Annotated in this window: 54 protein-coding genes and 1 tRNA gene (2 of these 55 running past the window's edge); 29 read left to right on the plus strand and 26 right to left on the minus strand. The window is 62.5% G+C overall.

Annotated elements, in window-relative coordinates; all coding sequences use genetic code 11:
* The 6 genes from gatB to HY921_02965 all read right to left on the minus strand — a co-directional run.
* A protein-coding gene (gene gatB, locus HY921_02940) for an Asp-tRNA(Asn)/Glu-tRNA(Gln) amidotransferase subunit GatB (protein MBI5629824.1) crosses the window boundary here: on the minus strand, positions 1–72 show its beginning. It extends 1,386 nt beyond the left edge of the window; only the first 72 of its 1,458 coding nucleotides appear in the window; its start codon is at positions 70–72; its stop codon lies beyond the left edge, outside the window.
* Positions 69–503 (minus strand): NUDIX domain-containing protein, encoded by a 435-nt coding sequence (locus HY921_02945; GenBank protein MBI5629825.1) that lies wholly within the window; start codon positions 501–503, stop codon positions 69–71. Before HY921_02945 ends, gatB begins: the two co-directional genes overlap by 4 nt.
* Entirely contained in the window at positions 500–1,954 is a 1,455-nt protein-coding gene (gene gatA / locus HY921_02950) for an Asp-tRNA(Asn)/Glu-tRNA(Gln) amidotransferase subunit GatA (GenBank protein ID MBI5629826.1), read from the minus strand. Before gatA ends, HY921_02945 begins: the two co-directional genes overlap by 4 nt.
* The gene (locus HY921_02955; GenBank protein ID MBI5629827.1) at positions 1,954–3,006 is read right to left on the minus strand and encodes a tetratricopeptide repeat protein; all 1,053 of its coding nucleotides are present in this window, start codon (positions 3,004–3,006) and stop codon (positions 1,954–1,956) included. The genes gatA and HY921_02955 overlap by 1 nt, the downstream gene beginning before the upstream one ends.
* Positions 3,003–3,290, minus strand: a complete 288-nt coding sequence (gatC, locus tag HY921_02960; GenBank protein ID MBI5629828.1) for an Asp-tRNA(Asn)/Glu-tRNA(Gln) amidotransferase subunit GatC — start codon at positions 3,288–3,290, stop codon at positions 3,003–3,005. Before gatC ends, HY921_02955 begins: the two co-directional genes overlap by 4 nt.
* Before the next feature lie 150 nt (positions 3,291–3,440).
* Positions 3,441–5,648 (minus strand): UvrD-helicase domain-containing protein, encoded by a 2,208-nt coding sequence (locus HY921_02965; protein ID MBI5629829.1) that lies wholly within the window; start codon positions 5,646–5,648, stop codon positions 3,441–3,443.
* A gap of 30 nt (positions 5,649–5,678) precedes the next feature.
* Between HY921_02965 and HY921_02970 the strand changes: the two genes are divergently transcribed.
* A complete protein-coding gene (locus tag HY921_02970) occupies positions 5,679–6,959 on the plus strand; it encodes a dicarboxylate/amino acid:cation symporter (GenBank protein ID MBI5629830.1) in 1,281 nt (426 codons plus the stop codon).
* On the opposite strand, the gene HY921_02975 is transcribed toward HY921_02970, so the two are convergent.
* Positions 6,889–8,205 (minus strand): hypothetical protein, encoded by a 1,317-nt coding sequence (locus HY921_02975; GenBank protein ID MBI5629831.1) that lies wholly within the window; start codon positions 8,203–8,205, stop codon positions 6,889–6,891. The two genes, HY921_02970 and HY921_02975, sit on opposite strands and share 71 nt — an antisense overlap.
* Positions 8,206–8,380: 175 nt before the next feature.
* Between HY921_02975 and HY921_02980 the strand changes: the two genes are divergently transcribed.
* Together HY921_02980 and HY921_02985 are read left to right on the plus strand one after the other, a co-directional pair.
* A complete protein-coding gene (locus HY921_02980; GenBank protein MBI5629832.1) occupies positions 8,381–8,848 on the plus strand; it encodes a hypothetical protein in 468 nt (155 codons plus the stop codon).
* A 118-nt stretch (positions 8,849–8,966) separates the two neighbouring features.
* Positions 8,967–10,568, plus strand: coding sequence for a hypothetical protein (locus HY921_02985; GenBank protein MBI5629833.1), 1,602 nt, complete (start codon positions 8,967–8,969; stop codon positions 10,566–10,568).
* A 150-nt stretch (positions 10,569–10,718) separates the two neighbouring features.
* Here the strand turns inward: HY921_02985 and HY921_02990 are convergent.
* From HY921_02990 to ychF, 4 genes are all read right to left on the minus strand, one after another.
* Positions 10,719–10,793: transfer RNA gene (locus HY921_02990), tRNA-Arg, on the minus strand.
* An 11-nt stretch (positions 10,794–10,804) separates the two neighbouring features.
* A complete protein-coding gene (locus HY921_02995; protein MBI5629834.1) occupies positions 10,805–11,857 on the minus strand; it encodes a glycosyltransferase family 4 protein in 1,053 nt (350 codons plus the stop codon).
* 5 nt (positions 11,858–11,862) lie between these two features.
* Positions 11,863–13,038 (minus strand): 23S rRNA (uracil(1939)-C(5))-methyltransferase RlmD, encoded by a 1,176-nt coding sequence (gene rlmD / locus HY921_03000; protein MBI5629835.1) that lies wholly within the window; start codon positions 13,036–13,038, stop codon positions 11,863–11,865.
* Positions 13,035–14,102, minus strand: a complete 1,068-nt coding sequence (gene ychF, locus HY921_03005; GenBank protein ID MBI5629836.1) for a redox-regulated ATPase YchF — start codon at positions 14,100–14,102, stop codon at positions 13,035–13,037. The genes rlmD and ychF overlap by 4 nt, the downstream gene beginning before the upstream one ends.
* A 171-nt stretch (positions 14,103–14,273) precedes the next feature.
* Between ychF and HY921_03010 the strand changes: the two genes are divergently transcribed.
* The gene (locus HY921_03010; protein ID MBI5629837.1) at positions 14,274–16,658 is read left to right on the plus strand and encodes a hypothetical protein; all 2,385 of its coding nucleotides are present in this window, start codon (positions 14,274–14,276) and stop codon (positions 16,656–16,658) included.
* A gap of 250 nt (positions 16,659–16,908) precedes the next feature.
* Positions 16,909–18,150, plus strand: a complete 1,242-nt coding sequence (gene traF, locus HY921_03015; GenBank protein MBI5629838.1) for a conjugal transfer protein TraF — start codon at positions 16,909–16,911, stop codon at positions 18,148–18,150.
* A 6-nt stretch (positions 18,151–18,156) separates the two neighbouring features.
* On the opposite strand, the gene HY921_03020 is transcribed toward traF, so the two are convergent.
* Genes HY921_03020 through HY921_03035 form a run of 4 tightly spaced genes read right to left on the minus strand, consistent with a single transcriptional unit; the run spans position 18,157 to position 23,145 of the window.
* Complete coding sequence (locus HY921_03020; GenBank protein ID MBI5629839.1) at positions 18,157–19,032, minus strand: M28 family peptidase; 876 nt, start codon at positions 19,030–19,032, stop codon at positions 18,157–18,159.
* A 2-nt stretch (positions 19,033–19,034) separates the two neighbouring features.
* Entirely contained in the window at positions 19,035–20,126 is a 1,092-nt protein-coding gene (locus tag HY921_03025) for an LptF/LptG family permease (protein MBI5629840.1), read from the minus strand.
* On the minus strand, positions 20,123–21,214 hold the full coding sequence (locus tag HY921_03030) for an LptF/LptG family permease (protein MBI5629841.1): 1,092 nt from the start codon (positions 21,212–21,214) through the stop codon (positions 20,123–20,125). The genes HY921_03025 and HY921_03030 overlap by 4 nt, the downstream gene beginning before the upstream one ends.
* The gene (locus tag HY921_03035; protein MBI5629842.1) at positions 21,211–23,145 is read right to left on the minus strand and encodes a glycosyltransferase family 39 protein; all 1,935 of its coding nucleotides are present in this window, start codon (positions 23,143–23,145) and stop codon (positions 21,211–21,213) included. The genes HY921_03030 and HY921_03035 overlap by 4 nt, the downstream gene beginning before the upstream one ends.
* 32 nt (positions 23,146–23,177) lie before the next feature.
* Here HY921_03035 and HY921_03040 point away from each other — a divergent pair, with 32 nt between their 5' ends.
* Positions 23,178–24,575, plus strand: a complete 1,398-nt coding sequence (locus HY921_03040) for a M20/M25/M40 family metallo-hydrolase (protein MBI5629843.1) — start codon at positions 23,178–23,180, stop codon at positions 24,573–24,575.
* 14 nt (positions 24,576–24,589) lie between these two features.
* Positions 24,590–24,883, plus strand: a complete 294-nt coding sequence (locus tag HY921_03045) for a hypothetical protein (protein MBI5629844.1) — start codon at positions 24,590–24,592, stop codon at positions 24,881–24,883.
* A 76-nt stretch (positions 24,884–24,959) separates the two neighbouring features.
* On the opposite strand, the gene HY921_03050 is transcribed toward HY921_03045, so the two are convergent.
* From HY921_03050 to HY921_03060, 3 genes are all read right to left on the minus strand, one after another.
* Positions 24,960–25,166 (minus strand): hypothetical protein, encoded by a 207-nt coding sequence (locus HY921_03050; protein MBI5629845.1) that lies wholly within the window; start codon positions 25,164–25,166, stop codon positions 24,960–24,962.
* Positions 25,167–25,198: 32 nt separating this feature from the next.
* On the minus strand, positions 25,199–25,993 hold the full coding sequence (locus tag HY921_03055) for a CPBP family intramembrane metalloprotease (GenBank protein ID MBI5629846.1): 795 nt from the start codon (positions 25,991–25,993) through the stop codon (positions 25,199–25,201).
* A 266-nt stretch (positions 25,994–26,259) separates the two neighbouring features.
* Positions 26,260–27,270: a trypsin-like peptidase domain-containing protein gene (locus HY921_03060; protein ID MBI5629847.1), complete on the minus strand. Its 1,011-nt coding sequence runs from the start codon at positions 27,268–27,270 to the stop codon at positions 26,260–26,262.
* Between the two features lie 36 nt (positions 27,271–27,306).
* Here HY921_03060 and HY921_03065 point away from each other — a divergent pair, with 36 nt between their 5' ends.
* Both HY921_03065 and HY921_03070 read left to right on the plus strand, forming a co-directional pair.
* Positions 27,307–28,254: a class I SAM-dependent methyltransferase gene (locus HY921_03065; protein ID MBI5629848.1), complete on the plus strand. Its 948-nt coding sequence runs from the start codon at positions 27,307–27,309 to the stop codon at positions 28,252–28,254.
* Positions 28,251–29,663 (plus strand): glycosyltransferase family 39 protein, encoded by a 1,413-nt coding sequence (locus tag HY921_03070; protein ID MBI5629849.1) that lies wholly within the window; start codon positions 28,251–28,253, stop codon positions 29,661–29,663. The genes HY921_03065 and HY921_03070 overlap by 4 nt, the downstream gene beginning before the upstream one ends.
* Here the strand turns inward: HY921_03070 and HY921_03075 are convergent.
* Positions 29,652–31,769, minus strand: a complete 2,118-nt coding sequence (locus HY921_03075; protein ID MBI5629850.1) for a glycosyltransferase family 39 protein — start codon at positions 31,767–31,769, stop codon at positions 29,652–29,654. The two genes, HY921_03070 and HY921_03075, sit on opposite strands and share 12 nt — an antisense overlap.
* Before the next feature lie 68 nt (positions 31,770–31,837).
* On the opposite strand from HY921_03075, the gene HY921_03080 reads away from it, so the two are divergent.
* The 14 genes from HY921_03080 to HY921_03145 all read left to right on the plus strand — a co-directional run bounded on the left by HY921_03080 (position 31,838) and on the right by HY921_03145 (position 44,279).
* Positions 31,838–33,280: a hypothetical protein gene (locus tag HY921_03080; GenBank protein ID MBI5629851.1), complete on the plus strand. Its 1,443-nt coding sequence runs from the start codon at positions 31,838–31,840 to the stop codon at positions 33,278–33,280.
* Between the two features lie 31 nt (positions 33,281–33,311).
* A complete protein-coding gene (locus HY921_03085; protein ID MBI5629852.1) occupies positions 33,312–34,325 on the plus strand; it encodes an NDP-sugar synthase in 1,014 nt (337 codons plus the stop codon).
* Positions 34,322–34,681 carry a cupin domain-containing protein gene (locus tag HY921_03090; GenBank protein ID MBI5629853.1) on the plus strand — a complete coding sequence of 120 codons (360 nt, stop codon included), beginning with the start codon at positions 34,322–34,324 and terminating at the stop codon, positions 34,679–34,681. The genes HY921_03085 and HY921_03090 overlap by 4 nt, the downstream gene beginning before the upstream one ends.
* A gap of 2 nt (positions 34,682–34,683) precedes the next feature.
* Positions 34,684–36,105, plus strand: a complete 1,422-nt coding sequence (locus tag HY921_03095) for a hypothetical protein (protein MBI5629854.1) — start codon at positions 34,684–34,686, stop codon at positions 36,103–36,105.
* Complete coding sequence (locus HY921_03100; GenBank protein MBI5629855.1) at positions 36,102–37,139, plus strand: NDP-sugar synthase; 1,038 nt, start codon at positions 36,102–36,104, stop codon at positions 37,137–37,139. Before HY921_03095 ends, HY921_03100 begins: the two co-directional genes overlap by 4 nt.
* 31 nt (positions 37,140–37,170) lie before the next feature.
* Positions 37,171–38,370 (plus strand): methionine adenosyltransferase, encoded by a 1,200-nt coding sequence (locus HY921_03105; protein MBI5629856.1) that lies wholly within the window; start codon positions 37,171–37,173, stop codon positions 38,368–38,370.
* A 13-nt stretch (positions 38,371–38,383) separates the two neighbouring features.
* Complete coding sequence (locus tag HY921_03110) at positions 38,384–39,076, plus strand: CoA transferase subunit A (protein ID MBI5629857.1); 693 nt, start codon at positions 38,384–38,386, stop codon at positions 39,074–39,076.
* Complete coding sequence (locus tag HY921_03115) at positions 39,063–39,722, plus strand: CoA transferase subunit B (protein ID MBI5629858.1); 660 nt, start codon at positions 39,063–39,065, stop codon at positions 39,720–39,722. Before HY921_03110 ends, HY921_03115 begins: the two co-directional genes overlap by 14 nt.
* A gap of 71 nt (positions 39,723–39,793) precedes the next feature.
* Positions 39,794–40,429, plus strand: a complete 636-nt coding sequence (locus tag HY921_03120; GenBank protein MBI5629859.1) for a hypothetical protein — start codon at positions 39,794–39,796, stop codon at positions 40,427–40,429.
* Between the two features lie 172 nt (positions 40,430–40,601).
* The gene (locus tag HY921_03125; protein MBI5629860.1) at positions 40,602–41,453 is read left to right on the plus strand and encodes a hypothetical protein; all 852 of its coding nucleotides are present in this window, start codon (positions 40,602–40,604) and stop codon (positions 41,451–41,453) included.
* Complete coding sequence (locus HY921_03130) at positions 41,450–41,743, plus strand: STAS-like domain-containing protein (GenBank protein ID MBI5629861.1); 294 nt, start codon at positions 41,450–41,452, stop codon at positions 41,741–41,743. Before HY921_03125 ends, HY921_03130 begins: the two co-directional genes overlap by 4 nt.
* Positions 41,740–42,786, plus strand: coding sequence for an NAD(P)-dependent alcohol dehydrogenase (locus HY921_03135; protein MBI5629862.1), 1,047 nt, complete (start codon positions 41,740–41,742; stop codon positions 42,784–42,786). Before HY921_03130 ends, HY921_03135 begins: the two co-directional genes overlap by 4 nt.
* A gap of 9 nt (positions 42,787–42,795) precedes the next feature.
* Complete coding sequence (locus HY921_03140; GenBank protein ID MBI5629863.1) at positions 42,796–43,338, plus strand: sigma-70 family RNA polymerase sigma factor; 543 nt, start codon at positions 42,796–42,798, stop codon at positions 43,336–43,338.
* On the plus strand, positions 43,338–44,279 hold the full coding sequence (locus tag HY921_03145) for a zf-HC2 domain-containing protein (GenBank protein MBI5629864.1): 942 nt from the start codon (positions 43,338–43,340) through the stop codon (positions 44,277–44,279). The genes HY921_03140 and HY921_03145 overlap by 1 nt, the downstream gene beginning before the upstream one ends.
* On the opposite strand, the gene HY921_03150 is transcribed toward HY921_03145, so the two are convergent.
* Complete coding sequence (locus tag HY921_03150) at positions 44,276–45,622, minus strand: prealbumin-like fold domain-containing protein (GenBank protein ID MBI5629865.1); 1,347 nt, start codon at positions 45,620–45,622, stop codon at positions 44,276–44,278. The genes HY921_03145 and HY921_03150 overlap by 4 nt on opposite strands.
* The gene (locus HY921_03155) at positions 45,619–46,302 is read right to left on the minus strand and encodes a class I SAM-dependent methyltransferase (GenBank protein MBI5629866.1); all 684 of its coding nucleotides are present in this window, start codon (positions 46,300–46,302) and stop codon (positions 45,619–45,621) included. The genes HY921_03150 and HY921_03155 overlap by 4 nt, the downstream gene beginning before the upstream one ends.
* A gap of 66 nt (positions 46,303–46,368) precedes the next feature.
* Between HY921_03155 and HY921_03160 the strand changes: the two genes are divergently transcribed.
* From HY921_03160 to HY921_03180, 5 genes are read left to right on the plus strand one after another with little or no spacing between them, the layout of a single operon-like run.
* Positions 46,369–47,142, plus strand: a complete 774-nt coding sequence (locus HY921_03160) for an acyltransferase (protein ID MBI5629867.1) — start codon at positions 46,369–46,371, stop codon at positions 47,140–47,142.
* 1 nt (position 47,143) lies between these two features.
* Positions 47,144–47,608 (plus strand): acyl-CoA thioesterase, encoded by a 465-nt coding sequence (locus tag HY921_03165; GenBank protein MBI5629868.1) that lies wholly within the window; start codon positions 47,144–47,146, stop codon positions 47,606–47,608.
* Between the two features lie 8 nt (positions 47,609–47,616).
* The gene (gene otsB / locus HY921_03170) at positions 47,617–48,462 is read left to right on the plus strand and encodes a trehalose-phosphatase (protein MBI5629869.1); all 846 of its coding nucleotides are present in this window, start codon (positions 47,617–47,619) and stop codon (positions 48,460–48,462) included.
* Positions 48,389–49,063 (plus strand): hypothetical protein, encoded by a 675-nt coding sequence (locus HY921_03175; protein MBI5629870.1) that lies wholly within the window; start codon positions 48,389–48,391, stop codon positions 49,061–49,063. The genes otsB and HY921_03175 overlap by 74 nt, the downstream gene beginning before the upstream one ends.
* Positions 49,056–50,279 carry a glycosyltransferase gene (locus HY921_03180; protein ID MBI5629871.1) on the plus strand — a complete coding sequence of 408 codons (1,224 nt, stop codon included), beginning with the start codon at positions 49,056–49,058 and terminating at the stop codon, positions 50,277–50,279. The genes HY921_03175 and HY921_03180 overlap by 8 nt, the downstream gene beginning before the upstream one ends.
* Before the next feature lie 9 nt (positions 50,280–50,288).
* Here the strand turns inward: HY921_03180 and HY921_03185 are convergent, their stop codons facing one another.
* Entirely contained in the window at positions 50,289–52,508 is a 2,220-nt protein-coding gene (locus HY921_03185) for a trehalose-6-phosphate synthase (protein ID MBI5629872.1), read from the minus strand.
* Positions 52,509–52,687: 179 nt separating this feature from the next.
* On the opposite strand from HY921_03185, the gene HY921_03190 reads away from it, so the two are divergent.
* Complete coding sequence (locus tag HY921_03190; protein MBI5629873.1) at positions 52,688–52,894, plus strand: cold shock domain-containing protein; 207 nt, start codon at positions 52,688–52,690, stop codon at positions 52,892–52,894.
* 86 nt (positions 52,895–52,980) lie between these two features.
* Here the strand turns inward: HY921_03190 and HY921_03195 are convergent, their stop codons facing one another.
* The 4 genes in view from HY921_03195 to HY921_03210 are tightly spaced (at most 58 nt apart) and all read right to left on the minus strand, a layout consistent with a single transcriptional unit that may run on beyond the window.
* Positions 52,981–54,111, minus strand: a complete 1,131-nt coding sequence (locus HY921_03195; protein ID MBI5629874.1) for a DNA recombination protein RmuC — start codon at positions 54,109–54,111, stop codon at positions 52,981–52,983.
* Positions 54,108–54,653: an SRPBCC domain-containing protein gene (locus HY921_03200; GenBank protein ID MBI5629875.1), complete on the minus strand. Its 546-nt coding sequence runs from the start codon at positions 54,651–54,653 to the stop codon at positions 54,108–54,110. The genes HY921_03195 and HY921_03200 overlap by 4 nt, the downstream gene beginning before the upstream one ends.
* A gap of 5 nt (positions 54,654–54,658) precedes the next feature.
* Positions 54,659–55,294 carry a hypothetical protein gene (locus tag HY921_03205; protein MBI5629876.1) on the minus strand — a complete coding sequence of 212 codons (636 nt, stop codon included), beginning with the start codon at positions 55,292–55,294 and terminating at the stop codon, positions 54,659–54,661.
* A gap of 58 nt (positions 55,295–55,352) precedes the next feature.
* A protein-coding gene (locus HY921_03210; GenBank protein ID MBI5629877.1) for a hypothetical protein crosses the window boundary here: on the minus strand, positions 55,353–56,257 show its 3' portion. It continues 646 nt past the right edge of the window; only the last 905 of its 1,551 coding nucleotides appear in the window; the start codon falls outside the window, past its right edge; its stop codon occupies positions 55,353–55,355.

The following is a 56,257-nucleotide window of genomic DNA, read 5'->3' on the forward strand; positions in this document are numbered from 1 at the left end:
GAACAGCTTGGTCTTGGTGGCGACTTGGCAATGAACCTCGAGGCCCACCACCATCTCATATAGGTCGTTCATGCATCCCCTCCCGGTGCCAGGCACCCTCCGGGAGCCAGGCACCGCTCCAAAAGATCCAAATCGCTGGGATAGCGCAGGAGCCTCCGGCTGGCCTCCAAACCCGCCCAGCGCGCGGCTAGTATCTCCTCGGCGTCGGGCAGGCCCACGCGCTCCAAGGGCTCCATCCAATACCACTTCACGCGCTTGGCGACGAGCTGTCCCTTCCGGCGGAAATGGTAGCGCGCGGTCATGAGGGGCTTGAGTATACGGCAGCGCCAGCCGGTCTCCTCCTCCACCTCGCGCAGGGCCGCGGCCCGGGATTTTTCCCCTTTCTCCAGATGCCCCTTGGGAAAAGTCCAAACCTTTTTCCCGCTCAAGTTGCAGACCCGCACGAGCAAAAGCCGGCCCTCTCGGCTGACCAGCCCTCCGGCCGAATATTCCCTAACGTTCATAACTTCAATCTAGGGAAAGGCCTGGACCTCTCGCAGGCCGAGGCCGCGCGCAGAAGCAGCCCCTCCTTGAAGGGGGGCGCTATGAGCTGGAGTCCGATGGGAAGCCCCGCGCGGGTCAGCCCGCAGGGAATGGAAACGCTGGAGTTGCCGGCCATGTTGGACGGGATGGTGAAGATGTCCGAGAGGTACATGGCCAAGGGGTCGTTGGACTTCTCCCCGAACTTGAACGCCGCGCTGGGGGCAGTGGGCGTAACGAGGAGATCGACCTCCTTGAAGGCCTCATCGAAATCGTTCTTGATCAAGGTCCGGACGCGCTGAGCCTTGCCGTAGTAGGCCTCGTAATACCCGGAGCTCAAGGCGTAGGTGCCGAGCATGATGCGCCGCTTGACCTCGGGGCCGAAACCCTCGCCGCGCGTGCGCTCGTAAAGCTCCTCTAGAGCCGCCGCCTCGCGGCAGCTGTGGCCGTAGCGGATTCCGTCGAAGCGGGCGAGGTTCGAGCTGGCCTCCGAGGGCGCGATGATGTAGTAGGTGCTCACAGCGCAGGAGGTGTGCGGCAGGGAAACCTCGGACACCTTGGCTCCCAGGCCCTCCAGGGCCTTCACCGCCTCCTCAACCGAGCGCTCCACCTCTGGATCCATGCCCGCGATGAAGTACTCCTTGGGAAGCCCCAGGCGAAGTCCGGATATATCTCCTTCCCGCCCCCTCAGGGCTTCCTCGGGGGCCAGGCGAGCCGAGGTGCTGTCCTTGGGGTCGTGCCCGCCGATCACGGACAGGGCCAGGGCCGCGTCCTCGATCGTGCGCGAGAGCGGCCCGATCTGGTCCAAGGAGGAAGCGAAGGCCACCAGACCGTAGCGCGACACCAGGCCGTAGGTGGGCTTAAGACCCACCACGCCGCAGAAGGAGGCGGGTTGGCGGATCGATCCGCCCGTGTCCGACCCCAAGGCCAAGGGGCAGACCGAGGCTGCCACGGCAGCGGCCGAGCCGCCGGAGGAGCCTCCCGGCACGCAATCCGTGTTCCAGGGGTTGGCGGTCTTGAAGAAAGCCGAGTTCTCGGTGGAAGAGCCCATGGCGAACTCGTCGAGATTGGTCTTTCCCAATAGCACGGCGTCGGCCCGGCGCAGGCGCGACACCACGGTCGCATCGTAGGGAGAAATGTATCCTTTGAGTATCTTCGAGGAGCAGGTGGTCTGCACCCCCTCGACCATGATGTTGTCCTTCAAAGCCACCGGAACGCCGGCCAAGGACCCCAACGCCCGCCCGGCGGAACGCTTCTCATCCACGGCCTTGGCCTGCGCCAAGGCCTTCTCCTCCAGCACGGTCACGAAAGCCTTGAGCTTGGGCTCGACGGCCTTAAGGCGCTCAAGGCATCGCCGCAAGACTTCCTCGGCGCTGAACAGCCCCTCCTTCACTCCCCGAGCGATCTCGACGGCCGTCAATTCGATCAGTTCCATTATTGTATGAACATCGAATCGTCCTGCGGCGCGGCAGCGCCGCTGTCCCCTGCCGCATCTAGGGCGGCAGGAACCGTCCGGGGGGTATCACTTCCTTTCCGGACAGACTGAGGTCCTTCAGGAGCTGCGGCCTGAATTCTGTCTATCGCCGCCTGGATCTTGTCGGCCTTGCCCGGCTCGAGCTCCAGAGCTCTTCTCAAATCCTTCAAAGCACCCTCCCGGTCTCCCAGCAAGGCCAAGGCCTGGCCGCGGTTGGAGTAGGCCAGGCCCCGGCGGGGATTGAGCTCAAGGACCTCGCTCAAGTCCTCCACGGCGCCGGTGTAATTGCCCTGCAGGAAGCGGACGTTGCCTCGCAAGTAAAGGGCTTCCTCGCGCCTGGGGTAGGCCTTGAGAAAAGCGCTCAGGTCCCCCTCCGCGCCGCGATAATCCTTGAGCTCCCGGGAGGCGCGGCCGCGGTAGAACAAAGCCCAGGCGAACTTGGAACTCAAGCGCAGGACCTCGGCATAATCCTCGACCGCGCCCGAAAAATCCTGGAGCCTCTCCTTGGCGGCGCCACGCACGAGAAAAGCCGTGGCGAAGTCGGCTTGAAGCCCCACGGCCCGGTCGAGGGCCGCCAGGCTTTCCCGCGCCTTGCCCTGGGAGCTCAAGGCGCTGCCGAGGCCGAAGTGAGCCTCGGCCGAGGCCGAGTCCAATGCCAGGGCCTGCTTGAAATCCCGCTCCGCCTTGTCGTGCCGACGCAGGACTAGGAAAGCCTTGCCGCGGGCCACGTAGGACTCCGCGCTGTTGGGCTTGAGCCCCGCCGCGAGCTCCGCGTCTTGTCCGGCGCCGGCCGCGTCCCCCAAGGTCCAGCGGCAAAGGGCCCGGTGGCCCGCGGCCGTTTTCCAGCCGGGAAAAAGCTCCAGGGCCTCGTCGAAGCGGCCCAGAGCCTTCTCAAGATCGGCCCTCTCGTAGAGCGAAATAGCCGCGCGCAAGACCTTCTGGGCCTTGGCGCCAGGCGCCGCCCCAGCGCAAGGCCCCGGCAACAGGACAAGGACAAGCGCAAGGAACTTCACTCGATCACCTTCCTGACCTTGAAGAAAGACCCTTCCCTGTCGGGCGCGTTGCCGATGAGGGCCGAGGCGTTGGCGAAGGGCTCGGGAAAGTCCTCGCGCGTCGCGTCCGTTTGGCCCAGGACCGAGGCGGTGGGCGGCACCTTGGAGGTATCGAGGCGCGAGAGCTCGGCCATGGAGTCGAGGATCTTGCCGAGCTGGGCCTGATAGAGGCCGACTTCATCGGAAGTCAGCCTCAGGCGCGCAAGCTTGGCGATCTTTCGCACGTCGTCTTGAGTGATGGCCATGTCAGTGCTCCGACCGACCTTGGGAGGCCCGGCTTTGACAGCCCGCGGCGTCGCAGTTATCCACAAAACTTCGCTGGAAATTTTTGTGGATAACTGGCATCCAACTCAAATCTGGGCCCCCCAAAAGGCGATTATAGGTCGGTCGGAGCACTAGGCCGCCTCCAAGGGCGCGTAGCGTAAAAGGAGCTTGGCGGTGCGTCCGCTGTCGAAGGAGACGGTCACCTTCAAGGTTTCCCCCGAGCCCGACTTGTCAAGCACCTGGCCCAAGCCGAAATCGGGATGGCGCACGCGCATGCCCACCCGGACCTGGTTCAAGCGCCGGGCCGATACTCCCGCCGTCACATCCACGGGACCCAACGGATTTCCTGAAGGGTCCCAGGACCGCGCTGCTCCCGCAGCGTAGGCTCGCTCGGGCACCGAACCCAAAAGCTCGGCTTCCAATATGAAGCGCGAGGGAAGATTGGCGTAGACTTGCCCGAAAATCCTCCGGGTCGCGGCGTGGGTGAGGATCAAATTCTCGCGCGCCCGGGTCATGCCCACGTAGCAGAGGCGCCGCTCCTCCTCGAGTTCCTCTTGGGAGGAGTTCCCCGCCCCGATCGGGAACAGCCCCTCCTCGAGGCCGGTCAGGAAAACCGTGGGAAACTCGAGGCCCTTGGCCAGGTGCACCGTCATCAAGGTGACGCAGGGCTGCTGGGGGTCGTAGCTGTCGAGGTCGGTCTGCAGGGCCACAGCCTCCAAATAGCGCCCCAAGGTCAGGACCTCCCCCTGGGACTTGGCCTTTTCCTCGACCTCCTTCATGGCGTTCAAAAGCTCCTGGAGGTTGTCCAGGCGCGAGGCGGCCTCGGGGTCGGTTTCCACCTCCGACTCGAGCCACCTCCAGTACCCCGAGCGGTCCAAGAGGCGGGCCATGGCCGCGGCCGCGGGAAGCTCCAAGACCTGGGAGCGCAGCTCCTCCAGGACCTGCAATATCTCGGTCAGGGCCCTGCGGCAGGCCGGGGTAAGCCCCGCTATCTTCTCCTGCTCCTTGAAAACCGCGAGGAGGGTGAGTCCGGCCGCGTCCGCGTGGCGGGAGATTTTCTCTAGGCTGGTCTTTCCGATGCCGCGCGGGGGCACGTTGATTATCCGCGACAAGCTCGTCGAGTCCGCTAGATTCAGGATGATCCGGGCGTAGGCCAGGGCGTCCTTGATTTCCTTTCTCTCGTAGAAGCGCATGGCCCCCACGATGCGGTAGGGGGTCCCCGCCCGGCGCAGGGCCTCCTCGAAGGAGCGGCTCTGGGCGTTTGTGCGGTAGAAAATCGCGATGTCCTTGAGCGAGGCCCCGCATGCCACGACGGACTGCAGGGAGCGCGACACCCAGGCCGCCTCCTCCATTTCGTTGGGAAGCTCGCGGACGCGCACGGACTCTCCCGGCCCCTTCTCGGTCCAGAGGGTCTTGAGCTTGCGCGCGCGGTTGCGGCTGATGACCCGGCTGGCCGCATCCAGTATCTTGGAGGTCGAGCGGTAGTTCTGCTCGAGAGTCACCGTCTTGACTTGCTTGAAATCCTTTTCGAACTCGAGTATGTTGCGGATGTTGGCTCCTCGCCATGAATACACGCTTTGATCGTCATCTCCCACAACGCAAATATTGCGGTGCTTGGCCGCCAAGGTCTTGGTGAGCACGTACTGGGCGTGGTTGGTGTCCTGGTACTCATCCACCAGAAGGTGCAGGAAGTACTCTTGGTAATATTCCCGGATGGACTGGTGCTCCTTGAGGAGGACGCAGGTCTTGAGAAGAAGGTCCCCGAAGTCCAGGGCTCCGGCCTGGTCGAGCTTCCTCTGATAGACGAGGTAGATGCGCGCCGCGGTCTCGCGCGAGGCGTCGGTCGCGGTGGCTGCGTAAATCGCGTAAGACTGAGCATCGAGCAAGTCGTCCTTGGCCCGGGAGATCAGGCTCACGTACATGGAGGCCTTGTTGGCCTGCTCCTCCAAGCCCAATTCCCGCATGGAGTCCACCACGAGCTTCTTCTGGTCCGATTGATCGTAAATGGTGAAGTAGGGGTTGAGGTTCAAAAGCTTGTGGTGCTGGCGGATGAGGCGGCTGGCGAAGGCGTGGAAGGTGTGGGCCCATACCTTGGCCCCGTGTCCCGGAGACAGCTCCTCGATGCGCCGGCGCATCTCCTCGGCAGCCTTGTTGGTGAAGGTGACGGCCAAAATCCGCTCCGCCGGCACTCCTTGGGAGATCAGATGAGCGATCCGGTAGGTGATGACGCGGGTTTTTCCGGTGCCAGCACCCGCCAGCACCAAAAGCGGGCCTCCTGTGTAGAGGACTCCCTCTTTCTGCTCGGGATTAAGACGGTCCAACTCGAGACTCACGCCCATACCTAATCCTTATCTTGGAAAGGTGCCATGATGTCGTGTTATTTTATAATATTCAGGCCTGTGGCTCTCCACCGTAAAATCCTGATCGGCTTCGGCGTCGGCGCCGCCCTGGGCTTGTGCCTCCACGCCGTCTTCCCATCGTCTCCTCCCTTTCTTTCCGCCTTCCTCGATTACGCCGCCGAGCCCGCCGGCCGGCTGTTCCTGCGCCTGCTCCTCATGGCGGTGCTCCCCCTAGTCGTCAGCTCCTTGATACTGGGAGTGGCCGAGATGGGAGGCGCGGCCAAGCTAGGCCGGGTGGCGCTTAAAACCTTGGGCTTCACTTTGGCCGCGACCTCTCTTTCCGTCCTCACTGGCCTGGCCTTCGTCCGCGCCCTGAAGCCCGGGCAGGGATTCCCGATGGCGGTCCGGGAAGAAATCATGCGACGGGGCAAGCTCCCGGCTCCCGCGGCGGCGGAAGGCGGCGCCGTCTCGCGCCTCTTGGCCCTCATCCCGGACAATCCGGTCAAGGCGGCCGCCTCGGGAGATTTTCTGGGCGTCATGTTCTTCGCCCTGTTATTCGGGGTGGGAGTGACCAGGGCCGACCCCGAGAAAACCGGGCCGCTCCTGCGCTGGCTCGAGGCCGTGTACGAGGCGGCGATGGGCTTCATATCGCTCGTGATGCGCTTGGCCCCCGTGGGCGTGGGCGCGCTCGTTCTCAACCTCACGGCCCGGCACGGCTACGACCTGCTTAAGCACCTCTTCGGATACGCGGCCGTGGTGGTGGGGGCCCTGGCCTTCCACCAATTCGTCACCTATTCGATCTTGGCCAAGACCTTGGGAGGGATGTCCCCCAGGCTTTTCTTTTCCCGCATCCAGGACGCGATGCTGACGGCCTTCGGCACGAGCTCCTCCTCGGCGACCTTGCCGGTGTCCATGCGCGTGGGAGAGCGCGACCTCGGGCTGCCGCGCGACATCAGCCGCTTCGTTTTGACCGTGGGGGCCAGCGCCAATCAGAACGGCACGGCGCTCTACGAAGGGGTCACGGCTCTATTTTTGGCCCAGTGCTTCGGGGTCGAGTTGACTCTTTGCCAGCAGGGCACGGTGCTAGCCATGGCGATCTTGGGCGGGGTGGGAACGGCGGGGGTGCCGGGCGGATCGCTCCCGATGCTGATGGCGATCCTCGCCTCCATCGGAGTTCCCCCGGAAGGGGCCCTTCTCATCCTGGGCGTGGACCGATTCCTGGACATGTGCCGGACCGTTCTTAACGTCTCGGGAGATCTCCTGATCGCCATGCTCGTGGCGCGCTCAGAGAGCGCGGAAGCCCGGAGCTGATCGTAACCTTCTTGCCGACGGGCACCAGGTAATCGGGAACGGGATAATTGTCGAGGACGTGGAGCTCCTTGAAATCCACCGTCTTGGCCGAGAGCGCGGGACGGCCCGCCTCGGCGTAAGCCGAGACCCATATCCGGGCCAGAAGTACCGCGGCCTGGCCCATCCGACGCTGGGCCGTCTGCATGACCGTCCGTCCCGCGCCGGGGCCGCCCTCCAGGAGGGCCGCGGCGAAGGCCTCGGCCACCGCCGCGGGAACCTTGGGCCCGGAGCGGCGGCCTCCGGATTTTTCGCCGGCGGCGCAATAGAGTTCGCCATTCGAGCTCTCCTGGGCTCGGGCGCATTCCCGGGCGAAGGAGGCGAGCAAGGGCTCTATCTCGGGATAGCCGCTTTCCACGAGAGCCATGATCTCTGCGATGACATCCTTTCTTCTTAAGGACAAGAGGCCTTGACTCCCCAAGGCGGCCTTGGTGGCCGCCAAAGTCGCCGAATGAGTGGCGTCCAGGCGCCAAAGCAAGGTCTCGCCGTCTCGGGCCTTATTGCGCCCGCCGAGCAAAGCGAAGGCGGCGTTCTCCAATATCTTCTCCTCGAAAATGGAGTGGATTCCCGCGGCGGGGCGGTGGTAATGCTCGCCGTTGTAATCGAGGGTGGTGTGGAAGGGCTGGGCCATGTCTCCCACGTAATGGCCGAGAGCCCCCAGGTACAGAATGGCCTTGGCGGAATCCCCTCCCCTCAGCGAAGCCACCGCCAGGTCGTAAAGCTGGAGAATCCTCCAGGGCGCGGTCCCATGGGCCTGCGCCTCGAGAGGCTTGCCGGGATCGAGCTGCCGCACGAAATCGCCGTGCGCCTTGAGCTTTTCCTGGTACAGCTCGTAAGCCGCCTGATAATTCTCTCCCGAGGGCAAATCCTTGAAGGCCGCCGGCCCGGCTGTTGGGTCGATGAAAGCGTCGGCCTCGAAGAAATGCAGGGGATGCTCGTGCCGGTTGGCCTGGCGTTTAGCCTCGAGCTCCTCTGGGGAAAGCTTCTTGAGGCTGCCCAGCATCTTCCAGTCCATGTCCGGGGTCACGGCCAGGCGCTTGAGCGCGTCCTTGTTGATCCTCATGAAGGATTGGAAGGAGTCAACGGAATCTTCCATCAGGTCGGCCGCGCAGGCGTTGACCTCCTGGTGCCCGTACTGCCCCCAGCCCAAGGCCTGCCTCAAGGGAAGCCCCATGAGCAACGCCGCGGCCGCCAATCTTGTGGTCTTCATCCGAGCCCTCTCTGAAAAGAAATTTAACGGATAAATGTTAAGAATATTGGTCGCCAAGGGCGTAAGCCGGGAGGGCAATAATACGACGGGAATGGGCCTATCCTCGGCCGGGACCCTGGGCCGGTGCCAGGCATTCACTCTTGAAAATTAAGAGCCGAGCCGCTATCCTGTACAGATGTTGAAGATTTCCTGGAAATGCCTCGCACTCATCCTCGCGGTCGGCGCCGGAGCGGCGCCTCCCTCTCGGTCCGCGGAATTGGAAGGAGCCCAAAAGCTTACCTGCGTCAAGCAAGGCGAGTACCGCCGCGCGGCCAGCGGCCGCTGCGAAGGGACTTTGGAAGTGCAGATAGACCCCAAGAAGCTCCTCATCCTCAACGGGCCGGACGGCTGGCGCGCCGAGGCCTGGGTGGGCGGGATCGTGAGCGTGAAAGGGCCGGACTGCAACGAACTCGTCTCCAACGGCTCAGCCCGGGAATACCTGGAAGGAAACGCCAACGTCTACCGCGGCAAGCGGCTCATCAAGAACGTCCCGCTCAAAACCAACCGCTTCCGCGTGGTCGCCGGCCCCGCCTACGGCGGGAAGCTCTACCTGAAGAAAGGGGCGGTCCAGGCGTCGCTGAGCCTCGGGGAGTTGTCCAACTAACGTAGAAATAGGCGCAAGACCACCGGAATAAACTTTCAGGTGAAGTGTTGTATTCCGGCGAGCGGAACATCCTTCCCAAGCACGAGCTATGTAGTAGAAAAAAGTAGAATACATTCTTATGCGCTGGATGCCTGCGTATCCGGAGCGCCTGTTTATGCTCGCAGCCGCGCTTTGCTGCATTTTTCCGCCCGAGGAGAGCCGGGCGGCATCCGGGAATGAGCCGGACATCCCCTATCAAGTTAGCGGTTTCCAAAAGATTTTCTCACTACTGCCCATCTTCGCCGACAAGGTTTGGCATGAACATATTCCGTATGAAAACGTCCCAGTTCTCGTCTATGATCCCGCAAGCAGGGATGCTTATCTCATCAATCATCCCCGCCCCGGAAACTTCCAGCCCACCAGCTATACCGTCAATGGGAAGCCCATATACAAAGGACAAGTAGATCCCAAAGAGAGCCTGCCGGGTGCCCGGTGTTGCAGCATGATTGCAGGCATACCCACAGTCACATTCGCTTTCAGCCAAGAGCAATCCCTCCTTGATGGCATTCAGGCCTTTATTCATGAAGGTTTCCACTATTATCAAATGAGCGGCCCCTATCGCTCCGGCCATCACGACGAGATCGAAAAAATGAAGCGGACGTTCCTCCTGGGCATCCCTCGCACGGTCGAGTACGACAAGGATCTTGCGGCTGAATCCAAGATGCTTTTCGACCTGACCAACGACACCGCCGCTGCTAGGACAAACCCTAGCGGAATCCAAGAGCTTGCCGCAGTTGAGACAATGCGCAAGGCCAAGTTAAAACCGGAGATCAGCGCGGGCGAGGATTGGGAATTTCTCATCGAAGGATCGGCCGTTTTTGTCGAATTGCGCGGTCTTGAGTTGTTGCTTGAAGAAGCGCAGCGGCAGTCCGGGCAGAGCCATTTCGATTTCCCTCTGTCTACCGCAACTCTGATAGAGGATATCGAGAGGTATCGCCGCCATTATGGCCCCGCCATGCTCCGAAATCAGATTCATCTGAGCGGAATGGCGGGAGGAGAGATGACTTATCGTTACGGCCTCGCCATGATACGCGTACTGGAAGTCTTTGGCAAGAAAGACTGGTCTGATAGGCTCTTCCCCTTCCCAGACAATGGTGCGGATTTTAAGAACCACTTGAGAGCCAGGAGCTTGTTCAGAAAAATCCTGGAGACCGCGCAGCTCTCCAAGGCCCAGACGCGTCGCATGTATGGGGCCGTGCGAAAACGTCTTGTCTCTAAAGCCGATGAGGATTTCATCACGGAGAAGCTCCAGATCGAGAAACGCCTAGATGACTATCCTTTTTGCCAAGGCTGGACGTACGAGGTGGAGGCTGGCGGCTGGGTCAATACCTATTTTGACTTTCTTACCGGCACCATGCTCTCGGGCGCGAGCCCTTTTCCCGCCGCCTATCTCCAGGGTCTCTTCAAGCTTGAAACCCAGGACAAACGTCTTGTCGTTGAGAAAATTTCTATTCCCATCGTATCGAATATGGTCACCGGCACGATGCGGTTCAAGGATTGCGGCCGCGCCTTCGAAGATGCCGCCGTCGAATGTGCCGCGCGTAAAGGAGACGCCTGCGGCGCTCTCACGTTGAAGATCGCAGGCCTCACCTTAAAAGCGCACGATGCCGCCATCATCCATGATCGAAACGCTTCCAGGTCCCGCATAACATTCCTAAAAACTGACTTTCCAGGGCGCTAGCCGATGTACTCCCGGCGAATCAATATCCAGCATCGGCTGGTCTATCAGGTCATTGAGGGAAGAGGCACCGTGATGGGGGATATTGAGGAGGCACCACTCGCCGCTGCCGTTGCCCTGAATACGCCCGTTTAAAAGACCCAGGGCGGCCAGTGGTGCGCTCGCCAGGAATCGAACCTGGATATCAAGCTTCGCAGGCTTGCACACTATCCTTTGTGTTACGAGCGCGTGGAAAAAGATTATAGCAAATGAGGGAAACGACCCAGCAGCTCTTCCCAGAGCGGCTTGACCCGAGGCCAGGAGGACTTCTCGGCGAGCCCGCGGCCCTCTTGGGAAAGCCGGGCGGCAAGCTCGGGCTCGGCCAGAAGCCGGGCCGCGGCCTGGGCCAGGCCGCGGGCGTCGCCTCTCTCCACTAGAAGCCCGGTTTTCTCATGCTCCAGGAGATAGGCGATCCCCGGCGCCTTGGTGGCGACCACGGGCAGGCCGGAGGCGCAGGCCTCGAGGACGCTCACGGGGGTGTTGTCCACGCGGTTGGTGTTCAAGAAAATGTCGTGAGCCGTGAATTCCCTCCTTTTCGCCGCCGCGTTCAGGAATCCCGAGAAGCGCACGGAGCCCTCAAGACCCTTGGCGCGGACAAGTTCCTTAATGAAAGCCTCGCGTCCCTTGTCCTGCCCGGCCATGGTGAGGGTCGCCCCGGGATGAGTTTTTTTGAGGATCTCCAGGGCTTCCACGGCCAACTCGGGATGGTACAGCGGATGGAAGGTGCGCATCCAAAGCAAGGAGGGCTTGAGCTCGCGGCGCGGATGGAAACCATACTGGCCAAGTTCAAGAACATTGGGGATGACTTCCACGTCCAACCCCCAGTTTTTGAAGAACTCCGAAAGATACCGACTGGGAGCCAACAGGACGTCGGCGCGGCTTAGGACTTGCCGAACCCAGACGGGGTGCCTTTGGGCGAATTCAGGAAGGTTGCCGCCGTGGAGGGCCAAGATCAAGGGCTTGCCTAGGATACGTCCCGCGAGCAGGCTCATGAGGTCGGCCAGGACAAAGGCCGGCCCGCTGAACACCAGGAGGACGACGACGTCAACGTCCCGGCGCCAGCGCAGGAGGGAAATCCCCATGTCGAAGAGGCGCAGGAAGCGGTTGGGGATGCGCGAGGCGGCAAAAACGGAAAAGCCATCCCGCGACAGGAGCTCTTCCAGCACCTCGCCCTGGCTCGTGACCCAACCGGGGTTTGCCCCCAAGAGAGGCCCCAGGAGGCAGAGCCGCGCCGAAGCGACGCGCTTTTTCATGTCCATCATATGGTATCACGCTTTCGCGCAAGCCAGGCCACGGTCTCGATGTGATCCGTGTGGGGAAATAGATCCACGGATTCGACCCTCTCGATGGAGTAGAACCGGGTCAAGGCCCCGAGGTCGCGGGCCAAGGCCTCGGGGTTGCAGGAGACGTAAAAGAGAGACTCGGGCCGGCAGGAAAGCAAGACCTCGAGGGCCTTGGGATGAAGTCCGGCCCGGGGCGGGTCCAAGACCACGAGCTCGGGCCCAATGTCGAGCAAGGCGGCAAGCAAGACTTCCACCGCGCCGCAGTAAAATTGGGTGTTTTTGATCCCGTTGAGGCTTGCGTTGGCCCTGGCGTCCTCGATGGAGGAGGCTTGCAGCTCCGCTCCGGTCGCCTTTTGACAGAGGGAGGCCAAGGACAAGGCGATGCCCCCGCCTCCGCAGTAGAGGTCCAAAATCGCCTTGGGGCCGAGTTCCTTGGCCCAGGAGCGCAGAAGACCGTAGAGAAGCTCGGTTCCGCGCGTGTTGGTCTGGAAAAAGGAATGAGGAGAGACGCGGAAGCTCAATTTCTCCTCCGGGAAGCGCAGGCTCTCCGTGATCACGCCGGAACCCATCAAGATCTCCATGGAGTCGGACACCGCCGTGTCCGAGGATTTCCCATTGACCCCCCGCAGTATGGTCGTGGCGGGGTAGGCCTCGCTCACGGCCCGGGCGAAGGACTCTCCGGGAAAGGCGCCCGGGGCCGTGACCAGGAGGACCAGGCGCTCCCCGCTGTTCTTGGCCTCGCGGACCACCAGGTGGCGCAGAAATCCCGTGTGCCTGCGGCTATTATAAGGAAGAATCCCCTCCCGGCCGGCCCAACGCCTCACCGCCTCGAGCAGGGCCGGCGTCTCTGGAGAGAGGAGAAAGCATTCCCGCAAGTCCAGGATTTGATACCAGCGCCCCTTGGGCTTGAGCCCCAAATATAGGGAGGGCCCTCCCGGAATCGGCGGGTACACGTCGCCGAAGCTGAACTCCATCTTGTTGCGGTAGAACCAAGGATCGGGAGAGGGATGAATCCTGCCCGGCTTGGCGCCGACGGGCTCAAGGAGCAGGCTCACTTTCCCCAACTTGAGGGAGAGTTGATCCTCGTAGGAGAGATCCTGAAGGGAGCAGCCGCCGCAGGAGCCGAAATGCGAGCAGCGGGGCGGGCTCACGAAAACTTAAAGAAGCAGACGTCCCCATCCTTGACCACGTACTCCTTGCCCTCGGAGCGGATGAGGCCCTTGTCGCGCAGGACGGCTTCCTTAAGACGAGCGTCGATGTCCCGAAAGGAATAGACGTCGGCCCGGATGAAGCCCTTCTCGAAGTCGGTATGGATCACCCCCGCGGCCTGGGGCGCCTTGCAGCCGGCCGGGATGGTCCAGGCCCGGACCTCGTCCTCCCCCGCCGTGAAATAGCTGCACAGCCCCAAAAGTCTATACGAGGAGATGATGACTCGACAAAGTCCGGTTTCCTTGAGCCCGAGCTCCCCCATGAAGGCTTGCCTTTCCTCCGGCTCCAAGGCCGCGATCTCGGCCTCGAGCTTTGAGCACAAGGTCAGACTCTCGGCGCCGCGCTCGGCCGTGAACTTGCGGAAATCCTCGAGCACCGCGGGGTCCGGCTTCTCGTCGGTGTTTCCCACGTACAGGATGGGCTTGGCCGTGAGGAGGAAAAAATCCCGCAGGAGCTTGGGGTCGAGCCCCAATTGCCGGGCGGGCTTGCCCTCCTCGAGGCCCTTCTTGACCTTCTCGAGCACGCCCAAGACCTCGCGCGCCGCCTTGTCGCCGGACTTGGCCTTGCCGGAGACCTTCTCGAACTGTTTCTCGAGGCTGGCCAGATCCGCCAGGATGAGCTCCATCTCTATGATCTCGACGTCGCGCCGGGCGTCCACCGAGCCCATGGTGTGGACCACGTCGGGATCGCGGAAAAGCCGGACCATGTGCAGAATCGCGTCCACCTCGCGGATATGGGAAAGAAATTTGTTGCCCAGGCCCTCGCCGGAAGCCGCGCCCTTGACCAGGCCCGCGATGTCCACGAAGCGCACCATGGCCGGGGTCGTTTTCTTGGGATGGAAAAGTTCGGTCAAACGCCCCAGGCGCGCGTCCGGGACGGCCACGACCCCCACGTTGGGCTCGATGGTGGTGAAGGGGTAATTGGAGGCCGCGGCGTGGCCCGAGGTTAAGGCGTTGAAAATGGTGGATTTCCCGACATTGGGGAGTCCGACTATGCCTATCTCCATGTAGCGTGCCTCCTCCGCGAGGAGGCGCGCAGCGGAGGGAGCGCTTATAGTATAAAATTTTTAGTCCGTCTTTTTGGACCTGAAGGCCTAACCGGCCCTGGGCCCTTTGACAAGGCCTCCCTGCCCTTAGGTCCCACGCCGGATCACGCGGGTTTACATAGAATCAGTCCCATGAAAAATACACTCAAGAAGCTGTCTTCTTTGCTCCTGGCCTCTTCCCTTTTCGCCTCTTCCTTCGGAGCCCCCTCGGTTTGGGCCGAAGCGGCCAAAATCCCATCTCGGCCCGCAACCAAGATATCCTTGGCTCTGCCCACGGCCATGGTCGCTTATCACAGAACCCTCGCGATCCGAGTGGGCCGCGGGCAAACGCCCGCGGCCGGAAGAGCACCGACTCATACGCGCGCCCCGCTCCTAAACCGCCTGCGGCAGAGCGTTTCCCGCGGCGTCTCCGCCGTAACGAGGATTTTCGATACCGCCTCCCGGCGCGAGCCCGCCCTGGCGGGCTTCCTCGGCACGGGCTTCCGGCCGGGCCGGCCGCCTTTGTCCTTGCCCGACGGCCGGAGAACCGATCCGGCCCCCAAATCACCCAATCCCCGCACGGTTCCCACGGCCAGCTTCGATGAATTCCTGTCCGGGCCCTCCTGGAAGCCGGGGATTTTCGACGCGGCCCCCAAGGTCCTCGACGCAGACCCAAACGACCAAGACGCCATCGAGCAGGCCCTGCGCCGGCTCGTGGACTTGGACAAGGCGAAGTACGGCGTCGAGAGCAACCAGCTCGTCAAGGTGCACATCCACCGCGAGCCGGGCCGCGGCGATCAGGCGGACAACATCATCGCGCTGTTCGAGCAGGAGGGTCAGATAGTAACCGCCAGCGGCATGGCCCAAGGCGTGCCGGTGGACAATTCGCAGCTGGCCTTCGCCATGAAGGTGGAAAACGGCAGGGCCGTCGTCTACGCGACCGTCACCAACCTCTTCAAGAAAGTGAAGGTAAGCCCCAAGCAAGCAGGCAAAACCGCGCTGCAGGACGACAGACTCCTGTCCAAGGTCATCGCTTACCTCGGTCGCCCCCCCGAAGGGGGCGAGTGGAACCTGGAGGCCGCGGGGCATCGCATCATCCATTACCGGAAGGCCTGGAGGGCCGTTTCCCTCTACTACGCCCAGGGCCAGCCCTACCGCATCGCGGCCGATAGGCTCACCGGGGAGGTCTTCGTCTGGGACGGCCGCCAAGGAACGGACTCCCAGGACGCCAAGAGCGCCTCGGGCCGGATCATGGGAAAGGGCGTTGATTTGGAGACCACAGAAGAGTCCCAACCGCTCAAGACCAGCCCCATGCCCTACATCACCATCAACATCCCCGCCGACGCGGAGTCGAGCCTGGCCGGCAAGACCGTGACCACGGACAAGGACGGGCGCGTCAAGATAGACACCCGCGGAGAGAAACCGATCAAGGCTTGGGCCGAGCTTTCCGGCCCGAGCCTCAGCATCTTCGATCGAAGCGGGACCCAGCATGTCCGGATCGAGGTGGAATTGATTCCCGGAGAGGAGACCACGGCGGTCTTCAACGACGCGGGCACGGACGTGAGGCTCACGGGGATGGTAAACGTCTGGCTGGTGCACCACGACATCGCGGACTGGGTGCAGAAAAATGGAGCCAGCAACGACGAGAGGGTCAAGAGGGCGATCCGCGCCTACAACAACCTCCAGGACGCCTGCAACGCCCACTACACCATGGCCACCATCAACTTCTACGATGCCAGCGACGAATGCGTCAACACGGCCCTTCTCATCTCGGTGATCCGCCATGAGGACGGCCACAACTTCGACGATGCCCTGGGCGGGATCGGCAGGCTCAGCGAGGCCGTGGGCGACGTCGTCGCCATGTTCCGCAGCGGAGTCTTCATCCTGGGCAAGGGATTCTTCAAGAATGAAACTCCCAGCTGGGTGCGCAACGAAGAGGAAAGCAACAACAAGCAGTACCGCGGGCCCAACCAAGAGGTGCACGAGCTCGGGGAGATCACGGGAGCCATCGCCGTCAAGATCCTGAAGGCCATCGAGCGCTCCATGGGCGACGCCGCCAAGGCCGTGGCCTACACCGCCCCATTGCTCCTGCATGTCCTCCTCTATGCCAAGCCGCGGACCATCCCCCAGTTCGTCAATTTGGCACTGATCGCGGACCGGGACCAAAGCGGCAACGCCCCCAACACCCCGGCCATCATCGCCGCGGCCAAGGCCCACGGGGTCACGGCCCAAACCACGGTGACGGGGCTTGTCTCGCGTCTCATGCCCGTGAAGGTCAAGCCTACGGTCCGAAGCCTGTCCGTTGATGAGTCCTCACCCGCCGCCGAGGCCACGGCGAAGGCCACGTTCACCCTCAGGGCCGGGATACTCGTCCGCGGGCAGATCCGCAACGAGATCAGCAAGTACTGCGATTACTACAAGCTCAAGTACGACATCAAGGAATACCGGGATTGGCTCGGCTCGGACTTTCTGATCTCGGTCGAAGGGCCGCAGAGCCTCGTCCAGACCTTGGTCCACAGACTGCAGGCATTGAATTAAGCCGTCAAGACAAGTCCGTGAACTGTCGCCGGCGAAAGTTGGACTGAAAATATATATAAAGGCAGCAGTTTTTACAGATCAGGCCGCCTCACTCGTTCACGGCTTTACGATGAAGTACCTTTTCAAAAGCCTCGGTCGCGGGCTCACCAGTCTTTTCATCATTTTGGCAAGCCAAAAATTCGAAAAAGCCCGGGAACATGGAGATGACATCCTATTGACGCTTGTGCAACGGTCTGTTAGAATACCGCCCATGATGAAGAAAATTTCCTTGGCGGCGGCATTGGCGTTGATCGGGCAAAGCGTCTCGGCCACTGAGTGGCACGTATTCGGAGCCCGGGCGATGGGGATGGGGACGGCGGGCGTGGCCATGGGCCAGGGAGGCGTCGGCTCTTATTGGAACCCGGCCGGGCTAGGCCAGGTAGAAAACCCCTCGGGGCTTCAAGTCCCGGTGAGCGCCCACGCCGAGATCACCGGCACCATGATCGAGGGCGCCAACGACTTAAACCAGCTCGGCAAGGACTGTCAGGCGGGAGCGGCCACCTGCACCACGGCCAACATCAACGCGGCCTTGAACAAGTTCGCGGCCCCCGAGAGCGGCATCCGGGCCGACGTGGGGGTGGGCGCCAGCGTCAAGATCAAGAAAGTCGTGGTCTTCGTCAACAATTTCGCCTACGCCGGCGGCATCCCGGTGGCCGACACCGTCAACACCGGCGCCACGGCTCTTCTCCAGAACCAGAACAACTCGAAAATCATCCTGCGAGGGCTCTCCGTCACCGAGATCGGCGTGGGCTACGGGAGGGAAGTGCCCTTCCTCCCGGGACTTCTCATTGGAGCCAACCTCAAGGGCTTGGTGGGAAAGGCCGCCTACTACGATCTCTTCGTCCTGCGCACCGACGCCGGAACCTCGGGAGCCTTCAAGAATTTCCTGAGCGGCGCCAAGCAAAGCTTCCAGCCGGGCGTGGACGTGGGCGCCTTGTGGGACATGAACAAAACCTTCGCGGTCCTGCCCATGAGGCCTCGCGTCGGCATCACGGCCCACAACATCAATAATCCCAAGTTCACCCAGCCCGACCAGGCGAAAAACGCCGGAGAGAGGGACCACGTTTCCCTGCAGGGCAACGTGCGCGCCGGAGCCGCCATCAGCCCCCTCCACTTCTGGAACATCGCGGCCGACCTGGATCTCACGAGGAACCTCACGCCGGTCAATGGCGTCGCCTCCCGGAATTTCGGCCTCGGGACCGAGATCAACGTCTTCAACCGCTCCTGGCTCAACATCCCCCTGCGCGTGGGCATCACCAGGAACCTAGCCAACAGCGCGGCCAAGACCTCGCTTACGGGCGGCTTCGGGCTAAATTTCCTGCACGTCATCGTGGACCTGGGCGCTGCGGTGAGCCCCACCACGGTGACCGTTCAGAGCCAGGGCAGCTCCCAGAAATTCCCCAACAACGTGAGCGCGGCCGGCCAGGTCGCGATCATGTTCGGGGGAGCTTAAAACCGTCTAGTCCTTCGCCAGCTCCTGAATCGCCGCGGCCAGCTTCTCGACGAGCTTGGCCATCGCCTCGTAGTCCAGGCGCTCGTGGGTATCGGTCAACAGGTGGTAGTGGGGGTTGCGGTAAAACGCGGTGTCCGTCACCATGACGGCCGGCCAGCCCTGCTTCCAGAAATTACGGTGGTCCGAGAAATCCACCCCCGGCACGAAGGCCGGCAGGGAGGCGGCCTCGATGGGAAGGGCCGGCTTGCGCCTCAAAGAGCCCTTGAGGCGGGCCAGAAATTTTTTGGACCTGCGGTCGCCTATCAAGGAAATGAAGTTCCCGCGCTTGGGGTAGAAGTACTTTAGAAATGGCGGGTAGCTTTGGGATTCCCGCTCCCTGCGGTAATAGCCGATCATCTCGAGGCAAATCATGCCCTTGACTTCCACGCGGCCCGCTCTCAAGCGGGCCGCGACATGATGGCTTCCCATGTCCTCGGTCCCGTAGTAAGGCTCCTCCTCTGTCCCGAAAGCCGCGAACAGGATAGAGGCCTGCGGCCGGGCTTTCCTGAGCAGGCGCGAAAGCTCGAGAAGCCCGGCGACTCCGCTTGCGTTATCATCGGCCCCCGGCGTTCCCTCGGCCGAGTCATAATGGGCGCCGATCACCAAAATCGGAGCACCGGGCGCGCTTCCCTGGAGCAACGCCGTGATGTTGTGGTACGTCCGCTCCCCGGCCTCGTAGGCCTCGAGCTCGGGCTTGTAGCCGTAGGCCGCGAATTTCCCGCGCACGTAGTCTCGGGCCGCGGCGAGCGCCGCCGGGCGCGAGGCGTTGCGCTCCCCGATGCGGGAGGACAAAGTCACCACGTGGGCTCGAAGAAGCTCGGCCAAGGCTAAGGCGGTGAGCATGGTCAAAAGGGCTGGGAGTAGCGGCGCAGAAGCCACAGCGCCAAGCTCCCGAAAAATAGGTTGGCAATCCAAGCCGCCAGGCTCGGCGCCAAGGCCCCGGCCTGGCCCAAGGTCTTGCCGATCTCGATGAACCAAAGGTAGAAAAACGAGAGCGCCATGGCCGCGCAAAAACTGACGATCCGGGGGCTTTTGTGCAGGCGCAGGGCCAGGGGAATTCCCAGGGCGCAGATCACGATGTTGACGAAGGGATAGGCAAGCTTGCCGTGAGAGGCCACCTCGAGCTCGCGGGCCTCGACTCCGATGAGATTCATGTGCTTGCGGTAGCTGCGTATCTCGCGCAGGCTCATCTCGTCGGCATTGCGGGTCCTGGGAATGAGCTGGCGCGGCGGGATGGAAAGCCCCGAGGCCTTCTGCGCGAATCGGCTCTCGAGCGCGCCCCTCTGGGTGAACAGCCGCTCCACCCCGTCGTAAAAAACCCAGCGCCCGAGGCCCTCGTTCCACAAGGCCAGGCGCGCGTCGAGCTGGCTTTCCACGCCCTCGGCCCCTATTTTCTCGAGGAGGGGCCTCTCCAGGCTCCCGGCCTTGGGCAGGAACAGATGGGATTGAAGGAACAGCTCCGGCCCCCCCATGAGGGCGATGTCGTAGTACTTATCCCACTCCCACTCCGGGTGTATCCGGTCCCGCCAGATCTGGCGGGCCTTATGGTAGCAGGCCGGGAGCACGGTCTCCTGGGCCGCGAAGCTGAACAAAGTGACCAGACACGAGCACCACAGAATCGGCCGCCAGAAGTCTCGTATCTCGAAGCCGCTGGCCTGCACCGCCACCCATTCCCCGCTCTGGACGAAGCCCGTGATCGAGACCAAGGCCGCAAGAAGCGTGGCCATGGGAATCACCCGGATGGTCCAATAAGGCACCTCGAGCCAGAGGTACTCCAAGATTTCCCCCAGAGAGGCTTTGCTCGCCACGAGGTGGTTCATGTTGTCGAACATGTGGCCCAGGAAAATGAGGATGGAGAAAATCCCCAGCCCGTAAAAGAACGGTCGGAAAAAAGACTTTCCCATATAGAGCGTGAATATTCGCACGCGAGAGCTCACTGGGCGAGGCTCCTCTTGGCCATGAAGGCGCCCAGAGCCAGGCCCGCGGCATCGGCGATCCAGGGCCCGATCGCGGAGAAGCCGGCGTGCCGCCGCCCGAGCCCGATGCCCACGGCAAGGAGCCCGTAGAACGAAAACAGCACCACCAGGCTGAGGGCGAAGCCCAACCCCCGGCTGTGGCGCGTGAGCCTGAGCCCCAGAGGCACGGCGAGCCAAAAGAAGACGAAGGGGGAGAGCGCCGCGGCACTTCTCAGGCTGCGCTCGACGGCGTAGAGCCTGCGCTCGGCCGGGGGCGTCGCCGGATCGCGGGCCATGGCCTTAAGCCGCCGGGAGTTGAGCTCCTGGATGTCGGGCTTGCGGTCCGCGAGGAGCCCCCCGCTCCAGGGAACCTCCAAGCGGTAGCGAGAGAAAGTCCCGGAGGTGTATTTGTCGGGGTCGAGGTTTGGAAGCTGCAGGCGGCCGTCCTCCAGCTCCAAGGTCATGCCCTCGCCCTTCTCTATTTTGAAGCGGCCCCGGCGGGCCTCCACGCGCAGAGCACTCTGGGAAGCCTTGAGGCGCACCAGGTAGACTCCCTCAAGCCTCCCGGAGCCCTTCTCGACCGAGCGGGCGTAAAGCTTCCAAGGGCCCAGGCGGGTGAAGGCCCCCGGCTCGAGCTCCACGCGGGAGATCTGCTGGGCCGCCAAGGAATACTGGTTCCTGAAGGAATGGAAGCCCTCGGGGCTTGCCTTGTGGTTTAGGTAATAGAGAACTCCCGACAAGAGCATCCCGACCGCGAGGAAAGCGCGCGTCATGTCAAAGAAGGAGAATCCCGAGGCGCGCAGGGCCAGGACCTCCCCCCTCTCCGTGAATTGGCCCAAGGTCAATAGAAGGGCCACGAGGTAAGCCATGGGAATGGCCAGGCTAAGCACATAGGGAATCAGTCGCGTAAAGCACGCCGCGATCCAAATGGGGGAAATCCCCCGCATCACGGCCATGTTGAAAATCTTGAGGAAGTGGTTCATGAGGAGCACGCCCGAGAATATCCCGAGGCAGATCAGAAAAGAGGGCAGGAAGCTGCGCAGGAAATAGCGCGGCAGAATCGTGATCATCTCAAGCTCAACGCCAAGGCTCTGGGGATGGGGGCCAGGCGCAATTCCCGGAAATTGAGGGTGTAGCCCTCCCGCCATGGCTGGGCCTGGGCTTCTATGACCTCGTCCTTATCGAGAATCATGGGCCAAGTATACCAATACGGGTTGGCGCGCAGAAGCTCCCGCTTGTACACCGCGGGGTGGACTCGGAATCTATCGTCCAGGCTGCGCAGGAGGATCCAGCCCATTTCCTTGAAGCCAAGGTCCTTCTCGCAGCCGTCCTCGCAGCTGAGCGAAACCGAGACCAGATAGCTGCCGGCCTTGACCGCCAGGCGAGGCTCGAAGAATCTACGGCCCGGGGGCTCGAAACCGGAGGGCGAGTAGAACCCCGACAGGAGAAAGCAGCGCCTGCGAAAGAGGCCCAGGCTCCGGTTCATGAAAGCACCCTGCGTCCACTCGGCCTTGACCCGGTGGCCGGCACCCCCCAGGGCCTCCAGCAAGGCCTCCAGCCTCGGCATATCCTCCTCGCAGAGCGCCAGGTCATGCCCCCGGGCCAAGGCCAGCCGGAGGGACGATATGTCCTTGAAGCTCCAAAGGGATCGCTTCGCCAGGACCGGCAGGCAAGCCAAGCCATGGTAAGTCCTGGCGAATACGGACACGGGTCCGGACGCCGCGGCCTCCGGTATCTCCGATTGGCCGAGCCGGGGATGGATGAATCCGAAAACAGCCGAGAGCAAAACCGCGGCCCCGCCCCCGGCCAAAGCCAAGTCCTTCCCGCGGAGCAAAGCCCAAGCGGAGACTGCGGCGGCCGCGCAGGCAACAGCGGACGCTCCCCTGGCGAAGCCAAAACGCCAAGAAAAGCCCAGCAGGAGCGCTCCCATCGCGGCGAACAAGACCGCGGTCAGCCGCGCCGCCCAAAGACAGGGCCGGCGCCCCCAATCCCAGCGCCTCAAGAGCCAAACCATGAGGCCGGGGATCATGAAGAGGACGTAGCGCTCGGTCTTGGTTTTCTGGACGAGGAAGGGAAGCAAGGCCGCCGCGGTCCAGGTTAATATCCATTTATCCTCGGGCTCGATGGACCTTCCCCCCCGAATCGTGGACAAGAGAAGCAAGGTCCAGGGCAGAACCGCCCCCAGGCACATGAGGATAAATACCCCCAAGGGGATGTGGCCGCTCGTCAGGAATCTCACGGAGTACATCTCCCCCAGGAAAACCACGTCCCAGTACTGCTTCCCGTAGAGCCGGGCCATCTCGATATTCCAGGGAAGGGCCAAAGCCAAACATAACGCGGCCCCCCCGGCCGCCGGGGCGCCCATTTCCTTGAACAGCTTCCAGTCCCTTTGCCACAGGATCCAAAGACCCAAAGCCGGGAGGAGCACGGCGGGAGCCACCGGCCACTTGAGCATCATGGACAGGCCGCTCGCGGCCCCCGCGGCCCAAAGCCAACGGCCTTCCCTTTTGACCAAAGCCCGGGACAGGGCGTAGAAGGCCAGGATCATGAGGAAGCTCAAGGGCACGTCTATCAAGGCGATGCGCCCCGAACTAAAAAAACCGGCAGAGCTCACGGTCAGCAAGGCCGCGGCCAAGGCCCGGGAAGTCCCCAAGCCCAAAGTCCAGCCCAGCCACAAGGCGGCTACCGCGGCCCCGGCCGTGGAGAGGACCGCGGGCAGGCGCATGGCCCACAGCGAAACCCCGAAAAACTTGTAGGAGGCCAGGATCAGCCACCACATAAGAGGCGGCTTCAAAAGATGCGGCTCGCCATCGAGCCAAGGTGTCGCCCAATCGCCCCGCCCCAGCATTTCCAGGGGAATGGGCGCGGAATAGGCGTGTTCCATGTAGTGGGTAAAGGAGGAGGGGCTCCCGATCCCCGGCGCGAGAAGGACCAAAGAAAAAAGGCCGAGAGCCAAAGAGAGCAGGAGTTTTTCGCGGCGATTCGGGCCGATGGACGGCACCAATGGATTTTAGCATTTTGTATAATGGCGGCATGAACCTCGAAAAAACCCTGGAATACGCAAAACAAAACAAGGATAATTTCATCTCGGACCTCAAGGGGTTGGTGGCCATCCCCAGCGTGAGCTTCCCGGGCTTTGACGCGCGCACGCTCGAGGATAGTGCTGCGGCCGTGGCTGGCATCATGAAGTCGCGCGGGCTTGAAAACGTCGAGATCCTGCGCCTGCCCGACGCCCATCCCTACGTCTACGGCGATTGGCTCCACGCACCGGAAGCCCCGACCTTGCTTCTCTACGCCCACCACGACGTCCAACCCCCGGGGCGCGAGGAACTATGGAAATCCCCTCCCTTCGAGGCCAAGGAGCGCGACGGCAGGCTCTACGGCCGCGGCAGCGCCGACGATAAGGCCGGGGTCGTGGTGCACCTGAGCGCCATCGGCTCGTACTTGAAGACGGCGGGCGCGCTCCCGGTCAACGTCAAGGTCATCATCGAGGGCGAGGAGGAGATAGGCAGCGAGCATCTTGAAGCTTTCCTAAGCCGCTATCGAGAAAAACTCTCCGCCCATATCATGGTGCTGACCGACACCAGCAATTTCGACGTGGGCATCCCCTCCATCACCACCTCGCTTAGGGGCTTGGTCTCCATGGACGTCACCGTGCGCTCGGCCGACCATCCCCTGCACTCAGGCATGTGGGGAGGGCCGCTCGTGGACCCGGTCCAGGCTCTGGCCAAGATGATCGCCTCGGTGACCGACTCGCAAGGACGGCTCGCCGTGCCGGGAATACTCTCCCAGGTTCGCAAGCTCTCCAAGGCTGAGGAGAAAAGCCTCAAGTCCCTGCGCTATTCCGAGAAGGACTTCCGCAAGCAGTCTGGGGTCCTCTCTAAGACCACGGTCCTTAACGGCAAGGACCTCCTGCGCCAGATGTGGTTTAAGCCGTCATTCTCGGTCAACGCCATCCAGGCCTCCTCTCGCAAGGACTGTGCCAATATCATCAACGAGGCGGCCTGGTGCCACATGGGACTCCGGATCGTCGAGAAAATCCAGCCCAAGGACGCCCTGGCCCGGCTTAAAAAGCACCTGCTCCAGCACGCTCCCTGGGGCGTGAAAGTGGAATTTTCCAACGAGACCTTGGGCCCGGCCTGGAGCACCAATCCGGAAAGCCCGGTGTTCCAAGCCGCGGCCCAGGCCATGGCCAAGGGCTTCGGCCGCGAGGCCGCCTTCATCGGCTGCGGCGGCTCCATTCCCTTCGTGGGCCCTTTCTCCAAGGTTCTGGGAGGGGCGCCGGCCCTCCTCATCGGCGTCGAGGACCCCTACACCAACGCCCACAGCGAGAACGAGAGCCTGCACCTCGGGGATTTCCTGAACTCCATCCTCGGCACGATCCACCTCTACCGGGAGCTGGCTAATTCCCGTCCGATGGTTCGAGAATAGCGGGCATTTCCTCGATGCGGGAAGTCGCGAGGGTGGGAGTGGACTGGGAAAGCTTCGCCAGACTTTTCGTCTTCAGCGTCCTGCTTCTTGCTCCTCCGCTGATCGCCGCCGCGGCCCGCGGCGGATTTCTATGGTTCGCTGTTCCCGCCGGCATAGGCTTCGCCGTCGTGAACGGTTTGGCCGTCTATGGCTCAATCCAAAAATGGGAGTGGCTTGAGTGGAAAACTTGGAGCCGCTTCTACGGAATGGTCACGATCATAAGCGTGCTCGAGCTGCTTCTTTTCATCGCATTCGTCCAAGGAACATAGGAGACTTGAACTTTTTACCCCTCCAGTCGACCCTCGGGAGGAAATGCAGAGGCCCTGCATTTTTGACTCGAAAAATCTAGTCAAAAATACAGGACGCCGCGTGTTGCGCCCGGAGCGCCATGCGGACTACGGGACATCCAGCGCCGCCGCGGCCCTTGCCGAGGCTCACCTCGGTGAACTCCGACTTAAAGGACGCGTTGAAGCCCTGCCTCCTGTCGGGCATGACCCGAATCTGCTCTTCCGTGGCCTCGGACTCCGCAGCCGGCAGGACGGACTTATCCACCAAAACTTCCCGGGAAATTTCTGTGGATAACTTCAGGGCTCCTGACCCGTGGCTAAAATCGATGGAACAAATCCTGTTCGCGCAAGAAATACAACCTCCCAGAGGAGCACGAGTCCCAGAATATAACACGTGATCGGGACGAACTCAAGATATCTCTCAGTTGTCTCGTTAAAGAAGGGCGCTAGGCACACCAAAATGTAGTTCCACGCAGAATGGAATCCGATACAGACCAGAAGGCTTCCTGTCCGCCAGCGAATGAGCGCTAGAAGCATCCCGATTAGGAAAAGCATGCCCGCGTAGACGGGGGGATGGAGCACTTCTAGGTGGACGGCGGCAAACACAGCAGAGGAAAGCGGTACCATTAGAAAGGGTACCCATTTGCCCGAAAAGGCTCCCAGATAGAGGCCACGGTAATGGAGCTCCTCATAAGCAGCCGAGATAGGCACGAAAATCAGGTAAGCTGCCGCCGGAAAAAGCCCGTAGCCAGATCTCCGCAGGTTCTCCATGTTTAAACTGATGTGCACTTGGCCTGCAAACACGGCACAGGCAAGGGATATGGCGGTCACAAGAGCGCCATACCGGACACCCCGCAGGAATTCATTCATAAACCTCTGCTTATCACAGAACACAATGCCTAAATCTGTCACAGGCTTACGGATAATGAACTTCCAGCTCAGAAATATGGCCAGGAACATGATTGGAAAGAGGTCTGGGTATTTTAATCCCGCATGGAGCCACCGGAAATAGGCGAAGTAGACCGCGTGGACAAATGCGATAGCAAAAGCTGGAGGGAGTAACCGGCGAAGAATGTCAATGAGACAGTTCATGCTGCCAATAAAATAAATCCGGACTCGTAGCGCAGACGTAGCTGGGTCCCGGGATACCTGGTCTCGGTCTCGTTAAGTGCCTCGCACAGGTGCGCCACGGCAGCATTGCTTCGCGGATTGGCCAGTCCATTAAGGAGCACCCTCAGCACACCCGCCTGCTTGTCCGGCAAGACATCGGCCGGAGCCCGCAGAATCTCGCGTACCAGGGCCCGCCCTTCCTCCTCCGTGCGCGCATACGCTTCGTCGTCGGAACGCGCCGGCGGCCGCTAGTAGACGTTGACAAGCTCGACGCGGGCCGACTTCTTCTTGCCGTCGCGGAAGGTGCGCAAAATGATGCTGTCGCCCACCTTGTAGTTCTCGAGGGCGCCGTAGAGGTCGTCGTAGTTGCGCACGGGCTTGCCGTCGATGCCCACGATGACGTCGCCGGCGCGCACGCCGGCCCGCGCCGCCGGGGAATCCTGCCGCACGTGGCGGACGACCACGCCGTCTATGTCCCCGAAGAACTGGTATTTCTCCCGGTCCGTGAAGACGATGACGCCGATTCCGGGCTGGACCACCCGCCCGTTCTTTATGAGCTCGGGCACGATCTTGCGGATAAGGCTCACGGGCACCGCGAAGCCGATGCCGGAGCTCGAGCCGCTGCGGCTGAATATCATGGTGTTCATGCCGATGAGCTCGCCGCCGGAGTCCAGGAGGGGCCCGCCCGAATTGCCGGGGTTGATGGCCGCGTCGGTCTGGATCATGTCGTGGATGGTCACACCCCCGATACCGACGACCTCCCGCCCCAAGGCGCTCACGATGCCCTTGGTCACGGTGTTGTCGAGCCCGAAGGGATTGCCGATGGCGATGGCCTGCTGGCCCACTTGGAGAGTCTCGGATTGCCCGAGCTTGACGGGCTTCAAGGCGGGCACGGGCTTCTTGAGCGCGACGAGCTTCAAGACCGCGATGTCCTTGCGCGGCTCGACCCCCACCGGCTTGGCCGCAAATTGAGTCTGGTCCTTCAGGGTCACCAGGAATTCGTCGCCGTTCTGGACCACGTGAAAATTGGTCACGATGTGCCCCTCGCGGTCCCAGATGAAGCCCGAGCCGCTTCCCTGCGGGATGGCGAACTCGTCCATGAAGATGTTCTGGCCGATGGCGATGTTGGTGACGAAGACCACGGAGGGCGAGGCTTCCTTGACCACGTTGATGGTATTGAGCTCATCGGGCAAAAGCGCGGCTACTGGAGCGAGGAAAGCCCGGGACAGAGCGAAAGCCAGCGCCAATCCTGCAGTCATAGGCTAATTTTATATAAAATTTCCCTCCAGCGTTACATGACTGCTCCACGATGTCTTGCCTGCGGCTCCTCGAATTCCTCCAAGGAATTCGACTCCATGGAGCCGGGCTTCTCGATCAGAAGCTGCTCGAACTGCGACCTTGGCTTCACCTGGCCGCCGGTTCCCGAGGCCGAGATAGGCTCCTGGTATCCCGAGACCTACTACGGCAAGGAAAACGTCCGCTTCAACGCGATCTTCGAGCGCATGACCCACCTCTTCCAGCGCCGCCGGGCCAAGGTCCTGCGCGCCAGGACCTCCCCCGGCCCGGTCCTGGACGTGGGCTGCGGCCGGGGGTTCCTACTGGGCTACCTGCGGGGCCTCGGCTACGAGCCGCACGGCATCGAGCTCTCCGAAACCGCGGCCTGGCACGCCAAGCGCCGCCTCGGGCTTGCCGTCGAGATTGGCGATTTCCTGGGCTCGGCCCACCCCGATGGAAGGTTCAAGGCCGTTGTTTTCTGGCACACCCTTGAGCATTTCCCGAGGCCCGCCGCGGCGCTGGCCAAGGCCGCCCGGCTTCTCGAGCCCGGTGGGCTTTTGGCCGTGGCCGTCCCCAACCGGGAAAGTCTCCAAGCCCGTCTTTTCGGAAAGAACTGGTTTCACCTGGACGTTCCGCGCCATTACACGCATTTCGCAAGCCGCTCCTTGGAGGCCCTGCTTTCCCGCCACGGCTTAAGAATAGTCAAGCTCGACCATTTCTGCTTCGAGCAGAACCCCTACGGCTGGCTCCAGAGCTTCTACAACCTGCTGGGCTTCGACTTCAATTTCCTCTACGCCCTCCTCAAGAACCGCAGCGCGCGCACCATCCGCATCCGCCGGCACCCCTTCCAGGCCCTGGGGACCTTGGCCTTATTGCCGTTGCTCCTGCCCTTGAGCCTTTTCATGACCGTGGCCGAGGCGGCCCTGCGCCGGGGCGGCACCATCGAGGTCTACGCGGTCAAGCGATGAGACGCCTGCGCTGGCCCCTCATCCTCCTGGCTTCCGTTCTTCCCCATCTCTACGGGCTCTTTTCTCCGCCCCTGGATTACCATTACCACCGCCAGGTCAACACCGCCGCCATCGCGCGCAACTACCACCGCAACGGGCTTGATTTCTTCAATCCGCAAATAGACTGGGAAGGCGATTACCGGGGCCGCGCCGCCACGGAGTTCCCCCTCTACATGTGGCTGACCGGCCTCTTGTGGGGCCTGGGCGGGATCGGCGACGTCTGGGGCAGGATACTGTCCGTCCTATTTTCCGCCTTGACCGCGATCTACTTATACGAATTCCTGAAAGGAGAGCTGGAAGAGGAGGCCGCTTTCTACGGGAGCCTCCTTTTCTGCTTCATCCCGCTCGAGGTCTACTTCGGCCGCACCATACAGCCAGAGGCCCTGGCCCTCCTGGCGAGCATGGCCGCCCTCTACCATTGGAGCCGCTATTTGAAGGAAGGTGCCGCCTCTCAATGGATAACCGCCTCGTTCTCCGCGTTTATCGCCATCTCCCACAAACTCCCCTACCTCTATATCCTGGGGCCGCTGGCGGGCCTGGCTTGGGCTCAAGGAGGGCTCAAGGCCTTCCGGCGGCCGAGCCTGTGGCTGGCCCCGGCCGCGGCGTTGGGCGCCACCGCGTTTTGGTACCGCTTCGCCAGCCGCGGCGTGTACGTGGTTCCCTCCCATCCCGGAGAATTTTGGCAAATCCTGGAATACGGGAGGCTCGCCTACTTCGTGCAGTTTCAATTCCTCTCGCGCTTCCCCGAGCTCACCGCGACCTACGGCGGGACCTTCCTCCTGTTGTTGGGAGGAAAGGAGTTGATTTTTAAGAGAAAGAAACTCTTCTTTGGAGTCTGGCTTGCCTGCCTGGCGCTATATATAGTCGCCGGAGGCGGCTACACCTTCCACCATGAATACACCTCGCTGCCCTTCGCCCTCGTCAACGCCGCGCTGATGGGCCATGGTCTCTGGCAGATCAAGCGAAAGCGGGCGTGGGCCTGGCTTTGCCTTCTCGCCCTCTCGGTCCCGGTCCACTCGGCCCTGCGCATCAAGCACTGGTACCGCGTGGGGTCTCCCTTCCTTCTGAACGCCGGGAAGACCGCCCGGGAAGTAAGCTCCCCCCAAGACTTATTCCTCTGCAATGAGAGGGCGTCCTCGGTTTATCTCTACTACCTAGACCGCAGGGGCTGGTCCTGGGACTTGCGCGAAACCGGCGAGTCGGAGATAGGCCGCGTCGAGGACAAGATCCGCAAGGGCGCCAAGTTCTTCGCCACGGCCAAGGACGGGGTTTTCGCGGACCGGGACGGGTTCTACGCGCGCTGGTTCTACGCGCGCTTCCCCGTCGTCCACGATGGAGAGGGTCTGCTGGTCTTCAAGCTACGGGATTGAGAGCCGGCCCGAGGCCGCGGTGAGTCCCGGGACTCCTAGCGCGAAGGGAGTCTCGGGGCTAGGCTCCAGAGGCAACGAGAAACTCCTCAAAAGAGGGAAGGCCGCTAAAGGGATAGGAGTCGCTCCAAGCCGAGCCCGAATAAGCTCCGCCACAAAGACTTGCCCGGGAAGGGCTAGAGCCAGCTCCGCCGAGAAAGACACGTGATTGAATAAGCCCGCCAAGCGCACCGTCCGGTCCAAGTCCAAGCGCTCGAGCTTGAGCCCTTGAATGCGGCGCTCCAGGAAAGCCTTGAGCGCGCCTCCTTGGACCTCGACTGAGACGATCTTGAGCCTCCCCATCTTGAGGAACCGGACGTCGTCAGTGAGGCCCGGCCCTTCCCCGGCCGGGACCAGGAGCACATCCTGGAGCTCGACCGAGAGGCGCCCGAGCTCCAAGCCGTGCAGGAAAGCCTTCCCCGCTGAAATTCTCACCCAGGAATAGGCCGCGGCCTCGGGTTCCCAAGGCCCGAACTCGATCCTCAAATCCTCGGCCTCGAGGGCGCTGGAGGCGTAATACTGGAACCGGAAGCCTTTCTCCCGGAAGGGAGGCAAGGAGGGCCGCCGCCTCTGATAGAGAACGGCCGAGCTTGCGTCCGGCAAAGGCCAGCTCTTGACCTCCTTGTAAGCCCGGGAAAACCAGCCGTCTTTCCTTAAAATGGTCTGCGAGGCCTCGGGAAGGCCGGAGATGACCTCGGACGGGCCGAGCTCCCCGGTCTTGAGTACCACGAACTCGGAGAACTCGCACAAGCGCTTGTTGACCCCGCGGATATTGACCCGGGACAGCTTCAGATTCTTGGCCATCCAAGTGAAATTAGGCCCGTTGAAGTAAGGCGAGTTGGCGACCACGGTCAGGTTGGATATGGGCGAACCCGACTCTCTGAGGCGAGACGCTTCCATTAGGACGTCGGCGATTCGCCAATCCTCCCCGCGGGGAGGCTGGCTGGGAAGGACGACCAGGGACGCCAACGGCATGGGAATGACGATCCTCGAGATCCACCCCGCGCCGAAATTGGCGGCCGAGAAAAACTGGAAGGCCGCCAGGGACCAAACCACTGGCTTGGGCCAGGCCGACACGAGGGCCACGCTCAAGGCCGGAAGCCCGGGCACGAGAAAGCGCATTTGCCGGTTGGGCACGAGGCTCCAGAAAACATAGGAACAGCCGGCCCAAGCCGGGAAGAGCCAGGCCTTGCGCCATTGCCGCGGATACTGGGCCGTGAAAATCCCGGATAGGCCCAAGACCCAAAAGAAGGGACCGAGCCCATCGGCCATGAGCCTGAAATACCTCAGGAAAGCCCAGGACTGCCAGAAGGGCACTCCGAAATCCCGGGAAGCGCCCACCAGACGCGGCAGAAGCACCGGGGCGTGCGCCCAATACCAGGGGAAGGGGATGGAGACCGCAAGCGCCGCCGCGGCCGCGGCCTTGGGGCGGCTCTGGCGCTCGCCCAAGCCCTTGGCCAAGGGATAGAGGGCGGGAATGAGATAGCTGAAAAAGCTCCATTTGTGAAGCATCCCGGCCGCGCAGAGAAGCCCGAAGGCCAAGGAGGCTCCCCAGTTCTTGAAGTCATCGCAGCGCACCAGCGCCCAATAGGCGGCGGCGGCGCAAGCGGCCACGGCCAAGTCGGCAAGCTGGGTGAGCAGCAATTCCTGAACGGCGGGAGAGCAGGCGAAGATCAGAGCCGCGGCCAGGGCGGTCAAATCGGGCCGGAATTCATAGGCGACGGCAAAAAGCGACAGGCAGAGAAGGGCCAAATAGAACCAATTGACCCACAGGGCCGCGCCCGCGGGATTTTCTCCCCCAGAAGCGGCCGTCAGCGCCAGGTGGTACAGGGGAGGAAAGGGGGGCATCCCGGGCTTGGGCGGCAGGAGGAACGCCCCGGCCCAGCGGCCCGTTTTCAAGGCGTCCCGGTAATCCAGGGCAATCTCCAGGTGTATGGCCTGGTCCCAGGAAGGCGGCCGGGTCTCGGCGCGGATGTAGTGCTTGAGCTCCAAAGCCTGCAGGGCGAGAAAAACGCAAAGCCCGATCAACCCCAGAGCCAAGGCTTTGCGCTCGGAGGTTGTCTGCTCCATCCATGAGAATTAAAGGAAATTAACGGGAGCCAGCATATATATTTTTTGCTAGTGTACTTCGTATCGCGATGGGCAAGAAGGACTACGGCGGCGCCGCTCTCATCGGGGCCGTTTTTTTCATTCTTTACATCAGCCATCTCTCGAAAGGCTACGTCTTCGAAGGGCTGGCCCGGGCCATGCCCATCGAGCTCGGAATGTTCCGCGGGCTTTTCAACGGCAACCACCTGATCTACGGCTTCGCCGGCTCGTGCTTCCACGGCCTGCTGGGTTTTTTCGGCTGGACGGGGCTGGCGGTCGTCTCCCTCCAAATCATGGACTCGCTCCTTGGAGCCGCGGGCGCGGCGGTTTTCTTTCTGGCCTTGAGGCGGCTGGGCGGAGGACGGGCGGAGGCCGCGGCCTGGGCCTGCGTCCTGGGCCTAAGTCTCGGCTATTGGAGCTGGAGCGTGGACGCCCAGGACTACATCTTCTCAACCTTCCTTCTTTGCCTCAATTTCGCCTTTCTGTCCTCCGGAGCCGCCTCGGGCCGGCTCTCGCCGTGGGCGGCGGCGGCCTTTCACGCCCTAGCCGTGCTGGGCCATGTCGTCAACGCGGTATTCGTCTCGGCGCCGCTTTGGTTTTTGTACCGCGTCCATGGCCCTCGTTGGCGGCCGGCCGCCGCGCGCTACGCGGCCGGCCTGGCCGGCCTCCTCCTCCTGGCTTACGGCTCCGTCCTCCTTCTCATCGTAAGGCCCGCCAGCTGGACCGCCGCCTTGGATTGGCTCTGGGGCAGCGCCGCCGCGGGAGGCGGCAAGCTCGGCTGGCATGGAAGACCGTCCCTGGAAAGCCTCCGACTCTGGGCCGGAATGACCGTTAACATCTTCGCTTCCCTCGCGCCGGCCGCGCTGGCCGCGCGCCTGGCCTGCGTCGCCTGCTTCGCCCTGGCGGCTTTCCGCTTCAAGAATATCCGCGGCTTTCAAAAGACCACCGCGGTGGCCTGCCTCCTGTGGCTGGCGGCCTACGCCCTGGTGTTCACCTCCTGGGAGCCCAACACCATGGTCTACCGAGTCTCCGACCTCGTCCCATTGACAGCACTTCTCTTCCTGGCAAGCCGGACCTTGCCGAAGCGGGGCTTGGGCGCGGCCCTCGGGACCGCCTTCGCCATTCTCCTGGGAACGGTCAACTTCAGGATGGAAATCCGACCGCGCGCGCTGGCCTCCAACAACAGGCATTTGCGGCACATGGGGCTCGTCAAGGACAACACCGCGCCGGGGGATTGGGTCGCGGGAGAAGGCGGCGCCGACGAGCTCTACATCCCCTACTTCGCCCAGCGCAGGCCGCTGGCGATCGGCTTCTATAGCGGAAGAAGGGACCAGCTGCGCAAAAGGATCGATTCCCTCAAAGCCTCGGGACAGGAGGTATTCGTGACGTCGACCGTATTAAGGTCCGAGACCTGGGCGGAGTTCTTCAAATCCTACGACCTGCTCCCCAAAGCCTCGGACCCGGACGGATACACTTTGTACACCGTTAAGTAATTCGCGCTTTTTTTGTTAGAATTCTTGAATCATGCAAGCGGTGATATTGATAGGCGGGATGGGCACGAGGCTTCGCCCTCTGACCTGCGACACCCCGAAACCCCTATTGCCGGTGCTCAACAGGCCTTTCCTCCATTACCAATTCGAGATACTTAAGGCCCACGGGATCAAAGACATCCTCCTCTGCACCTCCTACCAGGCCAAGGCCTTCGAGAAGATCCTGGGCAACGGGCGCTCCCTCGGCGTGCGCCTGCGCTACCTCGAGGAGAAGCACCCCCTGGGCACGGGAGGCGCGCTTAGAAACGCCGTGCCTCTCCTGCGCAAGGACTCGACCGTCCTGGCCTTGAACGGCGACGTCTTGAACACCCTCGACATCACCAAACTCCTCAAGCAGCACCGAAAAACCCGGGCCAAGCTCACCATCGCTCTCACCCGGGTCAAGGACCCGACCGCCTACGGCCTAGTGATCATGGATCAGGCCGGGCGCATCCGCAAGTTTTTGGAGAAGCCTTCCTGGGACGAGATCGAGTCGAACACGGTCAACGCGGGAGCCTACCTCTTCGATCCCGCGATTTTGGACGCTGTCCCGCCCAACACGCATTACTCCCTGGAACGCTCCCTGTTTCCCATGCTCCTGCAGAACGGCTCTCCCTTGTACGGCTTCGTGACCAACGGCTATTGGATCGACATCGGCACCATCGACAAATACCTCCAAGCCCACCTGGACATCCTAGGGGGCGCGACCCCCTTCAGGGCTCGGGGGGCCAAGGGCCAGGTCCTGCTGGGCCGTGGAACCTCCGTGGGAGATTTCGTCCGCTTCGAGGGCCACGTCTGCGTCGGCAACGGCTGCCGCGTCGGCAAGGGCGCTTGGCTGCAGGACTGCGTGGTCCTAGAGGGCACGGTGATCGGTGACGGGGCGCGCCTGGAGCGCTGCGTGGTCGGCGCCCGCTGCCGGATCGGCACCCAGGCCGTCCTGGGCCAGGGCACGGCCTTGGCCGGAGGCTCGGAGCTAAAGCCCTACACTGTCATGGGAAGCCGCGGATGATTAAGGTCGTTGAGAAGCCTTGGGGCCGAGAGCTTTGGTTCGCCCAAAACAAGAAATACGCGGGAAAGATTTTGGTCGTCGAGAAGGGCCGAAGGCTCAGCCTCCAGTACCACAAGCTCAAGCGCGAGACATTGTACGTCCTCAAAGGGCGCCTCCAGCTCGAACTGGGCGGGCGCAAGAAAACGCTCGAGGCGGGATCCGCTTTCGACGTGCCTCCCAAGACAGTGCACCGATTCGCCGCCCCCTCGGGCCGGGTGACCTTGGTGGAGGTTTCCACCCCGGAGGTCTGGGACGTGGTCCGCCTTTCGGACGACTACGGCCGGGCCGGCAAAAATCCCTCCAAGGAACGGAGATAGAAATGGAAAAAACCGCAGACATCAAGTTCGGCACCGACGGCTGGCGGGGCGTCATGGCCCGGGATTTCACCTTCGAGAACGTGCGCCGCGTGGCCCAGGCCATCGCCGACTACGTCCGCGACGAGTCCGAGAAGGCGCCCTCCCGCAAGAAGCTGTTGACCAACCCCATCCTGGTCGGCTACGACCGGCGCTTCCAGTCCGATTCATTCGCCCGGGAGATCGCGAAGATCTTCCAGGGCAACAGGCTCAACACCCTCCTCCTGGCCGAAAGCCTCCCCACCCCGGCGCTGAGCTTGCTCACCAAGCGCACCAAGGGCTTCGGGGTCATGGTGACGGCCAGCCACAATCCCCCGGCCTACAACGGCATCAAGATCAAATACGACGGGCGCGCGGTCTTGGAGAACGTCACATCGGCGGTGGAGGGGTGGCTCGACAAGAGCCAACCCTCCCGCGCCACGGATTACAAGGAGAAATCCTGCCGCGGCCTCTACCTCCAGTACCTAAAATCCCGGGCGAACGTCTCCGCGATCTCCTCAAAGCTCAAGAGGCCGGTGGTCGTGGACTATCTCTACGGCGCGGCGGCGGGCCTCATGGAGGAAATCATCCCCTCCAAACACCTGATCCCCATCCATTCCGCCCACGACCCGCTCTTCGGCGGCCTCCACCCCGAGCCGATAGAGGCCAACCTCAAGGCCCTCATGGACAGGGTGCGCCGGGAAAATGCGCTCCTTGGAATCGCCCTGGACGGCGACGCGGACCGCGTGGGCATCGTGGACGACTTGGGGCATTACTACACTCCCTGCCAGGTCTTCCCGATTCTCATTGACTACCTCATCGAGAAAAAGAAGATCAAGGGAAAGATCGTGCAGTCGGTCTCCCTGGGGTATCTCTCCCGCCGCATCGCCAAGGCCTACAACCTGCCCTTCGAGGAGCTACCAGTCGGATTCAAGCACGTGGCCGAGCAATTGGCGACCGGAGCCGCAGTCATCGCCGGGGAGGAGTCCGGGGGCTACGCCTGGAAAGGGGGTCTCCCGGAGCGGGACGGCCTGGTGACAGCACTCACTGTCATCGAGATGTGCGTCTCCCAAGGCAAGACTCCTTCCCAGCTCTGGAAGGCCATCGAGGCCAAGTACGGCAAGTCCCATTTCAAGCGCATGGATTTCAGGCTCCACCGCGCCGTGCCCGACAAGGCGGTCTTCGCGGCCAAGATCGCCAAGAAGCTCCCCAAGAAGATCCTGGGGACCGAGATCAAGGAGCTTATCCAGATCGACGGGATCAAGATCATCCTCTCCGACGACCATTGGATCCTGATGCGCCCCTCGGGAACCGAGCCCCTCATGCGCGTATACGCGGAGTCGGATTCCGTGGAGCGCACGGCCGGGCTCTTGGAACTCGCCAAGAAGTGGGCCGGCCCCGTGCAATGATCAAAGCGATGGTCCTGGCGGCCGGGGCGGGCACGCGCCTGCGGCCGCTTACCTACGAGACCCCCAAGCCCATGGTCCCGGTGGTCAATCGGCCTGTCATCCACCATGTCTTCGACAATCTCCTGCGCCACGGGGTCAAGGAGGTCATGGTCAACCTCTACGCCCACGCCGACCAGATCCGCGGCTACTGCGGGGACGGCTCGCGCTGGAGCCTGCAAGTCCATTACTCCATGGAGCCCAAGCTCATGGGGACGGCCGGGGCGATCAAGAAGGTCGAGGGCTTCTTCTCGGACGGGCCCTTCTTCGTGCTCTCCGGGGACGGCATCTCGGACATTGATCTCAACGACATGTTGCGCTTCCACAAGAAGCGCAAGGCCCTGGCCACCATGGCCTTGAAGCCCGTCGAGTCGCGCTTCGAGTACGGCGTGACCTTGGCCGAGTCCTCCGGACGCATCAAGGGCTTCCTGGAAAAGCCGCGCTGGAGCGACGTCTTCTCCAACAAGGTCAACACCGGCATATATCTCTTCGAGCCGGAGATTTTCCGCCACATCCCAAAAAACCGGCCCTATGACTTCGGACACGAGCTGTGGCCCAAACTCCTCAAGCTCAAGAAGCCGATTTACGCCTACGAGATGTCGGGCTACTGGTGCGACGTCGGCAACCTCGCCGAGTACCGCCGCTGCCAGGCGGACAGCCTCGAGGGCAAAAACCGCCTCAACATCCCTGGAACCGAGATCCGAAAGGGCGTGCGCGTCGAGGCCGGCTGCGACATTTCCCCCCAGGCCGTGCTCAAGGGACCCTGCCTTATCGGCAAGGGCTGCCGCATCGAGAGCGGCGCCCAGATCGGGCCGCACACCGTGGTCGGGGACCGGGCCTGCATTTCTTCTCAGGCCATTCTCAAAAATTGTATACTGTTCGATAACGTCACCGTTGGCAAGAACGTCCATCTCTCCAATTGCATTCTGGGGGCCCACGGGAACGTGAAAAGCGACATCACGGTTTACGAGGCCGCGGTCATCAACATCCGGCAGTAGAACCGAGTCGGCTCAACAGGAGGCGCTTATCATGGAAAGAAAGGGCCGTTTCTTCTTCACCTCGGAGTCGGTCACCGAGGGGCATCCAGACAAGGTCTGCGACCAGATTTCGGACAGCGTTCTCGACGAGGTGCTCAGCAACGACCCCACCGGGCGCGTGGCCTGCGAAACCTTCGTCACCCGCGGCATGGTGATCGTGGGCGGGGAGATCACGACCACGACTTTCGTGGACATAGACCAGCTCGTGCGCCAAGTCATCAAGGACATCGGCTACGACCATCCCCGCTACGGCTTCGACTCGTCCTCCTGCGCGGTCTTGAACGCCATCGGCCGCCAGTCCCCGGACATCGCGCAAGGCGTGGACACGGGAGGGGCCGGGGACCAGGGCCTCATGTTCGGTTACGCCTGCCGGGAGACCCCGGAGCTCATGCCCCTGCCCATCATGCTCGCTCACAAGCTCACCCGGCGCCTGGCGGAACTGCGCAAGAGCAAGGCCCTTGCCTATCTGGGCCCGGACGGCAAGTCCCAAGTGACCGTGGAGTACCTGGACGGCCGCCCTTTGCGGGTCGACACCGTGGTTCTCTCCACCCAGCACGGGGCGGAGATACTCGACCGCTCGGGCAACCAAATAACTGAAAAAGCGCGCGCCGAGCTCGTCGAGACCGTCATCCGCCCGGTTTTGGGCAAAAGGCTCATAGACGCCAAGACCCGTTTTTTCATCAACCCCACCGGCAAATTCGTCATCGGCGGGCCCGCCTCGGACACGGGCGTCACCGGCCGGAAGATCATAGTGGACACTTACGGCGGCTACGCGCCGCACGGCGGAGGCGCCTTCTCCGGCAAGGACCCGACCAAGGTGGATCGCTCCGCCTGCTACATGGCCCGCTATATCGCGAAGAACGTAGTGGCCGCGGGCTTGGCCGAGAAATGCACGGTGCAGCTGGCCTATGCCATCGGCGTGGCCGAGCCCGTGGGAGTATACTTCGACACCCACGGCACGGGCAACGCGGACGAGTCCAAGATCGAGGCCGCGGTGCGCCGCCATTTCCCGATGACCCCCAAGGGCATCATCGCGACCCTCAAGCTGCGCCGCCCGGTCTACCGCGCCACCGCGGCCTACGGGCACTTCGGCCCCGAGCAATTCGAGTGGGAGAAGACCGACAAGGCCGACCTGCTGCGCGAGGAGCTCCTGGGCGGCAAGCCCGCCAAGAAAACCCTGGCCTTGGCTTAAAACGCCCTCGGCCATGGGCAAGACCATCGCCGGCACCCGCGAGGCCGTAGCCCGTGTGTTTGACGGGGCGCGGATCATGACCGGGGGCTTCGGGCTTTGCGGCTTGCCCGAGAACCTGCTAGCGGCCCTGCGCGGGAAGGGAACCAAGAACCTCACCTTGATTTCCAACAACGCGGGCACCGACGAGCACGGGATAGGCCCCCTCATCAGGAACGGCCAGGTCCGCAGGATGATCATGTCCTACGGCGGGGAATGCAAGGCCTTCGAGGAGGCGGCACTCTCCGGCGCCATCGAGGTCGAGTGGGCTCCCCAGGGCACCCTGGCAGAGCGCATCCGGGCCGCGGGCGCTGGAATCGGCGGCTTCTACACGCCCACCTCCTACGGGACTTCCGTCGCCGAGGGCAAGGAAACCCGCGTCATCAACGGCAGGAATTACGTTTTCGAGGCGCCCCTGTCGGCGGACTTCGCCTTCGTGAAGGCTTGGAAGGGCGACGCCATGGGCAACCTCGTCTATAGGAAAACGGCCCGAAATTTCAACCAGGCCATGGCCACGGCCGGCAAGGTCGTGGTCGCCGAGGTCGAGGAGCTGGTGGAGCCGGGCGCCCTCGACCCAGACTCGGTCCACACCCCGGGCATCTACGTGGACATGATCTTCCAGGGCTCGGGCTACGTCAAGCCCATCGAGAAGAGGACTGTCCATGGATAAGCGGGTCGCAATAGCCAAGCAGGCGGCCCGGGAGCTCAAGGACGGGGACTACGTCAACCTCGGCATCGGCATTCCCACTCTAGTGCCCAACTACCTGCCCGCCGGAGTCCGCGTCACCTTGCACACCGAGAACGGCATGCTGGGTTACGGGCCCTACCCGCCCGCGGGGCAGGAAGACCCGGACCTCATCAACGCGGGCAAGGAGACCATCACCGAACTGCCAGGCTGCTCCTACTTCGGCTCGCACGATTCCTTCGCAATGGTGCGCGGCGGGCACCTCGACGCCACCATCCTCGGGGCCATGGAAGTGGCCGAGAACGGGGACCTCGCCAACTGGATGATCCCCGGCAAGAAGGTCAAGGGCATGGGCGGGGCCATGGACATGGTGGCGGGCGCCAAAAAGGTAGTGGTCGCCATGGAGCACGCCACCAAGGACAACAAGCCCAAGATCCTGAAGCGCTGCACCTTGCCCCTCACCGGAAAGGGCGCGGTCCACGTCATCATCACGGAGCTCGCCATCTTCGACGTCACGCCAGAGGGCCTAGCCCTGCGCGAAATAGCCTCCGCAGTCTCCGTGGACGAGCTCCGCAAGCTCACCGAGCCTTCCTTCAAGGTCGCCGGCTCTTTAAAAACATTCCCTCAATAACGCCTTGCATTTTCCCCGCTGGCTGTTATACTACGCCGGCTGTTCAGTTTCCACCAGGAAAGGAGGGTGCAATGGAAAGTATTTTTAAAAAGCTCAGGCGCTTCGCCGCACCGGCCGCCATGCTCGCGATGGCGGCGCTGAGCGCAGGATGCCTCAACAACAAGATCGCGGTGCGCCAGGACGACGCACAATTCGCGGAGCATTCCGACCGGCTCGCGCTCGGGGTGGGCTTGTACCTGGACGAAGAGACGCGGAACTGGGTCCATACCTACAAGAAGATGGGCGTCACCTACAATTTCGCCTTGGGACAGGCCCTGGAGGCCAGCGCTCCGCAGGCCCTGGCGAAATCGTTCAAGCAGGTGGAAGTGCTGGCCAGCCCCGATGGGGCCGCCGGCTCCGAGCGAATAGTCGCCATCAGATTCGGGCCCGCCACCAACTGGGATTTCGGGCCCGTGGTCATGGCCGCCAACCGCGCCACGGTGGAGCTTCTGTGCGAGGTGCGGGATGGGAAAGGCAAAACATTATGGAGCGGCTCGGCCGTCGGCCAAGTGGAGAAAACCGCGGGAAAGGCCGCCTACCTGCCCGGCTTCAACAATTCTTGGCTCAACAAAGCCTACGGCCGTATTTTTAACGAGGCCTTGAGCACCGCCCTGGAGAATCTCAATAACGCATTACTTAAGGAGAGGCGAACTCTGGCAAAAAGGTAAATTACCGGGATTCCCGGCATATTGACAATTACCGGGATTCCCGGTAAAATATGACGTGCATCTCCACTTACCCAATAGCGCCTTTTTAGGCAATATTGACCCTTTTCTGCGCGGCTTCGCTCCCTCCGAGCCCAACTTTTTAGAGATAACGGCGAACAATAAATGGATTTCAGTGCATCCAGCCGTTCTCTGCATGATCGCGGCGCTGGGAATGACGGTCAAGCCTGAAAATATCCGCTGCGAGAAACTCGAGGCAAGGTCAAGGCATTATTTGCTGCGGATGGGCCTTTTCAAGCTGCTGAATCTGCCTTCCGACATGAGCATCACCGAGCACGAACCCGCCGGCAGGTTCATACCCCTCGCCCAAATACGGACATCCGCCGAGCTCTCCAGGTTCATCGCCGAAATGACTCCCATGCTGCATCTGGAAGCGGAGCCGGAACAGGCCAAGACGCTCGGGTATATTGTGAGCGAGCTGGCGCGCAACGTCCTCGAGCACGCGGCGGCCGAAAGCGGGGCCATCCTCTGCGCGCAGTATTACAAGAAGAGCAACGCCATCCGCATAGGAATCGCGGACACTGGCCTCGGAATGAAGGCCACCATAAGCCAGTCGTATTCCGTTCAAAATGATCTGCAGGCCATACAACTCGGCCTCATGCCCGGAATCACCGGAACCACCCGGAGGGAAGGCGGCACCGAGCAAAACGCCGGAGCCGGCTTGTTTTTCATCAAGTCAATCGCCAGCGTCAACCGCGATTTTTTCGTCATCTATAGCGGCAACGGCTTCTATAAACTGCTCAAGAAATCTTCCCTGAAAAGAATGCATCTCAACGCCGATCCATTCGAGGATCGGCATTCCAAAAGCGGCGGTTTCCCGTTCTGGCGGGGCACGATCGTCGGCATAGACATCACCCTCCACCAAACCAAGGAGTTTTCGCTTCTGCTCGACGCGATCCGCCAGACCTATACCGAGGCCGTCCGAGACAGGAGAAAAGCCCGCCTCAAGAGGCCCCGTTTCATATGAAGGAAATCTCTATTTTTGAAAAAGCCGGAAGTTTCGCCGAAAACAAGGACATCGCCCGGAACGTGCGGACTCGAGAAATCACCCCCGCCCTGGAAAGGGACGAGGAGGTCATCCTTAACTTCGCGGGGGTCGAGGCCGCCACCCAGTCGTTTGTTCACGCGCTCATCGCGGATGTCCTAAGAAGCCACGGTCCCGCCGCCCTCGACCGTATCGCCTTCAAGTCCTGCAATGATACAATCAAGAAAATCATCGGCATCGTGGCCGAGTACATGCAGGAGGGACTGGAATGAGCAAAGCCGAAGCCTACGCCGCCTTGAGCGCGGCCTCAGGCCTGGAGCCTTACACCATCGAGCGCCGCGATCCTGGAGAGGAGGATGTGCGCATTGAAATCCTCTACTGCGGGATCTGCCACACCGACATCCATCAGGCCAAAAACGAGTGGGGAGGCTCGGTCTATCCCCTGGTTCCCGGGCATGAGATCCTGGGCAAGGTCAGCCAAGTCGGCAAGAAGGTTTCCAAGTTCAAGCCCGGGAATCTCGCCGGGGTCGGCTGCATGGTCGACTCCTGCCGAAAATGCGGCAATTGCCGGCAGGGCCTCGAACAGCACTGCGAGGCGGGCCCCTCCTTCACCTACAACAGCTTGGAGCAGGACGGCGCCACCCGCACTTACGGCGGTTACTCCTCCCACATAATGGTCAAGCAGGACTTCGCCTTCAAGATCCCGTTCAAGTCCGGCTTGGAGCGGGTAGCACCCCTGCTCTGCGCGGGAATCACTTTGTATTCCCCTTTGCGCAGGTGGAACGCCGGGCAGGGCCGAAGGGTCGCGATCATGGGGTTGGGAGGGCTCGGGCACGTGGGCGTCAAGCTCGCCGCGGCCATGGGCGCCGAGGTGACGGTGCTGAGCTCCTCCAAGGCCAAGGAGGCCGACGCCAAGCGTTTGGGCGCGCATGATTTCGCCGTGACAGCACTGGCCGCGGCGGCCGGACAATTGACCGGGCGCTTCGACCTCATCATCGACACGATCTCGGCCGACCATGACGTGGCGGCGGCCCTGGGTTTTCTCAAGACGGCGGGCACTTTGGTGATGGTGGGAGCACCCCCCAACCCCCTGGCCGTCCCGGCTTTCTCCCTCATCGGAGGCAGGAAAAACGTCTCCGGCTCGGTCATCGGGGGACTCGCGGAAACCCAGGAGATGCTGGATTTTTGCGCCGAGCACGGAGTCCTGGCCGACGTCGAGGTGATCTCTCTGAAGGAGGTCAACCAGGCCTACGAGCGCATGCTCAAAAACGACGTGCGCTACCGCTTCTCCATAGACATGAGCCGGAACTTTTGAGCCGCCCCGGTGTCGAATAGCGTGTCGGAGCGGGAATTCTTGGAGCGGCACTCGGGCCTGGTTTATAACCTTGCCCTGCGCCTGACCGGGAACCCCTCCGACGCCGAGGACCTGGCCCAAGACGCCCTGCTGCGGGCATTGAAAGGGCTGGGAACTTTCAGGGGAGAATGCGCCGCCTCGACCTGGGCCTATCGGATCACGGTCAACGCCTGGAAAAACCGAGTGCGCTCGGAGAAGAGGCGCGGGTTCTGGAAAATGCTGCCGATTAGCCTATTCACGCAAGAGGACCGGGAAAACGGCCTGGCGTTGAAGTCGCCAGAGCCTGCCCCGGACGCGGCTCTCGAGGCCGGGGAAAGGGAAAGCCTGGTCCAGAAGGCCCTCATGGAGCTCGATGAGGAAAGCCGGGCCATTTTGGTCCTGCGCGAGATCCAGGGGCAGTCCTACCAAGACATCGCCCGGGCGCTGGAGATCCCGGAGGGGACCGTGAAATCCAGGCTATGGCGGGCGCGCCTGGCCTTGAAGGAAAGTCTGCGTGCCCAAGCTCCACTTTAATGGAACATCTCAAAGAGCAGATTTCGCAGTACTACGATGGCGAGCTCCCGGAAGGAGATCGACGCGCCGCCGAAGCCCATCTATCCGCGTGTCCTCAATGCCGCGCCGAGCTCGCCCATTTCAAGGAGCTGTCGAGCGCCCTTAAAAGCCTTCCTCAAAAGCCGCTACCCCCGGGTTTCCATGAACACCTGGCCAGACGACTCAAGAGCGAGCCCGCCCCCCCGGCTCCGGGCTCCCGCCTCTTGCCGCCTTCGCTGCGCTTGCCGGCCTACGCCCTGAGCGGCCTCATAACGGCGAGCTTCCTTTACAATCAATGGCGTGGTCCCGGTCCGGCGCAGCTCCCCGCGGCCGAGCCCTTGGCCCGGGCCAGGGGCTCGGCCCTCATTGAGGAGCCTCCGCGCGCCGCGCAAGCCTCTCCCGCCGCCGCGGCCCCCGGGCCCTACACCAACGAGGATTTGCAGAGGGACCTGGAGCTCCAGAAAAAACGGATGGGGATCCGCGCCATCGCCCCTCCCAGGGATGCCACGGTCGAGGCCCTGCCCGTGGGCTTAGAGGAGGTCCAACACCGACCGGCCTACATCGAAGGAGAGGTCCCGTCTCTATTGACTCCCGCTCAGCCTTCGGCCCCGGAGCCCTTGAGACCGCCCCTGGGCAAGGTCCTGGGCTCGGAAGGAGAAAGGGCGGAGTTTTGGAGGCTGGCGCGGCTCAAGGCGACGCCGCCCTTCGTGGACTATTCCCAGAGCCTTTTGGCCGTTCTGGTCGGCCAAGATCCCCGGTCCCGCGTTGAAATAGCGGGAGTCGAGCGAGCCGCCGAGGCCGTCGTGATCCAGTACCGTCAATTCCGCCAGCTGAGCAAGGTCCCCGGCGGGGCTGATCTCTCGGTGGAATGGCGGGTCCTGCCGAAATCCGGCCTTCCCGTCGTGTTCGAGGAAGTGCGTTAAGGCTTGTAGAGCTCGAGGGCCGGAAGATCGACGTTGGGCCGGTCCCGCGTGACGCGGACATCCCCCTTGTGCCCGCGCAGGCGCAAGCCCCGGGAATCCTTGGCGGAAAGGCTCAAGGCCAGGTAATAGTCGCCGGGAGGCAGGCCCTTGAACTCGAATTTCCCTTGGGAATCCACGTCCACGGAGTCCACGAGGTCCTCGGGCGCCAAGGAGTAGGACCGGCGCGCGGAAAAGTACCTCCGGGCGAAAAGCGCTGCGCGCACGGGCCCCTTCCATCGCACGCGGCCCAAGATAGCCCCGGGCCGGAATTTATCCTGGCCCCGGAGCAGGGAGAAAAGGCCGGCGGGAATGCCAGAGCCGGCTTTCTTCTCCCAGCGCGACGCCCGCTCGAAGTCCCCTTGGCGCCAGTAGGCCTTGGCGAGCTCCGCGCAGGCCGCGGGACCGAAGTGAAAACGCTCCTCGTCCGCCAGGTTTCCCAGCATCCGCGCGGCGCGGGAGCCAGCTGGAGCGGCCTGCAGGGAGCCTAGAAGGAGGACCCGGGCCACGGGATCTCCGCGAAGATGCCCCTCCCAAAGCGCCCGGCGCAGGCCCTCGGCGTCCAGTCGGCGAGCGTAGGCATCATAAAGGAACCGCAGGGCCATCCTAGTGTAGCCGGTGGAGCGCCCAGCGCAATAAGCCTCCACCCCCCGCAAGGTCCCAAGGCTCGAGAGGGCCCCGGAGCGGGTCCAATACTCTGGAACCCCGCCGTTCTCTCCCAGGACCAGAACGGTCCGCTCCTCGGCCTCTGGGAAAATCCCGGCGGCTTCGGCCAAATTGCGCCGTCCCAGATCGTAGCGCAGACGCCCCGCGGAAAACAGGGCCAGCGCGAACCCGACCAAGGCTGCGCTCCAGACCCAGGCCTGGCCGCCGCCCGACAGCGCGCCCAAGGAAAGAAAGACAACCAGGAAATATAGGACGAAGACGGCAAGGGGCTCGAGGAGGCTCAGGCTTTCGGGCATGAACCAGACGTTCTGGATCACGTCCAGGCCCAAACGAACGATGAAAAAATCAAAGACCGCCAAGGCCGCGGCGAAAATCAAGGTTCGCGGCTTTGCGAACCATCGCGCCAGGGCCGCAAAAACCGCGGCCGCGATAAGGAGAATCGCTCCCCATTGGGAAACCCTCCGCGCGGCCGGAGCCTGGAAAAGCTCGACGGCACTCTCAAAGAGCCGGAAGCCCGGCCCGCGGGGCAGGATGAAATCGAGTGAGCGAGGCAGCCGCTCGATGAATGCCTGGACGGCCAGGCCAGAGGCAATGGCCGCCGACAAGAGGCATTCCCGGGACAGGACGCCTCTGCCCATCACGGCCGCCCTTTACGACGACCCTTGATCCGGATAGCCGTGGGCGGACCCTCGGCCCGCCTGGCTCGCCTCTTTTCATGGGTCTTCCCGGCCAAGACGATAAGCCTGGGGCTGTCCATGGAATAAGCCTCGCCCCCGAATCCTCCCCAGGACTTCAGATAGGCAAGCCCCGACTCCTCCAGGAGCCGCTTGGCTTCGGTCAAGCAATAGACGCGCTGGGAACCGTTCAATCGGCCGGTCTCGAAGTCAAAAAAATCCCGATGGGAATCGAAATGGCGCATCAGCCACTCTTTGTTGATGAGATCCATCAGGAGTCTGCCCTCGGGCTTGAGGCCTCTTCGCGCCGCGCGCAAGGTCGCCTCGGCCTCGCGTTCGCCCGCCAAGCGGCCGAAAGACGGCTGGAACACGACCACTGCGTCGAATTCCTCCCGGTAGGAGATCTGGCGGGCGTCGCCGTGGATGAAGTGGGCGTTGAGCCGCTCCTCCCGGGCCAGGCGGCGGGCCTCGGTCGGAGGGTCCTCGAAGAGATCTAGCCCCAGCACCCGGTACCCGCGCCGAGCCAGCTCTAGCGTCCTGCGGCCGCTGCCGCAGGCCAAATCGAGGATCCGGGCCCGGGGCTCCAGGCCCAAGATTCGCTCCACCCCGTCTATCTGCGCCTGGATCTGGCCGGGCTTACGAGTCATGGTCTTCGGGCCCTATTCTATCAAACCCAGCTCCCAGGCAGGGCGGGCTTTTTTGTATCATGCCTCATGTTTCGCATCGGCGTCGTCCAGAACAACCCCAAGCTCCTCAAGCCCAAGGAAAACGTCGCCTCCTGCCTGGCCCTGATGGGCCGGCTCGAGGCCGATCTCTGGGTTCTGCCGGAGCTGTTCCACTCGGGCTACAATTTCAAGACGAAGAAGGAAGCCGCCCGCTGCGCCGAGAGCGCCGAGTCGGGGGCCCTGGTTTGGCTCCTCAAGGCCTGGACCGCCTCCAGAAACTGCGCGGTGATCGCGGGCATGGCAGAGAAAGCAGGCGCGCGCCTCTACAACTCCGCGGTGCTGGTCGAGGGACCCCGCGCGAAGGTCTATCGCAAAACCCATCTTTTCGGAAACGAGAAAAAATTCTTTTCCCCCGGAGACACCGGCTTTTGGGTGAGCCCCGTCAAGGGGGTGCCCGTGGGAGTCATGATTTGCTTTGATTGGTTCTTCCCGGAGAGCTGCCGGACCTTGGCCCTGAAGGGCGCCCAAATCGTGGCGCATTGCGCCAACCTGGTCCTCCCCTGGGGGCCGGAAGCCCTGAAGATCCGAAGCCTCGAGAACAGGGTTTTCACGGCTCTGGCCACGCGCGTGGGAACGGAGCGGGGCCTGCGCTTCATCGGGCAGTCGCAGGTGACGGCCCCGAACGGGGACGTCCTGCGCCGCCTGGGACCGGAGGAGGAAAAAGCCTTCGTCCTCGAAATAGATCCTTGGACGGCCAAGGACAAGAAGGTCCATCCGGCCAACGACCTGTTCAAGGACCGGCGGCCCCGGTATTACCGGTAACATGGAAGAGATGAAACCCAAGCCCGTGCGCGCCTCCCTGACGCAGCTCTCCGACCTCATGTACCCGCCGGACGCGAACATCCACGGCACGGTCTTCGGCGGAATCATCCTTCAGATGGTGGACAAGGCCGCGGCGGTCTGCGCCATGCGGCACGCCTCCCAACCCTGCGTCACCGTGGCCATGGACCGCGTGGAATTCCTCGTCCCCATCCATGTGGGAGACCTCGTCATCGTGGAGGCGCAGATCAACTACGCGGGCCGCTCCTCCATGGAAATCGGGGTCGAGGTTTACGCGGAAAACCTCACCCAAGGCACCCGCCGCCACACCAACTCGTGCCTGGTGACCATGGTGGCCGTGGACAAAAACGGCAAGCCGGCGTCGGTGCCCGGTCTGATCCTGGAAGGCCCCGACGAGAAATCCCGCCACAAGGCGGCCGAAGCCAGGCGCCGCGGAATAAGGAAGTAGGCTCCGCGGTGCCAGGCTGGAAACGGCTGCGAGAGCGACTGCGAGATCCCCGCTTCAAAGGCCGCCCTCTCCTCCTGGGCCTGGACTTCGACGGCACTTTGGCGGCCCTGGCGCCCAGGCCCGAGAGGGCCAGCCTCCAAGACTCGACCAAGAGCCTGCTCGTCGAGCTTTCCCGGCGCCGGTGGATCAAGATCGCGGTCCTGAGCGGCAGGACCTTGCCCGATCTCAAGTCGAAGGTGGGACTCAAGAGAGCTTTCTACGCCGGCAACCACGGGCTCGAGATCATGGGCCCGGGCAAGCCTTGGGTCCATCCCCGCGCCGCGCGATTTAAGCGAGCCCTCTCGCGGGCCGCGGCGGATCTGAGGCCCCTTTTGGAGCGCTTCCCAGGCGCCTGGCTTGAAAACAAAGGCCTGGGCCTCGCGGTCCACTACCGCGCCATGCCCGCGAACCTCCACGGGGCCTTGGAGGCCGCCCTGCGGCGGCTTCTCGTCCCCATGCGCCGGGAGCTGCGCTTGGCCCCAGGCAAGAAAGTCTGGGAAGCCAAGCCACGCGCGGCCTGGAACAAGGGCCTGGCCCTTGAGCTCATCAAAAGCCGGCTTCCCGGCTCGTGGAACTTGATGTTCATAGGCGACGACGACACGGACGAGGAGGGCTTCGCGGCCCTCGGGAAAAAAGCCTTAACGGTGCGCCTGGGACGTGCTAAAATAACATCAGCGGAGTTCGTTCTCAGAGACAGGCGCTACGTGGAGCTTCTTCTTCACGCCGTGCTGGAGACATTCCATGACTCTACCGCGGGCGAAAACACCGTTCCAGTTCCACGCCAGGCTCACCCTCACCGCCATCACCCAGCATAAGGCGGCGAGCCTCGACGAGCTCATCAAGGGCGTGCGGACTCTTCCCGAATCCTTCATCTACACCCATACCCACAATTTCCTCCGGCAGCACCAGCACCTGGTCCCTGAGCCTCCGAGCGATTTCGCGGTCTGGGCCAAGCAAGGCCTGCAGGATCCCGAGCTCGCGGAGAGCCTGGCCGCCATAGACACCGTCTCTTACGCCGAACTCAAGGAGCTCCGAGAGTCCCTTCTCAAGGTCTTGGAAAAGCACTTGAAGAGCCGCGGCCCGGGGAGGACGGTCCCGGCCGGTCAGGAATTCCCCTTCCTGCGCTCCATACGATTCTCGCTGCCCACGCCTTATATGGCCTGGGACCTAGCCGAATTCGCCGAGGGCTTGGGCAAGGCGAGCCCATCGAGCCTCTACCTCCACATCTTCGAGGCGCGGCTCCGGCCGCCCCTGGGAGTCAACGACTTCTCCGCCTGGCTCGAGAGAGAGCTCGGCGAAAAGGCCTTGAGCCGCAAGATCTCGCGCCTGGATCCCTACAGCCACACTTTGGACGGCCTCAGGCGGACCATCGTCCGCCTGGCCGAGCAGCGCCTGGAGGAGCTCTCCCATGCCTAGGCTCGAGGAATACCGCGGCATCGTCGGCGAAAACGTCCTTCACGAGCTGGAGATTCTCGCCGGCAAGCTCCGAGGCAAGAGCCTCACTCACGTCAATTCCACCGCGGTCGGAGGCGGGGTCGCTGAAATTCTCAACTGCATGGTGCCGCTCTTCAACGAACTCGGGATCGAGACCACCTGGCAGGTGATCAAGGGCGGAGAGGCCTTTTACGCGGCGACCAAGAAATTCCACAACGCCCTGCACGGCTCCCCCGACGGGATGGAGCCCCGCGACTACCAGGCCTACGAGGAGACCGTGGACGCCAATCTTCCGGAAATCGCCTGCGGCGCTGATTTCGTGTTCATCCACGACCCCCAGCCGGCGGCGCTGGTCAAGAAACGCCGGGAGCTCAAGAACCGCTGGCTTTGGCGCTGCCACATAGACCTCTCCCGCCCCGACCCGCAGGTCTGGGAATACCTGCGGCCCTACATCGAGAAGTACGACGCGGCCGTCTTCTCGGCTCCGCAGTTCGCCCAACGGCTCCCCATCCCGGAGATATTGATCGCCCCGTCCATAGACCCCTTGAGCGACAAGAACCGGGAGCTCTCCCCCGAGGAGGTGAATCAGATACTGGCGCGCCTCAATATCCCAACGGACAAACCCCTCGTCACGCAGGTCTCTCGCTTTGACCGGCTCAAGGACCCGCTGGGCGTGATCGAGGCCTTCCGCCTGGCCCGGAGGTCGGTGGAGGCCCGGCTGCTGCTCGTCGGGGGCTCGGCCTCGGACGATCCCGAGGGGGCCCAGGTCCACCAGGAGGTTTTGGACAAGGCGAAGACCGACGAAGACATCATCGTTCTAGCCCTTCCCCCGACCAGCCACGTCGAGATCAACGCCATCCAGCGCGCCTCGGCGATCGTGCTTCAAAAGTCCCTGCGCGAGGGCTTCGGGCTCACGGTCTCAGAAGCGCTTTGGAAGGCCAAGCCCGTGATCGCCGGAAACGTGGGCGGCATACCCCAGCAGATCCTCCACCAGCACTCGGGCATTCTCGTCCATTCCGTTGAGGGAACGGCCTACTGGATCAAGAGGCTCCTGCAGGAGCCGGCCCTGGCCCAGCGCCTCGGGGAGGCCGGCCGGGAGCACGTGCGCAACAATTTCCTCCTGACCCGCCATTTGAAGGACTACCTCCTTCTCCTGCTCTTCGCCGAGAACAGCGGGGCCGACATGATACGCCTGTAAGGCCCTGAATTAAGACGTTTTTTGTCCGGCCGAGGCGGGAAGGCGTATCGCGGTCAAATCCTCGATGAGGCGCCCAGCCCAAAAATAGACGTTGTATTCCTTGAGGATGCGCCGCATGCTCAACATCCGGCGCGCCCGCTCCTCCGGATCCATCTCCAGAGCCGTTTTGATCGCTTGGGCCGTGCGCTCTGTGTCGTAGGGGTTGACGACCAAGGCGTCGCGCAGCTCGCGCGCGGCCCCCGTAAAATGGCTCAAGATCAGCACGCCCTGCTCATCCTCCCTCGCCGCCACGAACTCCTTTGCCACCAGGTTCATTCCATCGTGGAGCGACGTCACCATGCACAGGTCGGCCGCGCGATAGTAGGGGTCTATCTCCTTGTGGCTGTGGTGCTTCTTGAGAAGGACGATGGGCCGGTAGTCCTTGGCGGAAAACCGCCGGTTAATACGCTCGGCCTCCGCCTCCACATCGGCCTCCAAGTCCTGGTAGCTTTTGATATGGGTGCGGCTGGGCGCCCCTATCTCCACGAAGACGAACTCCCCTTGATAGACGGGATTCTTTTCGAGGAAGCGCTCGATGGCCCGGAAGCGCTCGATGATCCCCTTGGTGTAGTCCACGCGGTCCACCCCCACTCCCATCCAGCGCGCCTTGACGCCCAGCCCCTTGAGCAGGGTCTCTTTTCCAGGAGCTGCGCCCCGGGAAGGCACCGGCTCCGGGAGGGCGATGCTGATGGGGAAGGGTTTGACCGTCGTGACATGGCCCCGCCGATGCACGGCGAAGCGCTCCCATTCGATGCGGCACTCCAGGGCCCGGTCCACGGTCTCGAGGAAGTTGTTGCAATGGTACTGGATGTGGAACCCCACCAAATCCGCTCCCAGCATCCCATCCAGGATCTCCCTCTGCCAAGGGCATATCCCGAAAGCCTCGGGGTTCGGCCAGGGAATGTGCCAAAAAATGGCCACCCTGGCGTCCGGCCGGGCTTCCTTAATGAGGCGCGGCAAAAGCGCAAAATGATAGTCCTGGATCAGGACGCAGGGCTCTTGGATAGGGTCCAATTCCTCGAGCAGGGCGTCAGCGAACTTTCGGTTGACGTCCTGGTACTGCTTCCAATCCTCGGACCTGAAAATGGGCCTGGTGTGCGCGATATGGCAGAGCGGCCAAAGCCCCTCGTTGGAGAAGCCGTAATAATAGCCCTCCTCCTCCTCCTTGCTGAGCCACACGCGCTTCAAGGTGTACTTGGGCTCGTCCGGAGGCACCCGGACCCGGCCGCGCTCGTCCGCGGTCTCGCGGTCGGCGTCGCCTGCGCCCTGGCCGACCCAGGTGCCGCCGCAGGCCAGGAGGACGGGCTCGACCCCGGTCACCAGGCCGCTGGCCGGGGTCACCACCTCCAAGCGCTTGCCCCGGCGCTCGTGCATGTATGGCTCGCGGTTGGCCACGACGAAAAGCGGGCGACCCTCGAGTTTGGCCCGGACATGCTCCTTCAAGCGCTCGGCCGTCCAAACGGATTGGACCTCCTGCCTCAGACGCGCCTCCTCTTCCGCCGCGGCGCGAGCCGCGGTCAGGCTTTGCGCCAAGTGGACGGCCTCCTTGGCCACGGGCTCCAGAAGCCCCGCCGGAGGGCTGAGGTCCCGCGGGGCTTGGCCGGTGCGCACCTGCTTCATCCACTCCGCCAAATGATCTATGGGGGCCATGATATTCCAACGAATCACCCACAAGCTCACGAGGAGTATGACGAGGGCGTGAAAAAGCAATCTGAAGAAATTGTGCCTCCAGAGCAGCCGTATCTGGCTTTGGATGTAGGAGGTGTCGTGGATCAGGAGGAGGGAGCCCGCCGGGCCCCGCTCCGCCGCGAGAGGATAGACGAAAACCATCTCCTCGCCCCAGAAGCCCCTCCGGCTCACAGGAGGAGGCGGAGACTCCAGGCCCGCCGCGCGCTTAAGGAGGGACTCGAGGCTCTTCAAGCGCCTCTCCGTCCCCGCAGTGGCGGCCACGGTCCGGGCCTGGGCGTCGAATATCCCGGCCCCCAGGAGCCGCTCGCGCGCGGCGTTGCGGCGAAGGACGCGGAGCATCTCCTTGGCGTCGGTTTGGATCAAGGCCGGCTCCAGGGACTCCTTGAGGCTCTCGGCCAGGGCCGCGCTCCTGCGCTGGAGCTCGGATCGGAGTTCCTTGGTTTCCTGCCTGGCCTGGAAATAAGTCGATAGCGCGGCGACCAAGGCCGCGGATAAGGACATGGACAGCACCAAGCGCGACGTGATCTTCATGTTTGCCGCCAAGGAAGTATACCCAATTTCAGGCCCGGGGTTGTTTCCGGCCGCGACTTGCAATCGAAATCATTCTTGCTATAATACGCCTGGCCTTCGGGCTGCCCGCTTCGGCGGGAAGTTTAGATCGCAAAGAGGAAGAAAAGCAAATGGCTATCAGAGGCAAAGTGAAGTGGTTCAACGACCAGAAAGGCTACGGGTTCATCATCCCTGATGACGGCTCCCCCGATGTTTTCGTGCACCATACTTCCATCCAGGGGCAGGGATTTAAGACTCTCGCGGAGAATCAGAGCGTGGAATTCGAGCTGCTGAACTCCGACAAAGGCCCCAAGGCCTCCAACGTCAGCAAGATCTAGCTGGAAAAGAGCGCATGGAATGCCCCTCCCGGAAAGCCGGGAGGGGCTTCTTGCGGCGAAAAACAACCCCGCTCCTACACCCCTAACTACTCCTTAACAGGAACCTCCGCCGTGCTGGAGGAGGAATCCTCCAGCGCCGCTGACTCCCCGCGGCGGACCTTCTCTATCTTCTGGATGGAGGCTTCCAGGCGCCGGAAGCTTGTTTCGCTGATGTCATGGTAAAGGTCCTGGGCCTTGCCGAGCCTCTCTCCCAGGTCGGAGAACCTCTCGCGGAATTTCTGATAGGCCGCGGAGAAGGCGGAGATCAGCTTGATCACCTCCTGGGTGGCCTGGGTGAAGTGGAAATTCTCGAAGGCTTGGCGCACCACGGAGATCACGGCATAAAGCGTGAAGGGAGAGCACAGCACCACCTTCTGGGCCAAGGCCTCGTCAATCAAGCCGGGACAGGCCTCGTGGATGAAGCCGTAAACCTGCTCGTTGGGAATAAATAGGAGCACATAGTCCAAGGTCTGCTCGCCGGGATTGATATAGTCCCGGCGCTGTATTTCCTTGATCCGGGCCTTCACGTCCTTGAGAAAGTCGGCCTTGTGCCGCTCTTTCTCCTCAGTGGCGGCGGCGTTGACCAGGCGCAGGTAATTGTCCAAGGGGAACTTCACGTCCATGTGAAATTTGTGCCGATCCGGCAGGAGGAAGGTGAAATCGGGGCGCGTCCCCACCGTGTCCTGGGAGCGGTTCTTCAAGTATTGGACGTTCTCCTGGAGCCCGCATGCGCGCAGGATGTCATCGGCCATGCGCTCTCCCCACTGCCCGCGGGCCCGCGAATTGTCGAGCAAGGCCCTCAGGCCCTCCGTCGTGGCGGCGAGCTTCCCGGTGGTTTCCGATGCGTCGCGCAGGCTTTTCTCGAGGGAGCCGTATTTCTCCTGGCGCTCCGACTCGAAGCTTCTCACCAGAACCTCGTAATCCCTGAGGCGCTGGGAAAGCTGGGCCACGGCCGTTTCCACCGATTTGCGCTTCTCATCGAGCTGCGCCTCGTGGCGCACCCTCTCGGTCTCGAATTTCTGGCCGGCCAGCTCCAAAAGTCCCTTCAAATCATCCTTGAGGCGCAGCCTTTCGGCCTCCTCGTTCTTGCGTAGGGAAAAGAAAACCAGGTAAAAGACCGCGGCCGAAACGGCGCCCCCGGCCAAGGCCGCCAGGATGAAGAAAAAAAGCTGGCTCACGCCAGCGCGGCCTCGCGAGGCCGAGGCTTCCTCAGCGACGCCTTGAGGGCGGCGAAGGTGAGGACCTTGCTCTTGCAGGCCTGGCCGGTCTCAAGGTAGAGCTTGAGCTTGGCCAGGCAATCCTCCCAGCCCTGGGCGCAGCCCAGGAAGTACTTGTCGTTTCCCGGGGTCGCGGAAAAGCCGGCGTGAAGCAAGGTGACCTCGCAGCCGTCCCGCAGGGGGCGGATGAAGAAGCTCGTCAGGGGAGGGATGATTTTCGCCTTGCGGTGCAATTTCCACATCCAAGCCACCTTGCGGCCGGGCTCCAAGTCCACGAAGCAGCCCTCGCTCTCGCCCACGGCGACGTAGGGCGGGAAGATGCCGCCGTGCTCGCCGCGGATTTTAGGCCAAACCATACGCAGCCGACCCAGGTTAGTGGCATCGGTCTCCGCCCCCTCCAGCCACCAGCGGCAGAGCTCGGTCGCCGAGGTCAGCGCCCGGTAGATCTGCTGGGGTCCGGCCTTGATCCGGATCAAATAGCGCAAGTCCCTCGTCCTAGGCATGGCCGCTACTCCGCCTTGGGCCCGGCGGGCCCCTCCAGAACCGGAGAGAAGGTATTGACCAGTTGGTTGAACTGAGGCTCGTAGAGCTTGTAGCCGTCCCGCGTGGCGGGATAAACCAGGACGTAGAACCCTCTTTTGAGGGGAACCACGACGTAGGCGTGCTGCCGGAAATTGACCGTTTCTCCCGTCTGTGCGCTGCTCGAAGTCCCCCAGCGGGTAGACGAGGGAACAGGAATGGGGGAAAGCACCACGAAATGCTTGGCCTTGCGCCCCCCAGCCGTGATCTCATGAACCGGCTGGGGCATTTCATACTTTGGGCCGTAGACGTAGCTCAAGGTTTGCTGGATGAAATCATCGGCGCTCGAGTACATCTCTAGAAGCCCGTCGGGAAGCCGACGGGGGTAGGAGTAATTGTACCAGCGCACGCTGAAGCTCGGGACTCCCAGGTAAAAGTCGGGCTCGAAGGGACCGATGAAGTTGGTTTGGGCATAGTGGGTCGCTTCGCGGTCCGTCATCACATGCCAGCCCCACGGCACGGAGCCCCGCCAGTCGCTGTCGACGGAAACGTAGGCCGCGTACTTGGGCGGGCCGCAGGACGAGAAAATCGCGCAGGCCAGCGCCCCCAGAAAAAACTTTTTCATAAGCTCTAAAACCTGAGTATAACAGGCTGGAAGCCTCTTGTCTACAGAAACTCCCGAATCAGTTGATGCCTGACACCGTTATTTTCCACCGCAAGTAGGGAGGAGAGGCGCAGTCCGGGCAAATCCCGGCGGCTATGGTCTTGGACTCGTCGCATTCGTAGCGCCGGGCCTTGAGCAGGAAAAAAAGCGGCAGGTCCACGGGATGCTTGTCCACCGCGATCCGGCACACCCGGTCGCGCGCCATGGCCTCGGCGACCCCGTCCTTGGGCAGAAAATCAGCGGAACTTTCCCCATGCCAACCCAGCCTGAAGCTGAGCGGCGGGCGCGCATGAGGAGACCCGATCTCCCTCCAGAACAAGCCTTGGAACGCCGCGCCCAGGGCCAAGCCGGGAGCAAGCCAACGGCGGCCGCGGCCTTTCAGGAACGCCGGAATGGCGGCGGCGGCCCCGGTCATGGCCAGAAATGAGGGAATGATGTAATAGCGGATCGAGCTCGTGTCGCGAAAGAGGATGAATAGAGAAGCGTAAGCCAAGGGCCATATCTGTAAAAAGCGCCGGTAAGGAGAGCTCTCCGTGCCGTTATCGAGGGCCCCGAGAGCCCCCGAGACGACGAGCCACAACAAGCCCGCGGCCCAGGCCCAAGAGGCGGCCGCCAAGAGCCATGGCTCCTCCCAGGAAGAGAGACGCTTGAAAATCGCCGTGTTGGACCAAATGGCGATGAAAGGGATGAGATGCCACGCCGTAAAGCAGAAAAGCCCGATGGCCAATATTCCTTTAATCAGCGCAAGCCGTCGGGCTTGGAAGTGTTCCGTTTTAGTGAATCTCTTTATCCTATCTTCCATTTCCAAAGAAAATTTTTGAAAGAGGATCGCCGCGGCCAATGGAGTCGCTAAAAGCGCCGCCGCCAAGCCCGCGCGATGCGCGGACCAAAGCGGGTCCGAAATCAAAGGCTTCAGGGCGCAAA

This window comes from Elusimicrobiota bacterium (assembly GCA_016218575.1).
Classification (GTDB): domain Bacteria; phylum Elusimicrobiota; class Elusimicrobia; order UBA1565; family UBA9628; genus JACRDN01.

Excerpts from the sequence above, each read along its gene's own strand:
- HY921_02945 (MBI5629825.1), bottom strand. The coding sequence starts at position 503 with ATGAACGTTAGGGAATATTCGGCCGGAGGGCTGGTCAGCCGAGAGGGC.
- gatA (MBI5629826.1), bottom strand. The coding sequence starts at position 1,954 with ATGGAACTGATCGAATTGACGGCCGTCGAGATCGCTCGGGGAGTGAAG.
- gatC (MBI5629828.1), bottom strand. The coding sequence starts at position 3,290 with ATGGCCATCACTCAAGACGACGTGCGAAAGATCGCCAAGCTTGCGCGC.
- HY921_02965 (MBI5629829.1), bottom strand. The coding sequence starts at position 5,648 with ATGGGCGTGAGTCTCGAGTTGGACCGTCTTAATCCCGAGCAGAAAGAG.
- HY921_02970 (MBI5629830.1), top strand. The coding sequence starts at position 5,679 with ATGTCGTGTTATTTTATAATATTCAGGCCTGTGGCTCTCCACCGTAAA.
- HY921_02975 (MBI5629831.1), bottom strand. The coding sequence starts at position 8,205 with ATGAAGACCACAAGATTGGCGGCCGCGGCGTTGCTCATGGGGCTTCCC.
- HY921_02980 (MBI5629832.1), top strand. The coding sequence starts at position 8,381 with ATGTTGAAGATTTCCTGGAAATGCCTCGCACTCATCCTCGCGGTCGGC.
- HY921_02985 (MBI5629833.1), top strand. The coding sequence starts at position 8,967 with ATGCGCTGGATGCCTGCGTATCCGGAGCGCCTGTTTATGCTCGCAGCC.
- HY921_02995 (MBI5629834.1), bottom strand. The coding sequence starts at position 11,857 with ATGAAAAAGCGCGTCGCTTCGGCGCGGCTCTGCCTCCTGGGGCCTCTC.
- ychF (MBI5629836.1), bottom strand. The coding sequence starts at position 14,102 with ATGGAGATAGGCATAGTCGGACTCCCCAATGTCGGGAAATCCACCATT.
- HY921_03010 (MBI5629837.1), top strand. The coding sequence starts at position 14,274 with ATGAAAAATACACTCAAGAAGCTGTCTTCTTTGCTCCTGGCCTCTTCC.
- traF (MBI5629838.1), top strand. The coding sequence starts at position 16,909 with ATGATGAAGAAAATTTCCTTGGCGGCGGCATTGGCGTTGATCGGGCAA.
- HY921_03020 (MBI5629839.1), bottom strand. The coding sequence starts at position 19,032 with ATGCTCACCGCCTTAGCCTTGGCCGAGCTTCTTCGAGCCCACGTGGTG.
- HY921_03030 (MBI5629841.1), bottom strand. The coding sequence starts at position 21,214 with ATGATCACGATTCTGCCGCGCTATTTCCTGCGCAGCTTCCTGCCCTCT.
- HY921_03040 (MBI5629843.1), top strand. The coding sequence starts at position 23,178 with ATGAACCTCGAAAAAACCCTGGAATACGCAAAACAAAACAAGGATAAT.
- HY921_03045 (MBI5629844.1), top strand. The coding sequence starts at position 24,590 with ATGCGGGAAGTCGCGAGGGTGGGAGTGGACTGGGAAAGCTTCGCCAGA.
- HY921_03055 (MBI5629846.1), bottom strand. The coding sequence starts at position 25,993 with ATGAACTGTCTCATTGACATTCTTCGCCGGTTACTCCCTCCAGCTTTT.
- HY921_03060 (MBI5629847.1), bottom strand. The coding sequence starts at position 27,270 with ATGACTGCAGGATTGGCGCTGGCTTTCGCTCTGTCCCGGGCTTTCCTC.
- HY921_03065 (MBI5629848.1), top strand. The coding sequence starts at position 27,307 with ATGACTGCTCCACGATGTCTTGCCTGCGGCTCCTCGAATTCCTCCAAG.
- HY921_03070 (MBI5629849.1), top strand. The coding sequence starts at position 28,251 with ATGAGACGCCTGCGCTGGCCCCTCATCCTCCTGGCTTCCGTTCTTCCC.
- HY921_03075 (MBI5629850.1), bottom strand. The coding sequence starts at position 31,769 with ATGGAGCAGACAACCTCCGAGCGCAAAGCCTTGGCTCTGGGGTTGATC.
- HY921_03080 (MBI5629851.1), top strand. The coding sequence starts at position 31,838 with ATGGGCAAGAAGGACTACGGCGGCGCCGCTCTCATCGGGGCCGTTTTT.
- HY921_03085 (MBI5629852.1), top strand. The coding sequence starts at position 33,312 with ATGCAAGCGGTGATATTGATAGGCGGGATGGGCACGAGGCTTCGCCCT.
- HY921_03090 (MBI5629853.1), top strand. The coding sequence starts at position 34,322 with ATGATTAAGGTCGTTGAGAAGCCTTGGGGCCGAGAGCTTTGGTTCGCC.
- HY921_03095 (MBI5629854.1), top strand. The coding sequence starts at position 34,684 with ATGGAAAAAACCGCAGACATCAAGTTCGGCACCGACGGCTGGCGGGGC.
- HY921_03100 (MBI5629855.1), top strand. The coding sequence starts at position 36,102 with ATGATCAAAGCGATGGTCCTGGCGGCCGGGGCGGGCACGCGCCTGCGG.
- HY921_03105 (MBI5629856.1), top strand. The coding sequence starts at position 37,171 with ATGGAAAGAAAGGGCCGTTTCTTCTTCACCTCGGAGTCGGTCACCGAG.
- HY921_03110 (MBI5629857.1), top strand. The coding sequence starts at position 38,384 with ATGGGCAAGACCATCGCCGGCACCCGCGAGGCCGTAGCCCGTGTGTTT.
- HY921_03120 (MBI5629859.1), top strand. The coding sequence starts at position 39,794 with ATGGAAAGTATTTTTAAAAAGCTCAGGCGCTTCGCCGCACCGGCCGCC.
- HY921_03130 (MBI5629861.1), top strand. The coding sequence starts at position 41,450 with ATGAAGGAAATCTCTATTTTTGAAAAAGCCGGAAGTTTCGCCGAAAAC.
- HY921_03135 (MBI5629862.1), top strand. The coding sequence starts at position 41,740 with ATGAGCAAAGCCGAAGCCTACGCCGCCTTGAGCGCGGCCTCAGGCCTG.
- HY921_03145 (MBI5629864.1), top strand. The coding sequence starts at position 43,338 with ATGGAACATCTCAAAGAGCAGATTTCGCAGTACTACGATGGCGAGCTC.
- HY921_03155 (MBI5629866.1), bottom strand. The coding sequence starts at position 46,302 with ATGACTCGTAAGCCCGGCCAGATCCAGGCGCAGATAGACGGGGTGGAG.
- HY921_03160 (MBI5629867.1), top strand. The coding sequence starts at position 46,369 with ATGTTTCGCATCGGCGTCGTCCAGAACAACCCCAAGCTCCTCAAGCCC.
- HY921_03165 (MBI5629868.1), top strand. The coding sequence starts at position 47,144 with ATGGAAGAGATGAAACCCAAGCCCGTGCGCGCCTCCCTGACGCAGCTC.
- HY921_03175 (MBI5629870.1), top strand. The coding sequence starts at position 48,389 with ATGACTCTACCGCGGGCGAAAACACCGTTCCAGTTCCACGCCAGGCTC.
- HY921_03180 (MBI5629871.1), top strand. The coding sequence starts at position 49,056 with ATGCCTAGGCTCGAGGAATACCGCGGCATCGTCGGCGAAAACGTCCTT.
- HY921_03185 (MBI5629872.1), bottom strand. The coding sequence starts at position 52,508 with ATGTCCTTATCCGCGGCCTTGGTCGCCGCGCTATCGACTTATTTCCAG.
- HY921_03190 (MBI5629873.1), top strand. The coding sequence starts at position 52,688 with ATGGCTATCAGAGGCAAAGTGAAGTGGTTCAACGACCAGAAAGGCTAC.
- HY921_03200 (MBI5629875.1), bottom strand. The coding sequence starts at position 54,653 with ATGCCTAGGACGAGGGACTTGCGCTATTTGATCCGGATCAAGGCCGGA.
- HY921_03205 (MBI5629876.1), bottom strand. The coding sequence starts at position 55,294 with ATGAAAAAGTTTTTTCTGGGGGCGCTGGCCTGCGCGATTTTCTCGTCC.